Origin of the sequence: Curtobacterium sp. MCLR17_042 (genome assembly GCF_003234695.1) — a bacterium.
Taxonomy (GTDB): domain Bacteria; phylum Actinomycetota; class Actinomycetes; order Actinomycetales; family Microbacteriaceae; genus Curtobacterium; species Curtobacterium flaccumfaciens.
The window spans coordinates 1-57,671 of the sequence record NZ_QKTD01000016.1 but is presented as its reverse complement, the minus strand read 5'-3'; the positions used below and the strand labels follow the sequence as shown (position 1 = coordinate 57,671).

Annotated in this window: 50 protein-coding genes, 1 tRNA gene and 1 pseudogene (1 of these 52 running past the window's edge); 41 read left to right on the top strand and 11 right to left on the bottom strand. The window is 71.3% G+C overall.

Features of this window, described 5'->3' with window-relative positions; genetic code table 11:
* From DEJ02_RS14995 to xylA, 3 genes are all read right to left on the bottom strand, one after another.
* A protein-coding gene (locus tag DEJ02_RS14995; RefSeq protein WP_111033616.1) for an acetylxylan esterase crosses the window boundary here: on the bottom strand, positions 1-770 show its 5' portion. Its footprint begins 220 nt before the window's first position; only the first 770 of its 990 coding nucleotides appear in the window; its start codon is at positions 768-770; its stop codon lies off the left edge, out of view.
* Between the two features lie 82 nt (positions 771-852).
* A complete protein-coding gene (gene xylB, locus DEJ02_RS14990) occupies positions 853-2,337 on the bottom strand; it encodes a xylulokinase (RefSeq protein WP_111033615.1) in 1,485 nt (494 codons plus the stop codon).
* Positions 2,338-2,390: 53 nt separating this feature from the next.
* Entirely contained in the window at positions 2,391-3,584 is a 1,194-nt protein-coding gene (gene xylA, locus DEJ02_RS14985; RefSeq protein ID WP_111033642.1) for a xylose isomerase, read from the bottom strand.
* Positions 3,585-3,681: 97 nt separating this feature from the next.
* Here xylA and DEJ02_RS14980 point away from each other — a divergent pair, with 97 nt between their 5' ends.
* From DEJ02_RS14980 to DEJ02_RS14935, 10 genes and pseudogenes are all read left to right on the top strand, one after another.
* Positions 3,682-4,878, top strand: a complete 1,197-nt coding sequence (locus DEJ02_RS14980) for a Gfo/Idh/MocA family protein (RefSeq protein ID WP_253183721.1) — start codon at positions 3,682-3,684, stop codon at positions 4,876-4,878.
* Positions 4,875-5,582, top strand: coding sequence for a ThuA domain-containing protein (locus DEJ02_RS14975; protein ID WP_110865025.1), 708 nt, complete (start codon positions 4,875-4,877; stop codon positions 5,580-5,582). The genes DEJ02_RS14980 and DEJ02_RS14975 overlap by 4 nt, the downstream gene beginning before the upstream one ends.
* Positions 5,567-6,679 (top strand): Gfo/Idh/MocA family protein, encoded by a 1,113-nt coding sequence (locus DEJ02_RS14970; protein ID WP_111033614.1) that lies wholly within the window; start codon positions 5,567-5,569, stop codon positions 6,677-6,679. The genes DEJ02_RS14975 and DEJ02_RS14970 overlap by 16 nt, the downstream gene beginning before the upstream one ends.
* A gap of 34 nt (positions 6,680-6,713) precedes the next feature.
* Positions 6,714-7,763, top strand: coding sequence for a sugar phosphate isomerase/epimerase (locus tag DEJ02_RS14965; RefSeq protein ID WP_071405218.1), 1,050 nt, complete (start codon positions 6,714-6,716; stop codon positions 7,761-7,763).
* A gap of 119 nt (positions 7,764-7,882) precedes the next feature.
* Positions 7,883-8,941: pseudogene (locus tag DEJ02_RS14960) on the top strand (ROK family protein); the annotation flags it as partial.
* Between the two features lie 131 nt (positions 8,942-9,072).
* Positions 9,073-10,014: an NAD(P)-dependent alcohol dehydrogenase gene (locus tag DEJ02_RS14955; RefSeq protein ID WP_375342370.1), complete on the top strand. Its 942-nt coding sequence runs from the start codon at positions 9,073-9,075 to the stop codon at positions 10,012-10,014.
* Positions 10,015-10,226: 212 nt separating this feature from the next.
* Positions 10,227-11,609: an MFS transporter gene (locus DEJ02_RS14950; protein ID WP_071405221.1), complete on the top strand. Its 1,383-nt coding sequence runs from the start codon at positions 10,227-10,229 to the stop codon at positions 11,607-11,609.
* 151 nt (positions 11,610-11,760) lie between these two features.
* Entirely contained in the window at positions 11,761-13,188 is a 1,428-nt protein-coding gene (glmU, locus tag DEJ02_RS14945; protein WP_111033613.1) for a bifunctional UDP-N-acetylglucosamine diphosphorylase/glucosamine-1-phosphate N-acetyltransferase GlmU, read from the top strand.
* A gap of 61 nt (positions 13,189-13,249) precedes the next feature.
* The gene (locus tag DEJ02_RS14940) at positions 13,250-14,227 is read left to right on the top strand and encodes a ribose-phosphate diphosphokinase (RefSeq protein ID WP_027464468.1); all 978 of its coding nucleotides are present in this window, start codon (positions 13,250-13,252) and stop codon (positions 14,225-14,227) included.
* Positions 14,228-14,301: 74 nt separating this feature from the next.
* Positions 14,302-15,081 (top strand): putative protein N(5)-glutamine methyltransferase, encoded by a 780-nt coding sequence (locus DEJ02_RS14935; RefSeq protein WP_309147175.1) that lies wholly within the window; start codon positions 14,302-14,304, stop codon positions 15,079-15,081.
* A 359-nt stretch (positions 15,082-15,440) separates the two neighbouring features.
* On the opposite strand, the gene DEJ02_RS14930 is transcribed toward DEJ02_RS14935, so the two are convergent.
* Complete coding sequence (locus tag DEJ02_RS14930) at positions 15,441-17,075, bottom strand: molybdopterin-dependent oxidoreductase (protein WP_111033611.1); 1,635 nt, start codon at positions 17,073-17,075, stop codon at positions 15,441-15,443.
* 109 nt (positions 17,076-17,184) lie between these two features.
* Between DEJ02_RS14930 and DEJ02_RS14925 the strand changes: the two genes are divergently transcribed.
* The gene (locus DEJ02_RS14925; protein WP_146249300.1) at positions 17,185-17,940 is read left to right on the top strand and encodes a hypothetical protein; all 756 of its coding nucleotides are present in this window, start codon (positions 17,185-17,187) and stop codon (positions 17,938-17,940) included.
* An 81-nt stretch (positions 17,941-18,021) separates the two neighbouring features.
* Here the strand turns inward: DEJ02_RS14925 and gndA are convergent, their stop codons facing one another.
* Positions 18,022-19,479, bottom strand: a complete 1,458-nt coding sequence (gene gndA, locus DEJ02_RS14920) for an NADP-dependent phosphogluconate dehydrogenase (RefSeq protein WP_027464472.1) — start codon at positions 19,477-19,479, stop codon at positions 18,022-18,024.
* 112 nt (positions 19,480-19,591) lie between these two features.
* On the opposite strand from gndA, the gene DEJ02_RS14915 reads away from it, so the two are divergent.
* Genes DEJ02_RS14915 through DEJ02_RS14905 form a run of 3 tightly spaced genes read left to right on the top strand, consistent with a single transcriptional unit; the run spans position 19,592 to position 20,751 of the window.
* A complete protein-coding gene (locus DEJ02_RS14915) occupies positions 19,592-20,131 on the top strand; it encodes a gluconokinase (protein WP_111033609.1) in 540 nt (179 codons plus the stop codon).
* A 42-nt stretch (positions 20,132-20,173) separates the two neighbouring features.
* On the top strand, positions 20,174-20,377 hold the full coding sequence (locus DEJ02_RS14910) for a ribbon-helix-helix protein, CopG family (RefSeq protein WP_175330845.1): 204 nt from the start codon (positions 20,174-20,176) through the stop codon (positions 20,375-20,377).
* Positions 20,374-20,751 carry a type II toxin-antitoxin system death-on-curing family toxin gene (locus DEJ02_RS14905; protein WP_111033608.1) on the top strand — a complete coding sequence of 126 codons (378 nt, stop codon included), beginning with the start codon at positions 20,374-20,376 and terminating at the stop codon, positions 20,749-20,751. Before DEJ02_RS14910 ends, DEJ02_RS14905 begins: the two co-directional genes overlap by 4 nt.
* Positions 20,752-20,781: 30 nt before the next feature.
* Here the strand turns inward: DEJ02_RS14905 and DEJ02_RS14900 are convergent, their stop codons facing one another.
* The 3 genes from DEJ02_RS14900 to DEJ02_RS14890 all read right to left on the bottom strand — a co-directional run bounded on the left by DEJ02_RS14900 (position 20,782) and on the right by DEJ02_RS14890 (position 24,257).
* Entirely contained in the window at positions 20,782-21,390 is a 609-nt protein-coding gene (locus DEJ02_RS14900; RefSeq protein WP_111033607.1) for a class I SAM-dependent methyltransferase, read from the bottom strand.
* Positions 21,391-21,524: 134 nt separating this feature from the next.
* A complete protein-coding gene (uxaC, locus tag DEJ02_RS14895) occupies positions 21,525-23,021 on the bottom strand; it encodes a glucuronate isomerase (RefSeq protein ID WP_111033606.1) in 1,497 nt (498 codons plus the stop codon).
* 63 nt (positions 23,022-23,084) lie between these two features.
* A complete protein-coding gene (locus DEJ02_RS14890) occupies positions 23,085-24,257 on the bottom strand; it encodes a LacI family DNA-binding transcriptional regulator (RefSeq protein WP_181440379.1) in 1,173 nt (390 codons plus the stop codon).
* 120 nt (positions 24,258-24,377) lie between these two features.
* Between DEJ02_RS14890 and DEJ02_RS14885 the strand changes: the two genes are divergently transcribed.
* From DEJ02_RS14885 to mfd, 12 genes are all read left to right on the top strand, one after another.
* A complete protein-coding gene (locus DEJ02_RS14885; RefSeq protein ID WP_181440378.1) occupies positions 24,378-25,733 on the top strand; it encodes an ABC transporter substrate-binding protein in 1,356 nt (451 codons plus the stop codon).
* The gene (locus tag DEJ02_RS14880) at positions 25,733-26,755 is read left to right on the top strand and encodes a carbohydrate ABC transporter permease (protein ID WP_111033605.1); all 1,023 of its coding nucleotides are present in this window, start codon (positions 25,733-25,735) and stop codon (positions 26,753-26,755) included. The genes DEJ02_RS14885 and DEJ02_RS14880 overlap by 1 nt, the downstream gene beginning before the upstream one ends.
* The gene (locus DEJ02_RS14875; protein ID WP_206647628.1) at positions 26,752-27,711 is read left to right on the top strand and encodes a carbohydrate ABC transporter permease; all 960 of its coding nucleotides are present in this window, start codon (positions 26,752-26,754) and stop codon (positions 27,709-27,711) included. Before DEJ02_RS14880 ends, DEJ02_RS14875 begins: the two co-directional genes overlap by 4 nt.
* Before the next feature lie 73 nt (positions 27,712-27,784).
* A complete protein-coding gene (locus tag DEJ02_RS14870; RefSeq protein WP_111033604.1) occupies positions 27,785-28,624 on the top strand; it encodes a sugar phosphate isomerase/epimerase in 840 nt (279 codons plus the stop codon).
* Positions 28,621-29,832 carry a Gfo/Idh/MocA family protein gene (locus DEJ02_RS14865; RefSeq protein ID WP_111033603.1) on the top strand — a complete coding sequence of 404 codons (1,212 nt, stop codon included), beginning with the start codon at positions 28,621-28,623 and terminating at the stop codon, positions 29,830-29,832. The genes DEJ02_RS14870 and DEJ02_RS14865 overlap by 4 nt, the downstream gene beginning before the upstream one ends.
* Positions 29,829-30,716: a sugar phosphate isomerase/epimerase gene (locus DEJ02_RS14860; RefSeq protein WP_111033602.1), complete on the top strand. Its 888-nt coding sequence runs from the start codon at positions 29,829-29,831 to the stop codon at positions 30,714-30,716. Before DEJ02_RS14865 ends, DEJ02_RS14860 begins: the two co-directional genes overlap by 4 nt.
* Positions 30,713-31,996, top strand: a complete 1,284-nt coding sequence (locus DEJ02_RS14855) for a mannitol dehydrogenase family protein (protein ID WP_111033601.1) — start codon at positions 30,713-30,715, stop codon at positions 31,994-31,996. Before DEJ02_RS14860 ends, DEJ02_RS14855 begins: the two co-directional genes overlap by 4 nt.
* Positions 31,993-33,345 (top strand): D-mannonate dehydratase ManD, encoded by a 1,353-nt coding sequence (manD, locus tag DEJ02_RS14850; RefSeq protein ID WP_241660452.1) that lies wholly within the window; start codon positions 31,993-31,995, stop codon positions 33,343-33,345. The genes DEJ02_RS14855 and manD overlap by 4 nt, the downstream gene beginning before the upstream one ends.
* A gap of 31 nt (positions 33,346-33,376) precedes the next feature.
* Positions 33,377-34,303, top strand: a complete 927-nt coding sequence (locus tag DEJ02_RS14845) for a hypothetical protein (RefSeq protein WP_111033600.1) — start codon at positions 33,377-33,379, stop codon at positions 34,301-34,303.
* A gap of 230 nt (positions 34,304-34,533) precedes the next feature.
* On the top strand, positions 34,534-35,157 hold the full coding sequence (locus tag DEJ02_RS14840) for a 50S ribosomal protein L25/general stress protein Ctc (protein WP_071405234.1): 624 nt from the start codon (positions 34,534-34,536) through the stop codon (positions 35,155-35,157).
* Between the two features lie 29 nt (positions 35,158-35,186).
* The gene (pth, locus tag DEJ02_RS14835) at positions 35,187-35,771 is read left to right on the top strand and encodes an aminoacyl-tRNA hydrolase (RefSeq protein ID WP_017886754.1); all 585 of its coding nucleotides are present in this window, start codon (positions 35,187-35,189) and stop codon (positions 35,769-35,771) included.
* 82 nt (positions 35,772-35,853) lie between these two features.
* The gene (gene mfd, locus DEJ02_RS14830; RefSeq protein ID WP_111033599.1) at positions 35,854-39,462 is read left to right on the top strand and encodes a transcription-repair coupling factor; all 3,609 of its coding nucleotides are present in this window, start codon (positions 35,854-35,856) and stop codon (positions 39,460-39,462) included.
* A gap of 189 nt (positions 39,463-39,651) precedes the next feature.
* Here mfd and nhaA read toward each other — a convergent pair whose 3' ends face one another.
* Positions 39,652-40,830: a Na+/H+ antiporter NhaA gene (gene nhaA / locus DEJ02_RS14825; protein WP_111033598.1), complete on the bottom strand. Its 1,179-nt coding sequence runs from the start codon at positions 40,828-40,830 to the stop codon at positions 39,652-39,654.
* 90 nt (positions 40,831-40,920) lie between these two features.
* On the opposite strand from nhaA, the gene DEJ02_RS14820 reads away from it, so the two are divergent.
* The 15 genes from DEJ02_RS14820 to DEJ02_RS14750 all read left to right on the top strand — a co-directional run bounded on the left by DEJ02_RS14820 (position 40,921) and on the right by DEJ02_RS14750 (position 53,493).
* A complete protein-coding gene (locus DEJ02_RS14820; RefSeq protein ID WP_111033597.1) occupies positions 40,921-41,634 on the top strand; it encodes a MazG family protein in 714 nt (237 codons plus the stop codon).
* A gap of 270 nt (positions 41,635-41,904) precedes the next feature.
* Complete coding sequence (gene hisS / locus DEJ02_RS14815) at positions 41,905-43,149, top strand: histidine--tRNA ligase (protein ID WP_111033596.1); 1,245 nt, start codon at positions 41,905-41,907, stop codon at positions 43,147-43,149.
* A 123-nt stretch (positions 43,150-43,272) separates the two neighbouring features.
* Complete coding sequence (gene eno, locus DEJ02_RS14810; protein WP_027464494.1) at positions 43,273-44,556, top strand: phosphopyruvate hydratase; 1,284 nt, start codon at positions 43,273-43,275, stop codon at positions 44,554-44,556.
* A gap of 340 nt (positions 44,557-44,896) precedes the next feature.
* Positions 44,897-45,430 (top strand): septum formation initiator family protein, encoded by a 534-nt coding sequence (locus tag DEJ02_RS14805; protein WP_111029598.1) that lies wholly within the window; start codon positions 44,897-44,899, stop codon positions 45,428-45,430.
* Between the two features lie 75 nt (positions 45,431-45,505).
* The gene (locus DEJ02_RS14800) at positions 45,506-46,054 is read left to right on the top strand and encodes a DUF501 domain-containing protein (protein ID WP_071406119.1); all 549 of its coding nucleotides are present in this window, start codon (positions 45,506-45,508) and stop codon (positions 46,052-46,054) included.
* Between the two features lie 41 nt (positions 46,055-46,095).
* Positions 46,096-47,571: an NAD(P)/FAD-dependent oxidoreductase gene (locus tag DEJ02_RS14795; protein ID WP_017886746.1), complete on the top strand. Its 1,476-nt coding sequence runs from the start codon at positions 46,096-46,098 to the stop codon at positions 47,569-47,571.
* Positions 47,572-47,642: 71 nt separating this feature from the next.
* Positions 47,643-47,716: transfer RNA gene (locus tag DEJ02_RS14790), tRNA-Leu, on the top strand.
* Between the two features lie 449 nt (positions 47,717-48,165).
* On the top strand, positions 48,166-48,489 hold the full coding sequence (locus DEJ02_RS14780; protein WP_111033594.1) for a type II toxin-antitoxin system PemK/MazF family toxin: 324 nt from the start codon (positions 48,166-48,168) through the stop codon (positions 48,487-48,489).
* A gap of 124 nt (positions 48,490-48,613) precedes the next feature.
* A complete protein-coding gene (locus tag DEJ02_RS18790) occupies positions 48,614-48,808 on the top strand; it encodes a type II toxin-antitoxin system HicA family toxin (RefSeq protein ID WP_375342369.1) in 195 nt (64 codons plus the stop codon).
* A gap of 99 nt (positions 48,809-48,907) precedes the next feature.
* Positions 48,908-49,321: a hypothetical protein gene (locus tag DEJ02_RS14775; protein WP_111033593.1), complete on the top strand. Its 414-nt coding sequence runs from the start codon at positions 48,908-48,910 to the stop codon at positions 49,319-49,321.
* A 148-nt stretch (positions 49,322-49,469) separates the two neighbouring features.
* Positions 49,470-49,745 carry a hypothetical protein gene (locus tag DEJ02_RS18545; RefSeq protein WP_181440377.1) on the top strand — a complete coding sequence of 92 codons (276 nt, stop codon included), beginning with the start codon at positions 49,470-49,472 and terminating at the stop codon, positions 49,743-49,745.
* On the top strand, positions 49,735-50,172 hold the full coding sequence (locus DEJ02_RS14765; RefSeq protein WP_181440376.1) for an ImmA/IrrE family metallo-endopeptidase: 438 nt from the start codon (positions 49,735-49,737) through the stop codon (positions 50,170-50,172). Before DEJ02_RS18545 ends, DEJ02_RS14765 begins: the two co-directional genes overlap by 11 nt.
* A 90-nt stretch (positions 50,173-50,262) precedes the next feature.
* Complete coding sequence (locus tag DEJ02_RS14760; protein WP_375342368.1) at positions 50,263-51,408, top strand: tyrosine-type recombinase/integrase; 1,146 nt, start codon at positions 50,263-50,265, stop codon at positions 51,406-51,408.
* A gap of 99 nt (positions 51,409-51,507) precedes the next feature.
* Positions 51,508-51,804 carry a hypothetical protein gene (locus DEJ02_RS14755; protein WP_111033589.1) on the top strand — a complete coding sequence of 99 codons (297 nt, stop codon included), beginning with the start codon at positions 51,508-51,510 and terminating at the stop codon, positions 51,802-51,804.
* Between the two features lie 348 nt (positions 51,805-52,152).
* A complete protein-coding gene (locus DEJ02_RS14750) occupies positions 52,153-53,493 on the top strand; it encodes a threonine/serine exporter family protein (protein WP_111033588.1) in 1,341 nt (446 codons plus the stop codon).
* A gap of 67 nt (positions 53,494-53,560) precedes the next feature.
* On the opposite strand, the gene DEJ02_RS14745 is transcribed toward DEJ02_RS14750, so the two are convergent.
* Positions 53,561-55,282 (bottom strand): class I adenylate-forming enzyme family protein, encoded by a 1,722-nt coding sequence (locus tag DEJ02_RS14745; RefSeq protein ID WP_111033639.1) that lies wholly within the window; start codon positions 55,280-55,282, stop codon positions 53,561-53,563.
* 240 nt (positions 55,283-55,522) lie between these two features.
* Positions 55,523-57,671, bottom strand: a 2,149-nt coding sequence (locus DEJ02_RS18540) for an Ig-like domain-containing protein (protein ID WP_111033587.1), incomplete at its 5' end; no start/stop codon positions are given.

Here is a 57,671-nt window from a genome sequence, read left to right as displayed (position 1 = left end):
TACGCGGCGGTCGCCCACACGGTGTCGGCCGCGTCGCGGTGGACGGCGAGGTACTGCGCGAGCTCCAGGTACGGCCCGCCGACCGCGACGTCGGTGCCGTTCCGCCAGTCGGCCAGGAACGCCACGTCGGGCAGCACCGCGGCGACCGGTCCGACGTGTGCCTCGACCAGGGCCGCTGCGGCGATCGTGATGCCGCCGCCCTGGCTGCCGCCGGTCAGGGCGATGCGCTCGGGGTCGATCCCGGGCAGCGTGCGCACCGCCTCGACGAGCCGCACGGCGTCGGTGTAGACGCGGCGGTAGTAGTGGTCGGCGGGCGAGCCGATGCCGCTCGTCATCCAGCCGCTGGCGTGCGGTGCGGAGCCGTGCGGGTCCGGGGTGTCGCCGCCGGCCCACCCGGAGCCCTGGCCGCGGGTGTCCATCACCACGTGCACGTACCCGGCGAGGGCCCAGTGCACGCGCTCGCCCGGGCGACCACGGCCACCGCCGTAGCCGAGGAACTCGACGATGACCGGCAGTGCGCCCGGGTCGTCGGTCACGGGACGGTTGACCCACGCGCGCACCGGGTCACCGGCGAACCCGGGGAACGTCAGGTCCTCGACGACGAGCCCGGTCACCGGGGTCTCGGCCGGCACGAGGGTCGTCTCGAACCCCTCGCCCGCGGTCCGGGCGGCGGCGATCGTGTCCGCCCAGAAGGCGTCGAAGTCAGCGGGACGACGGACGTCCGAGCGGTGGGCGCGGAGCGCGTCGAGGGGCAGGTCGGTCAGTGGCATGGGTGTCCTCCGGGGACGATGATGCCCCCGGCGCCCTGGTGGAGGGCGCCGGGGGCGGGGAGTGTCGGATCCGGTGCGTCGGTCAGCGCGCCGCGGCGCGGTACTGCTCGAGCACCTCGGGGTGCGGGTCGGACGGCACGGTGGTCGTCGCGGTGTCCCACGTCGGCAGTGCGCCGGTGAGCGCCCACGCGGCCTGCTTCGCAGCACCCGCGGCGACGTACTCGCCGGGCTCCGGCACCAGGACGTCACGGCCGAACACCTGCGCGGCGACGGCGCGGACCGCCGGGTTCCGCGCAGCGCCGCCGATGAGCAGCAGCCGCTCGACGGTCACCCCGGTGTCCTGCACCGCGGCCAGTCCGTCGGCGAGGGCGCAGAGCATCCCCTCCACGGCCGCCCTGGCCAGGTGCGCCCGGTCGGTGGTCGCCGGCGTCATGCCGAGCAGCGATGCGGTCGCGTCCGGCCGGTTGGGCGTGCGCTCGCCGACGAAGTACGGCACCAGGACGAGGCCGTCGGCCCCGGCCGGCGCCTGCAGCGCCAGCTCGCCGAGTGCGTCGTGGTCGACGCCGAGCAGGCCGCCGATCACCTCGAGCACGCGGGCCGCGTTGAGCGTCGTGACGATCGGGAGGCGCGACCCGGTCCCGTCGGCGAAGCCCGCCACGGTCCCGCTCGGGTCACGCACCTCGGCGTCGCTGACCCCGAAGACCGTGCCGCTCGTGCCCAGGGACACCGCGACGTCACCCGGGCCGAGACCCAGGCCGAGCGCTGCCCCGGCGTTGTCGCCGAGTCCGGCGCCGACGACGAGGCCGGACCGGGCGACCGCGCCGCCGGGCAGCTCGACGTCGGTGGACAGGGTGCCCATCGCCTCGTCGGGAGCGACCACGCGGGGCACGACCACGGCGTCGTCGTCACCCATCGACGCCGGCCGCATCGGCCGCCCGAGCGCGAGCTCGAACAGCTCCGGGTCGTACTCGCGGCGCACCGGGTCCCAGTACGCCGTGCCGCTGGCGTCGGACGCATCCGTCGCCAGGGCGTCGAGGTCGGGTCCGAGCGGGCTCTCGTCCGCCGGTCCGTGGCCGCGGAGCCGCCACGACAGCCAGTCGTGGGGGAGCGCCACGGCCGCGACGCGGGCCGCGTTCTCGGGCTCCGCGTCGCGGAGCCACCGCAGCTTGGTACCGGTGAACGACGCGACCGGCACCAGCCCCGTCCGGGCGACCCACGCCTCCTGGCCGAGGTCGTCGACCATCTGCGCGGCCGCGTCCGCACTCCGGACGTCGTTCCAGAGCAGGGCGTCGCGGACCACGCGGCCGTCGGCGTCGAGCGCGACCATGCCGTGCTGCTGCCCGGCGATCGCGACGGCGGCGACGTCGTCAAGGCCACCGGCGTCCGCGACGGCGGCACCGAGGGCGTCCCACCAGTGGCGGGGGTCGACGGCGGTGCCGTCCGGGTGGGACGCGCGTCCCTCGCGGACGACCGCACCGGTCGCGGCGTCACGGATGGTGACCTTGCAGGACTGGGTCGACGAGTCGACCCCGGCGACGAGCTGGCGCTCGTCCGTGGTGTCAGCCACTTCGGCGGCAGGCCGCCTCAGCGCGCGGGATGCAGCCGCTGGCGCGTCTGCCGTCAATTCCGCGCGCCCATCAAGTGCTCCATCGCGAGCTGCTGCAGGCGGACGAAGCCGAAGCCCTTGCCGCCGAAGTACGCGTCGGCGTCGAAGTCCTCGTAGGCGGAACGGTCGGCGAGGAACGTGTCGTACGACTCGCCGTCGTTCAGCGTCGGCGTCGACAGCTCGCCGACCTTGGAGGCCTCGAGCGCTGCCTGCACCTCGGGGTCGGCGCGGAACGCCTGCGCACGCTCCTTGAGGAGCAGGTACATGCGCATGTTGGCCGACGCGGAGTCCCAGACGCCGGTGATGTCCTCGGTGCGGCTGGGCTTGTAGTCGAAGTGGCGCGGGCCGTCGTACGCCGGGCCGCCCTGCGGGGCGCCGTGCTCGAGCAGGTCGACGAGCGAGAACGCGTTCTGCAGGTCGCCGTGGCCGAACACCAGGTCCTGGTCGTACTTGATGCCGCGCTGACCGTTGAGGTCGATGTGGAAGAGCTTGCCCTGGTAGAGCGCCTGGGCGATGCCGGCCGTGAAGTTCAGGCCCGCCATCTGCTCGTGGCCGACCTCGGGGTTGATGCCGAACAGCTCCGGGCGCTCGAGCGTCTCGGTGAAGGCGATCGCGTGGCCGAGGGTCGGCAGGAGGATGTCGCCGCGGGGCTCGTTCGGCTTCGGCTCGATGGCGAACCGGATGCCGTAGCCCTTGTCGGTGACGTACTGGGCGAGCAGGTTGACGGCCTCGCGGTACCGCTCGAGCGCGGCCTGCACGTCCTTGGCGCTGTCGTACTCGGAGCCTTCGCGGCCACCCCACATCACGAACGTCGACGCGCCGAGCTCGGCGGCGAGGTCGATGTTGCGGAGCACCTTGCGGAGCGCGAAGCGGCGGACCTGCCGGTCGTTCGAGGTGAAGCCGCCGTCCTTGAAGACCGGAGCGGAGAACAGGTTCGTCGTGACCATCGGCACGACGAGCCCGGTCGACTCGAGCGCGCCCTTGAGGCGGTCGATCTGGGTCTGGCGTTCGGCGTCGGTGGAACCGAACGCGAACAGGTCGTCGTCGTGGAAGGTCAGGCCGTAGGCCCCGAGCTCGTCGAGCTTCTCGACCGCCTCGACCACGTCGAGGGCGGGTCGGGTCGGCCCGCCGAAGGGGTCGGAGCCGTTGTAGCCGATGGTCCAGAGACCGAAGGAGAACTTGTCTGCACGGGTGGGCGTCGTTGCCATGGTGGTCACCGTTCGTCGTCGAAACAAAATGTTGCCGCGCCCAACATAAGCGGTAGTGTTGGCTGTGGCAAGCACGTGATCGCAAAGGAGCGAGCGGATGGCAAGTGAGTCGACGGTGCAGCAACGACTGCGGGTCGCGATGGTGGGGCACGGCTTCATGGGAGCCGCACACTCACAGGCGTGGCGGACCGCCCCCAGGTTCTTCGACCTCGGCACCGAGCCGGAGATGGCGGTGATCGTCGGGCGTGATCCCGAACGCACCGAGGCCGCCCGGCAGCAGTACGGCTGGCAGGCGGCGTCCACCGACTGGCGCGCCGTCGTCGCCGATCCGGACATCGACGTGGTCGACGTCGTGTCCCCTGGCTCCTCGCACGTCGAGATCGCGATCGCCGCGCTCCAGGCCGGCAAGCACGTCCTGTGCGAGAAGCCGCTCGCGAACACCGTCGCCGAGGCCGAGGCGATGACCGCCGCCGCCGACGCCGCCCGTGCACAGGGTGTCCGGGCGATGGTCGGGTTCAGCTACCGCCGGGTGCCGGCCATCGCGTTCGCGCGGCAGCTGGTGCAGGACGGCCGGATCGGCACCGTGCGCCAGGTCCGCGCGCTCTACCTGCAGGACTGGTTGGCGGACGAGGACGGCCCGATGACCTGGCGCCTCGACAAGTCGCTCGCCGGCTCCGGTGCGCTCGGGGACATCGGCGCGCACGCCATCGACCTGGTCGAGCACGTCACCGGTGCATCGCTCGCCACCGTCTCCGGCACGCTCGAGACCTTCGTGACCGAGCGTCCGCTGATGGCCGAGGGGGTCGGGCTCTCCGGCACCGCGTCGAGCGAGCGCGGGCAGGTCACCGTCGACGACGCCGCGTTCTTCACCGCACGACTCGACGGCGGCGCGGCCGACGGTGCGATCGGCACGTTCGAGGCCACGCGCTACGCGACCGGGCGGAAGAACGGTCTGACGCTCGAGATCAGCGGGTCCGAGGGCGCGATCCAGTTCGACCTCGAGGCGATGAACGAGCTCCGGCTGTACGAGTCGAACGCCCCGGCGGGGGAGCAGGGGTTCCGCCGCATCCTCGTCACCGAGCCCGAGCACCCCTACATGGCCGCGTGGTGGCCGACCGGGCACCTCATCGGGTACGAGCACACCTTCAGCCACCAGGTGAAGGACTTCGTCGACGCGATCGTCGCCGGCACCGACCCGTCGCCGTCGTTCGCCGACGGCCTGCACGTGCAGCGGGTCCTCGATGCGGTCGAACGCAGCGCCGCCGCCGGCAGCACCTGGACGGCGACCTCGTGAGCGCCGCCGAGCAGACCCGCCAGGCGCTCGTCGTCCGCGGCGGGTGGGACGGCCACCAGCCCGTCGAGACCACCGACCTGTTCGTCCCGTTCCTGCGCGAGAACGGGTTCGAGGTCCGGGTGTCGGACTCGACGGCCGTCTACGCCGACGCCGCCGTCATGGACGAGGTCGACCTGATCGTGCAGGTCGTCACGATGTCGACCATCGCCGACGACGAGTTCGCCGGGCTGCAGCGCGCGGTCCTGGGCGGCGCCGGACTGGCCGGCTGGCACGGCGGCATCGCGGACGCGTTCCGGAACACCGCCGACTACCTGCACATGGTCGGCGGCCAGTTCGCCCACCACGCCGGCAAGCACCCCGACGAGCGCGTCGGGGAACAGTCGGACAACTACATCCCGTACACGGTGCACCTCACCGACCTCGGGCACGAGCACCCGATCACGCAGGGCATCGAGGACTTCGACCTCGTCACCGAGCAGTACTGGGTGCTGTCCGACGAGTACAACGACGTCCTCGCGACCACCACCCAGGACGCGCGCGACTTCGACGCCTGGAACCGCCCGGTCACCGCACCGGCGATCTGGACACGGCAGTGGGGCGAGGGCCGCGTGTTCGTCTCCGCACCAGGGCACCGCCTCGAGGTCGTCGAGTCGCAGCCACTCCGCACCATCATCGAACGGGGACTCCTGTGGGCAGCACGGTGAACGAAGGGGTGCTCCGCGTCGGTGTCGTCGGCGTCGGGGTCATCAGCCAGCAGTACTTCGAGCACTTCCCGGCGCTGCCCGGGTTGTCGCTCGTGGCGGTCGCCGACCTCGACGTCGCCCGTGCCCAGCAGGTCGGTGCGGCACAGGGCGTTCGCGGCACCACCGTGGACGACCTGCTCGCCGCCGACGACGTCGACGTGGTGCTCAACCTGACGATCCCGGCCGCGCACGCCGACATCGCCACCCGGGCCCTCGCCGCGGGCAAGCACGTCTACGGCGAGAAGCCGCTCGCGATGTCCACCGCCGAGGCCGCACCGGTGCTCGAGGCCGCGCGCGCCGCTGGCCTGCGCGTCGGCAGCGCCCCGGACACCGTCCTCGGCACGGGCATCCAGACCGCACGGGCCGCCCTCGACGACGGCGCGATCGGCACTCCGGTCGGCGCCGCCGTCGCCTGGAGCGCACCCGGGCACGAGCTCTGGCACCCCGCGCCGGCGTTCTACTACCAGCCGGGCGGCGGACCGCTCCTCGACATGGGGCCGTACTACCTGACCAGCCTCGTCACGTTCTTCGGGCCGGTCGTCCGGGTCAGCGGCAGCGCCACCCGCTCCACCCGCGAACGGACGATCGCCACCGGGCCGAACGCCGGCACGTCGATCCCGGTCGACATCGACACCCACGTCGTCGCGATCCTCGAGCACGAGAACGGCGTGGTCTCCACCGTGACCGTCTCGTTCGAGGTGTGGGCCACCCGCGCCCCGCTGTTCGAGGTGTACGGCACCGCCGGCACCCTCGGCGTCCCGGACCCGAACCGGTTCTCGGACACCGTGTCGATCGCCACCGCCGACGACCGCTCGTGGCGGGACCTGCCGGTGGCCGCCGGGTACACCGACGCCGGCCGCGGCTACGGCCTCGCCGACATGGCCCACGCGATCGCGACGGACCGGCCGCACCGAGCCTCCGGTGACCTCGCGTTCCACGTGCTTGAGGTCATGGAGGCGGTCTCCGCCGCCGCCCGAGACCACTCGGTCGTCGACGTGCACTCGCGCGTCGAGCGACCCGCCACCGTCCCCGCCGGGTCCGCACCCGGATCCTGGTGACGGAACCCGACCACCGCGAAGAAGGACGACGACGATGACGACGACGGACGCGAGCGACACGACGGAGACGACCCGGGCCTCCAGGCCGGTCACCCTGTTCACCGGACAGTGGGCCGACCTGCCCTTCGAGGAGGTCGCCCGGCTCGCCGGCGAGTGGGGCTACGACGGGCTGGAGATCGCCTGCTGGGGTGACCACCTGGACGTCCGGCGCGCCGCGACGGACCCCTCGTACGTCGCCGAGCGCAAGGCGATCCTGGAACGCAACGGGCTGCAGGTCTGGACGATCGCCAACCACCTGGTCGGCCAGGCCGTGTGCGACGACCCCATCGACCAGCGGCACGAGGACATCGTCCCGCCGCACGTGTGGGGCGACGGCGACCCCGAGGGCGTGCGGCAGCGTGCGGCCGAGGAACTGCAGTGGACCGCCCGTGCCGCCGCGGCGCTCGGCGTGGACACCGTCACCGGCTTCTCCGGCTCGTCGATCTGGAAGACCGTCGCCGGGTTCCCACCCGTGCCCCCGGGGATGATCGACGCCGGGTACCAGGACTTCCACGACCGCTGGTCACCGATCCTCGACGTCTTCGAGGAGGTCGGGGTCCGGTTCGCGCTCGAGGTCCACCCGTCCGAGATCGCCTACGACTACTGGACCGCTGCGCGGACCCTCGAGGTGTTCCGCGACCGGCCGGCGTTCGGGTTCAACTTCGACCCGTCGCACTTCGTCTGGCAGGACCTCGACCCCGCGGCGTTCCTGCTCGACTTCGCCGACCGGGTGTACCACGTGCACTGCAAGGAGTCGGTGAAGCAGCTCGACGGGCGCAACGGTCGGCTGTCCTCGCACCTGCCGTGGGGCGACCCCCGGCGGGGGTGGGACTTCGTCACCGCCGGCCACGGGGACGTGCCGTGGGAGCGGGTGTTCCGCGTGCTGAACCACATCGGGTACACCGGACCGACCAGCGTCGAGTGGGAGGACGCCGGCATGGACCGGCTCGTCGGCGGGCCCGAGGCGCTGGCGTTCGTCCGGCAGCTCGGTACCATCGCGCCGCCGGACGCTTCGTTCGACGCCGCGTTCTCGCAGTCGCGCTGACCGGCCGACGCGGTCGCCGAGGTTTCGCGCTGCGCGACAGTTCACGGGCCCGCCGGTGCGAAACTCGTCGCTCAGCCCGAAACCCCACCCACGACCGCACCCACCACCGAGGAGGACCCATGGCACGGCAGCCCACGGCGACGCCGGGCAACGCCGCGCGCGTCCTCCGGCTCGTCCACGAGGACGGCCCCGTCACCCGCGCCGAGCTCACCCGGCGCACCGGCCTGAACCGCTCGACGATCCTCGCGCTCGTCGGGGAACTCGTCGACGCCGGGCTCGTGCACGAGGAGACCCCCGCCGCAGGGACCCCGGGTGCCGGTGTCGGACGGCCGAGCGGGGTCGTCCGGGCGTCCGCCGACGTCCTCGCCGCCGCGGTCACGGTCGAGATCGACGCGGTCGGGGTCGCCCTCGTCGGCCTCGACGGCACCGTCCGCGACCGGCTGGTCGAGCCGCAGACCACCGTGCCCACCGCGGCGCAGGCGATCGAGGCCGTCGCCCGGGTCCTCGCAGCACTCCTCGCCCGCACCGGACCGGCGGCCCGGATCGTCGGGGTCGGCGTCGCCGTGCCCGGCATCGTCCGGGTCGAGGACGGCACCGTGCGCGACGCCCCGCACCTCGGCTGGCGTGACGAACCCCTCGCCGCACCGCTCGCGGAACGCCTGGGGCTGCCGGTCCGGGCCGCGAACGACGCCAACCTCGGCGCCTGGGCGGAACGGCTGTACGGCAGCGCCCGCGGCGTCGACGACCTCGTCTACCTGAACGGTGGCGCGAGCGGCATCGGCGGCGGGATCGTCAGCGCCGGCCGGCCCTTCAGCGGCGCCGACGGGTACGCGGGCGAGCTCGGGCACACCTTCGTCGCGGCGAACGGGATCCGCTGCCACTGCGGTGCGGTCGGCTGCCTGGAGACCGAGGCCTCACGCTCCGCCCTCACCGCCGTCACCGGGACCCCGCCGGACGACCTCGACGCGCTCGCCGCGGCGCTCGCCGAGGGCCGGCCCGAGGTCGAGCGGGTCGTCGACCGACAGGTCACCGCACTCGCGACCGCGCTCCGGAACGCCATCCACACCGTCGACCCCGAGGTCGTCGTGCTCGGCGGGTTCCTCGGTGCGCTGCTCGGGCACGTCGGCGACCGGGTCGAGACCGACGTCCGGGCGCAGACGATGGCCGCGATGACCGATCGGCTCCGGATCGTCCCGGCGGCACTCGGCCGTGACGTCCTGGTCCGTGGCGCCGCCGAGATCGGCTTCGCGGAGCTGCTGCGCGACGCCACGATGCCGGCGGCACCGGCACCGGCACCGACCCCGGCGACGTGCTCGTCCGGGTCGCCGCCGTGGGTGTCTGCGGCTCCGACGTGCACTACTACCGCCACGGCCGCATCGGCGACTTCGTCGTCGAGGAGCCCCTCGTCCTCGGGCACGAGCTCTCCGGCACGATCGAGGCCGTCGGCGAGGGCGTCGACCCGTCCCGCGTGGGGGAGCGCGTGGCCATCGAGCCGCAGCGCCCCTGCCACCGCTGCGCGCAGTGCCTGGCCGGCCGCTACAACCTCTGCCCGCACATGCGCTTCTACGCGACGCCGCCGGTCGACGGGGCCTTCTCCGAGTTCGTCACCATCGAGGCCGAGTTCGCGCACGTCCTCCCCGACGCCGTCTCGTTCGAGGCCGGCGCGCTCCTCGAGCCCCTGTCCGTCGGCATCGCCGCCGTCCGCAAGGCGGGCATCGTGCCCGGTTCGTCGGTGCTCATCGCCGGTGCCGGTCCGATCGGCATCATCTGCGCCCAGGTCGCGAAGGCCTTCGGTGCGTCGCGCATCGTCGTCAGCGACCTCGTGCCGGAGCGCCGTGCGCGGGCCCTGGAGTACGGCGCCACCGAGGTCGTCGACCCCACCGCCGTGTCCGTCGCGTCCGACATCGTCCCCGTCGACGCGTTCATCGACGCCAGCGGTGCACCCCGAGCGGTGTCGGACGGCATCAAGGCGGTCGGTCCGGCGGGTGCCGCGGTGCTGGTCGGGCTCGGCAACTCCGAGATGACACTGCCGGTCGAGCACATCCAGAACCTCGAGGTCACGGTCACCGGGATCTTCCGGTACACGAACACGTGGCCGGTCGCGATCCAGCTGGTCGCGTCCGGGCAGGTCGACCTCGACTCGCTCGTCACCGGTCGCTTCGGGCTCGACGACGTCCGCGAGGCCCTCGAGAGCGACACCGACCCGGAGTCGCTCAAGTCCGTCGTCTACCCCGGCGGTGTCCCCGCCTGAGCAGGCACGGTGCGGGCTTCGCCGGCCCGGGCCGCGTTGCGCGCCTTGTGCGGCGTTGCAGCCGGGCACGGTGCGCGGAAGCGCGCACCGGGTGACGACGCACGCACGGTGCGGACGGGAGGCCCGGGGCCAGGCCGCCCCGCGCCTCCCGTCCGGCACGTGACCCGGAACGGGGCCACCGCCGCGTCACCGGGACGCGCTACGGTTCGCGCATGACCGCTTCACCGGCCGCCGTCGTGCCGCAGCGCACCGACCGGCGCGCGCTCGTCTCCTGGGCGCTCTGGGACTGGGGTTCCGCCGCGTTCAACGCGGTCGTCACCACCTTCGTGTTCAGCACTTACCTGGCCAGCCGGGCGTTCGTGGACCCGGCGCTCGTCGGCGACACGTCCGCGGCCGGCAAGGCGATCGTGGAACGCGAGCTCGCGCACAACGCGGCCGTCGTGTCCACCGCACTGACCATCGCGGGCATCGTCGTGGCCCTGGTGGCGCCGGCCATGGGGCGGCTCGCGGACTCGTCCGGACACCGCCGTCGGTCGGTCCTCATCGCCACGATCGGCGTCGCGCTGTCGATCGGGGGCATGGTCTTCGTCGCGCCGAGCCAGCCGTACCTGCTGCTCGGAGCGGCCCTGCTCGGCATCGGGACCGTCGCCTACGAGATCGCGAGCGTCGGCTACAACGCCATGATCGGGCAGGTCGCCTCCGGGGAACGCACCGGCCGCGTCTCCGCCATCGGGTGGGCGGCCGGGTACTTCGGCGGGATCGTGCTGCTCGTCCTGCTGCTCGTGCTCTGCATCCAGGACTTCCGGGGCGACGGGGTCGTCGGCGGGCTCCTGCAGTTGCCGGCCACCGTCGCCACCGGGCAGTGGGACGTCCGCGTCGCGATCGGCATCGCCGCCGTCTGGCTGGCCGTCAGTTCGATCCCGCTGTTCCTCACCGTGCCCGAAGCGGTGCCCGACCGCACCCGCGGCGGCGGCGTGTTCAGCGCCTACGCGGACCTCGGCCGGGACATCGCGCGGCTGTGGCGCGAGCGCCGCAACGTCCTCGCGTTCCTGCTCGCCAGCGCGGTGTTCCGCGACGGTGTCGGGGCCGTCTTCACGTTCGGCGGGATCGTCGCCGCGCAGGTGTTCGGGTTCACGCCGTCGCAGGTCATCCTGTTCGCCATCGCCGCGAACGTCGTGGCCGGCATCGCGACGTTCGTCTCCGGACGCCTCGACGACCGGTTCGGGTCGCGTGCGCTCATCATGGTCTCGCTCGTCGGCCTCGCCGTGTGCGGGGTCGGGGTCTTCGCCGCCGGCAACGAGACGCAGTGGTTCTGGGTGCTCGGGCTGACCCTCGCCGTGTTCGTCGGCCCGGTGCAGTCCTCGTCCCGCGCGTACCTGGCGCGGCTGACGACCCCCGGCCGCGAGGGCGAGCTCTTCGGCCTCTACGCCACCACCGGCCGGGCCGCGTCGTTCCTCGCGCCGGCGCTGTTCGGCGTCGCGGTGACCGTCGGTGGGTCGACCCGGTTCGGGATCCTCGGCGTGGTCGTCGTGCTCATCGCCGGGCTGGTGCTGATGGCGTTCGTCAAGCGGGAACCGCAGGGCGCGCGGGCCTGATCCTCGGCGTGCGGGGTCTGCCAGAGCTCCCCGTCAGGCGGCCTGGAGGCGCGGTTCCCGTCCGTCCACAGGCTGCGGTTGTGCGCACGGTTCCGCACAGGGCCGTGGTCGCGTCGGGCGGCCCGGGTCGCGGTGCGCCAGGATGGGGTGCATGACCGACCAGCGCATCGCCGTCGTCGTCCTCGCCGCCGGGCAGGGCACGCGCATGAAGTCGTCCACGCCCAAGGTGCTGCACCGGCTCGCCGGACTGCCGCTCATCGGGCACGTCCTGCGCACGGCGTCGTCGCTCAGCCCCGAGCACGTCGCCGTCGTCGTGCGGCACGAGCGTGACATCGTCGCGGCCGAGGTCGTCGAGCGCGCCCCCGACGCGATCGTCGTCGACCAGGACGACGTCCCCGGCACCGGCCGTGCGGTCGAGGTCGCGGTCGAAGCGCTGCCCGCCGACTTCGACGGCGCCGTCGTGGTGCTGTCCGGCGACGTCCCGCTGCTCGACGCCGCATCGCTCCGGCTCCTCGTCGACGCCCACGTCGGCGGCGGCAACGGCGCGACCTTCGTGAGTGCCATCGCCCCGGACCCGACCGGCCTCGGACGGATCGTGCGCGATGCCTCCGGCGCCTTCGTCAGCGTCGTCGAGCACAAGGACGCGACAGCCGAGCAGCTGACCATCACCGAGGCGAACGCGGGCATCTACGCGTTCGACGTGGCACGCCTCCGGGCGGCCCTGCCGTCGCTCACCACGGCGAACGCCCAGGGCGAGAAGTACATCACCGACGCTCCCGCGCTGATCAGCGAGCGCGGCGGGCGCATCGACGTGGTCACCCTGACCGACCCGTGGCTCGTCGCTGGCATCAACGACCGTGCCCAGCTCTCCGACGCCGCGCGTGAACTCAACGCCCGCATCGTCCGCCGCCACCAGCTCGCCGGCGTCACCGTGCAGGACCCCGCGTCCACCTGGATCGACCTCGACGTCACCATCGAGCCCGACGCCGAGGTCCTGCCCGGCACCCAGCTCATCGGCGCCACCGCGATCGCCGCCGGTGCCGTCGTCGGACCGGACACCACGCTGCGCGACACCGAGGTCGGCGCCCGCGCCACCGTGAACCGCGTCGACGCCACCCTCGCCGTGATCGGGGACGGTGCCTCGGTGGGCCCGTTCGCCTACCTGCGGCCGGGCACGATCCTCGGTGACGACGGCAAGATCGGCACCTTCGTCGAGACGAAGAACGCCCGGATCGGGCGGGGCAGCAAGGTCCCGCACCTGTCCTACATCGGCGACGCCGAGGTAGGCGAGGACTCGAACATCGGCGCGAACACCATCACCGCGAACTACGACGGCGTGCACAAGCACCGCACCGAGGTCGGCTCGAACGTGCGTACAGGCTCGCACAACGTGTTCGTCGCCCCCGTTAGGATTGGTGACGGTGCGTACACCGGCGCCGGGACCACCGTCCGCAAGGACGTTCCGGCAGGATCGCTCGCGATCAGCTACGCCCCACAGCGCAACACCGACGGATGGGTCGAGGAACACCGACCCGGCACACCGGCGGCCGAGGCTGCTCGGCTCGCGAACGGCGAATAGATCCCGGCGACCACCCGTCGCCGACATCGACCCCTCGTGGGTCAGGGAGTGAGCACCGCACTTGTCCGGAATCAAGACAACCGGCCAGAAACGACTCGTCCTCGTCTCGGGGCGAGCACACCCGGCGCTCTCTGCCGAGATCGCGGAGGAGCTCGGGGTCGACCTCGTGCCGACCGATGCCCGGACCTTCGCGAACGGTGAGCTCTACGCCCGCTTCGACGAGTCGGTCCGTGGCTGCGACGCCTTCGTCATCCAGTCGCACACCGCGCCGATCAACGAGTGGCTCATGGAGCAGCTCATCATGGTCGACGCGCTGAAGCGTGCCTCGGCGAAGCGCATCACGGTCGTGGCGCCGTTCTACCCGTACGCCCGACAGGACAAGAAGGGCCGTGGCCGCGAGCCGATCTCAGCCCGCCTCGTCGCCGACCTGTTCAAGGCCGCCGGCGCACACCGCATCATGAGCGTCGACCTGCACGCCGCGCAGATCCAGGGCTTCTTCGACGGCCCCGTCGACCACCTGTTCGCCATGCCGGTGCTGCTCGAGCGCTTCCGCCAGATCCTCGACCCGAAGACGCTCACCGTCGTGTCGCCCGACATGGGCCGCGTCCGTGTCGCCGACATCTGGTCCGAGAAGCTCGGCGCCCCGCTCGCCATCATCCACAAGCGCCGCGACCCGCTCGTGCCGAACCAGGTCTCGGTGCACGAGATCGTCGGTGACGTCAGCGGCCGCGTGTGCCTGCTCGTCGACGACCTCATCGACACCGGCCGCACGATCGCCAAGGCTGCCGAGGCGCTCAAGAACGCCGGCGCCACGGGAGTCGTCGTCGCCGCGACCCACGCCGTGTTCTCCGACCCCGCCACCGAGCTGCTGCAGAGCGAGTTCATCGACCGCGTGGTCGTGACGGACACCCTGCCCCTGCCGATGGACAAGCGCTGGGACCGCCTCGAGGTCCTGCCGATCGCCCCGCTCATCGCCCGTGCCATCCACGAGGTCTTCGACGACGGTTCCGTGACGTCGATGTTCGACGGCGCAGCGTAGCGGAGCCGTCGAACCATGGGCACAGCCGACGGCGCAGGACCATCTCCGCGACGTGACGTGTCCCGTTGCCCGTGGTGACCCACCCCGCGCGTGACGCCCTCGCGGCCCGGCTCCGGGCCGCGGGGAGCGTCTTCGCCGAGGACGAAGCCGACCTGTTGCTCGAGGCCGGTGACGGTGAGCCGGTGCGGCTCCGGAGCCTCGTGCAGCGTCGGCTGGCCGGTGAGCCGCTCGAGTACGTGCTCGGCTGGGCCGCCTTCGACGGGCACCGCATCCGGGTGGCCCCCGGGGTCTTCGTGCCGCGAGCCCGCACCACCGTCGTCGTCGAGCAGGCTGCGCGTCGGCTGCAGCGCTACGACCGGGTGGTCGACCTGTGCTGCGGCGCCGGTGCGATCTCGGTGGCCCTGTTCGGTCGGGTCGGCGCGCTCGACCTCGTCGCCACGGACATCGACCCGGACGCCGTCGACGTCGCGGCCGAGAACATCGGCGACCGCGGCATCGTCGTCGCCGGTGACCTGTTCACCCCGCTGCCCGATCGGTTCCGTGGAGCCGTGGCGGTCATCGCGGTGAACGCCCCCTACGTGCCGACGGCCTCGATCGAGCTCATGCCGGCCGAGGCCCGCGAGCACGAGCACCGTGTCGCCCTCGACGGTGGTGCGGACGGCCTCGACCTGCACCGCCGGATCGCTGCGGGCGCGGGGGAGTGGCTCCGCCCCGGTGGTGCCGTGGTCATCGAGGTGTCCGAGGCCCAGGCCGAGGCGTCCGCCGCTGCGTTCACGGCCGCCGGCTTCTCCACCGTGGTCGAGCGGGACGCCGAGGTCGACGGCACCTGCGTCGTCGCGACCCTGCCCGCCTGACCCCGGTCTGCCCGCCTGCCCCTGGTCTGCCTTCCTGGTCCTGGTGCCGAGTGGTCAGGACATGCCGCTCAGGTTCGTCGAGGCGGCACGAAGTGTCGCCTGCGCGTCCGCGAACCGACGCTTTCTGCACCCCTGGCGCGACGCACGTGGCGTGTCGCGCGACCAGGGTGAGGGGCGGGGCGGGCTGTCACCGGGCCTCCAGGCCGTCGGGTGACCGGAGCGCGCCGGCACCGAGCGGTCACGACATGCCGCTCAGGTTCGCCGAGGCGGCACGAAGTGTCGCCCGGGCGCCCACGAACCGACGCTTTCTGCGACCTCGACCGGCGTGAGCGGGCGTGTCGCAGACCGCTCCCGGAGCGTCAGCGCGCGTCGACCGTCACCGTGTGCCAGCCCGTCGCGCCGTTCGGCGCCGGTGGCCGGTCCACGCTCGTCTGCACTTCGCCGTCCGCACTGGTCGCGCGCACCTCGATGCGGTGCGAGCCGGCGGTCGGCGTCCAGCGCACCACCCACTGCCGCCAGGTGTCCGCGGAGACCGAGTCGGCGAGTTCGGCGCGCTGCCAGTCGCCGCCTCCGACGCGGACCTCGACAGCCTTCACGCCCTTGTGCGGCTGCCACGCGACCCCCGCGATCGCGACCGGCTTACCCGCGGTCACGGTCGACCCGTTCCGCGGGGTGTCGATGCGGGACTCGAGCTTGACCGGGCCACGCTCCGACCAGCCGCGCGGGGTCCAGTAGCCCTGCGCGTCGGCGAACCGGGTGACCTCGAGCTCGGTGACCCACTTCGTCGCCGAGACGTACCCGAACAGGCCCGGCACGACCATCCGCACCGGGAACCCGTGCTCGGTCGGCAGGGGCTCGCCGTTCATCCCGACCGCGAGCAGCGCCGCGGTGCCGTCGTCCTGCAGCACGTCGAGCGGGGTGCCGGCGGAGAACCCGTCGATGCTCCGTGAGAGGACCATGTCGGCATCGCCCGTCGGACGTGCACGGGCGAGGAGCTCCCGGATGGGGTAGCCCAGCCAGCGGGCCGTGCCGATGAGGTCACCGCCGACCTCGTTCGACACGCAGCTCAGGGTTGCCACGTGCTCCTCGAGGGGCAGCGCGAGCAGCTCGTCCCACGTCAGCGTGATCTCGTTCTCGACCGCGCCGTGGATGCGGAGCGACCAGTCGGCGGGGTCGACCTGCGGCACGCGCAGGGCCGTGTCGATCCGGTAGAAGTCGGCGTTCGGCGTGATGTACGGGGTGATGCCGTCGACGTCGAGCGACGCACCCGCGGGGACCGCCGGCGCAGCGGTCGCCGAGGCGGGCAGCCGGATGGCTCGCCTCGCAGCAGCGGCCGCCTGCATCGCGGACGACCCCAGCCGGGAGGCGGTGCCCACCACGACCGCGACGGTCGCCGTCGCAACGCCCCAGACCAGGAACGTGCGGCGCTCCGCCGAGGCGGGTCGCGGTGCCGCCGTCGGCACGGTCGCCGCGGCCTCCCACCGGCGCAACCGCTGGAGCAGCAGGCGCAGGACGACCACCGCCGCCGCGATGCCGAGGACCGTCGGGGCGCCGTCGAGGGTCCCGCTGCCCGAGCGGGTGCTGACGGCAAGCAGCGCCAGCACACCACCGGCGGCGAACACGAGGGCACCGAAGGGCGGTCGTGCACGTTCGAGGACACCGGCACCGGCGCTGATCGCGATGACGATCACCGTCATGAGCACGAACAGGGCGACCTTGTCCCCGGTGCCGAACACGGCGACCATGAAGTCCTTCGCACCCGGGGGAGCGAGGTCGATGACGGCGGACCCGACGGAGACCAGCGGGCTACCAGCTCCGCCGAGCAGCAGCGCGCCGAACTCGGCGACACCGAGGAACGCGGCGGCGGCCACGACGCCGACGATCGCGGCGATCAGCGTCCAACGTCGGGTCGAAGGGGCATCGGGCCCGCCCTGGCCGTCCGACGGACCCGCCGTCGGTTGGCCGATCGGTTCTTCCGTCGTCTCGGTGGTCACCGCCCGAGCGTAGGTCGCCCGGCCGCTCGTGGGCTGTGTGTGCGCGCTTCCCCGCGCGTTCATCGGGTTCGGCCAGCAGGTGGCGCGCGGCTCGTGGGAGGATCGGACCGTGCTGCAGCGTCCGGATGGTGTCCCGCGGTCCGGTCGTGCCCGCGGTGCCGGGCGGACACCGATGTCTCCGGCACGTCGACTCGCCACCCTGCGCTGGGTCATCGTCGTCGTCTGGCTGGTCCTCCTGATCACCCGGATCGTCGTGGTCTCGACGGCGCCGGGCGTCGACCTCTCCTGGTACGGCATCGTCGAGTTCGGCGCGATCGCGCTCGGCGTCGTGGTCATCGTGGTCGCCGTCGTGCGGACCGCGACGGCACGGCGGCGGCAGGCGGACGAGGCCCTCGCGCTCGCCATCCGGCGGATCGACCCGACGGTGTGGCTCGTGCCGGCGGCGCCGACGCCCGAACTCCGTGGCGTCGTCGACGAAGTCCGTCCGGACACCCACCTCGGTTCGCGCGTGACCTGGGCCTTCGGCGCCACCGAGGCCTCCCTGTGGGAACTCGACGAACGGCGGGCGACCCGGCTGCTCGTGATCCGGTGGAGTCGTGTCGTGCACGTCGGACTCGAAGACGTGGCGGACGGCGTCGACGGCTCGGACGGCTCGGGGCGAGACGGTGGCTCCGAGCGCCCTGGCCGTTCCGCTGGCGCTCGCCGCGCGTGTGCGGTGGCGATCCACCACGTACGACCGGACGACACCCCCGCGGTGGCGACGTTCTTCGTCCGGACCGCCCCCGGTTCGCGTCGGCTGCTCGGTCGCGGTCCACGGCTGGACCGGCTCGTCGCCGACCTGGCGCGGGAACGCATCGTCGCCTGACGCAGCGGAGGGCCCCGGGTTCAGCGAGGCCCTCCTTGCCGATCCCGCACCGACCTCCGTGGTCGGCAGCGGGTGCGGTCGTCAGTGCGTGGACGGCTCCTGCTCGACCTCGCGGCGGTCGTCGTCGGACCACAGCGTGTGGAAGGTGCCGTCCTTGTCGATGCGCTGGTAGGTGTGTGCGCCGAAGAAGTCGCGCTGGCCCTGGATCAGCGACGCCGGCAGACGGTCGGACGCGAGCGAGTCGAAGTACGACAGCGCGGACGAGAAGCCCGGCGCGGGCACGCCCGACGCAGCCGCGATGCCGACGATGCGGCGCCAGGCGGCTTCGCCCTCGGCCACCGCGTTCGCGAAGTACGGGTCGACCAGCAGCGACTCGAGCTTCGGGTTCTCGGCGTACGCCTCGACGATGCGGTTCAGGAACTGAGCGCGGATGATGCAGCCACCCCGCCAGATCTTCGCGACGTTGCCGAGGTCGATGTCCCAGCCGTACTCCTTCGCCCCGGCGATGATGAGGTCGAAGCCCTGTGCGTACGCGACGACCTTCGAGGCGTACAGCGCCGCACGCACGTCGTCGGCGAAGGTGTCCGGCACCTCGGCGATTTGCGGACGGTTCTTGACCGACTGCTGCACGGCGGCACGCTGCGTCGGCTTCGACGACACGGCGCGGGCGAACACGGCTTCGCCGATACCCGAGACAGGGATGCCCAGGCCCACGGCGTTCTGCACGGTCCAGACGCCGGTGCCCTTCGAGCCGGCCGCGTCACGGATGACGTCGACGAGCGGCTTGCCGGTGTCGGCGTCGCGCTGCTTGAGGACCTCGCCGGTGATCTCGATCAGGTAGGACTCGAGGTCGCCCTTGTTCCACTCGTCGAAGACCTGCACCAGGTCCTCCACCGAGAGCCCGCCGACGCGACGGAGCAGGTCGTACGACTCGGCGATGAGCTGCATGTCGGCGTACTCGATGCCGTTGTGCACCATCTTGACGAAGTGCCCGGCGCCGTCGGTACCGATGTGTGTCACGCACGGTTCGCCTTCGGCCACCGCAGCGATCGACTTCAGGATCGGCCCGAGCGTCTCCCAGGCCTCCTTCGAGCCACCGGGCATGATCGATGGACCCTTGAGGGCGCCCTCTTCACCACCGGAGATGCCCGTACCGACGAAGTTCAGGCCCTTCTCGCGCAGGTCGTGCTCACGTCGGATGGTGTCGTGGAAGTTCGCGTTGCCGCCGTCGACGATGATGTCGCCCGGTTCGAACCGTTCGGCGAGCTGACCGATCACGGCATCGGTGCCCTTGCCGGCCTGCACCATGATGATGGCGGTCCGGGGCTTCGACAGCGAGGCGACGAACCCGTCGATGTCCTCGGACGCGATGAACCCGGCGTCGCCGTGCTCCTGGAGCAGCTCCTCGGTGCGGGCGTAGGTGCGGTTGTAGACCGCCACCGTGTTGCCTTCGCGCGATGCGAGGTTGCGGGCGAGGTTCGAGCCCATCACTGCGAGTCCGACGACTCCGATGTTCGCCTGACCGTTGTTGTCTGCCACGAGGGCCTCCTTTGTCCTGACGTTGGCGCCCAACCTACGACCGGCGGTCTGGGATCGCACAGGTGTTGCGGGAACTGGGGACCAGAGTTCACCGGATCAATACTGTGGAGGGATGAGCGAGCTCGCTGTCCACCCGCCCGTCCTCGTGATGGGGGTCTCCGGCTCCGGCAAGTCCACCATCGGCCAGGCGCTCACCGACGCCCTGGTCGCGCAGGGCGAACCGTGCGTCTTCGTCGACGCCGACGACCTGCACCCGGTCGCCAACAAGGAGAAGATGCGGCAGGGCATCCCGCTCACCGACGAGGACCGTTGGCCGTGGCTCGACGCCTGCGCCGCGCGGATCGCCGCGGTCGAATCGGACGGCTCCCGGTGCGTGATGGCGAACTCGGCGCTCAAGCGCGCCTACCGGGACCGTCTGCGCGAGTCCGCGCCGGGTCTCGTCATCGCCTTCCTCGACGGGACGCGCGACCTGATCGCCGAACGGCAGTCCCACCGCCAGCACGAGTACATGCCGACGACGCTGCTCGACTCGCAGTTCGCGACCCTCGAGCGGCCGCAGCCCGACGAGGCCGCCGTCGCGTTGTCGATCGGCGGATCGGTCGACGACACCGTGCGGGAGATCCTCGCGGCGCTCGCGGTCACCACCGCCTGACGGGCGTCCCGTTCAGATACCACTCTTGATACCATCGACCCCATGGCCATGACCCTCCGACTCGACGACGACGAGGCAGCGGCGTTGCGCAAGCGTGCTGACCTCGAGGAGCGCTCGATGCAGGACGTCGCCCGCGCCGCCATCCGCGAGTACGTCGAGCAGCACAGCCGCAGCGATCTGATCGACGGCATCCTCGACCGAGAACTCCCGCGCTACGCCGAGGCGCTCGAACGACTCGGCAAGTGATCCACCTCACGACCGACGAGGCGTTGCACGTCGCTCGTCGGACCCTGGGGGCTGACTCCGCGATCCGCGACGTCGGGCTGCTCGAGGCGGCGGTCGCGCGACCTGCCGCGTCGGTGGGCGGGAACGACGCCTACCCGACGCTGGTCGAGAAGGCGGCGGCGCTCGTCCACTCCGCCGTCCGGAACCACGCCCTGGTCGACGGCAACAAGCGCCTCGGGCTGATGCTGCTCGTGGTCTTCCTCGGCGTGAACGGCGTCCGGCTCCACGCCTCGAACGATCAGGCGTACGACTTCATCGTCGCGATCGCCGAGGGGGAACTCGATGCCGTGCCGGAGATCGCTGCTGCTCTGACCGCGATGGTCTCGGACGCCTGATCGGCCGCTGGAACGGACAGCGGTCAGCGATCAGCGCCGCACCGCACTGATCGCCCCGTGCGGCCGGTGTTCCGGAGCCGAACGGGTGTGGACGTCCACGACCTCGAACCCCGCTTTTTCCAGCAGCGCCGCCAGGGACGCGACCGGCCAGCGGTACGCGGTGACGACGGCGTGGTCGAAGGCCTCGACCGCGGGACCCTCGAAGAACCCGAGCAGCAGCCCACCGCCGGGGGTGAGCACCCGACGGAACTCGGCGAGTGCCCCAACGATCCGCGACGGTTCGTGGTGGATCACCGAGTACCAGGCCAGGACCCCGTCGACGCTGCCGTCCGCGAGCGGGAGCGCGTCGAGCGACGCGACCCGGAAGTCGATGTCCGCGTCCACCGCGCCGTGCGTCCGTCGTGCGTGCTCGACGAACTCCGGCACCGCGTCGATGCCGCTGACACGGTGCCCCTGCCGTGCGAGGTGCGCCGTCCAGTGACCGGGGCCGCACCCGGCGTCGACCAGGGGACCGCTGCGACCGGCTGCCCAGGCGTCGACGAGGGCTCGGTCGTCGGGGTGGACGGCGTCCATCGACCCGAGCAGCGCCGCGTACTCGTCAGCTCGAGCGCTGTACGCCGCCGTCACCCGCTCCGTCATGCGCCCGACCGTACCGCCGCAGCGCCGAATCGTGCGAGGTTCCGTGTTGCGTGCGACCCGGCACCCCTCGCACCAGGCACGGAACCTCGCACCACGGGGCAGCGCCGCGCAGCACCACGCCGCGCCCGCCAGCGTCAGAGCTTGAACGTCGCCTTCGGGATGTCGGACACGATGCGCCGGGCGGTGCGGACGGCGTCCTCCTCCGAGACCTGGTGCGTGACCACGAGCGACGCCAGGTACGCCGCGTCCGCCCGCCGCGCCATGTCGTGCCGCGCGGGGATCGAGCAGTACGCACGGGTGTCGTCGATGAACCCGGAGGTCTTGGTGAACGACGTCGAGTCGGTGACGGCCGACCGGTAGCGCCCGATGGCCGCCGGGGTGTCGATGAACCACCACGGCGCGCCCGCGTACACGGCGGGGTAGAAGCCCGCGAGCGGCCCGATCTCGCGCGAGAAGACGGTCTCGTCGACGGTGAAGAGCACGAGGTGGAACCCGGGAGCGGTGCCGAAGGACTCGAGCAGCGGCCGGAGCGGCTCGGTGAAGGACCCGACGGCCGGCAGGTCGTGCCCGGTGTCCGGCCCGAAGCGCTCGAGCGTCGGGGTGTGGTGGTTCCGGATCACCCCGGGGTGCAGCTGCATGACGAGGCCGTCCTCCACGCTCATCTCCGCCCAGCGGTAGAGCATGTCGTGCCGGTACGCCGTCGCTTCGGTCTCGGTGACCGACGACGCGTCGCGCAGCGCCGCGGCGTGGATGCGTTCCCGCTCGCTCGACGGCAGGGGAGCGGAGCCCGCGTCGAGCACCCCGGTGTCCGTGGCGGTCGCACCGTGCTCGATGAAGTACCGGCGACGTGCGCGGAGAGCCGCCAGCAGCCCTGCGTGGGTGCCCGTGTCGATGCCGGCGGCCTCGCCGATCGACGCGACCACGGGCCTCCAGTCCGACCGCGTCGGGTCGAACACGGCGTCCGCGCGGAACGTGGGGAGCACCCGGCCGGTGAAGCCGGGATCCGCCGCGAGCTGCGCGTGCGCAGCGAGGTCGTCCGCCGGGCCGTCCGTGGTGGCGAGGACCTCGATGCCGAAGGCGTCGAAGAGCGCGCGTGGCCGGAAGGCGGGGGACGCCAGCAGGCCGGCGATGTGGTCGTACTGGTCGTCCGCGTTCGCCGCGGACGGCGCCTGGTCGAGCCCGAACACGTCGTGCAGCTCCGTCTCGAACCAGTAGCGCACAGGGGTCCCGAGGAAGTCGTCCCAGTGCTCCGCCAGCTGCCGCCAGATGGCACGGCCTGGCGGCGTCGGCTCAGCGGCATCGCGCCAGCGATGCGCCGACGCCGCCGGGCGAGCCTGCGAGCCCGGGCGGGACCCCGACAGGTCCGCGCGTCCCAGCGCGGCCAGGTCCACCCCGTTCGCGTGCAGCAGGCGGAGCACGTAGTGGTCGGGCGTGATGAGCAGCGACGCAGGGTCGCTGAACGGCTGGTCCGAGGCGATCAGCGCCGCATCGACGTGCCCGTGCGGCGAGATGATCGGGGCGTCCTTGACCGCCTCGTACACGGTGCGTGCCACGGCTCGCGCTCCGGGATCGGCGGGGAACAGCCGGTCGGGGTGCGGTGCGAGCCGGGTGGGGGTGCTGGTGCGGGTCATCATCGACTCCTTCGGGGACGGCGAGTTCGGGTGGTGCGAGTGTGGGGCGGCGGGATTTCCGGATCAGGCGGTTCCGGCACGGGGCGCCGGTCCGGTCGACTCGCGCACGGTCAGGTGGGTGGGCAGGGCGACGGCGCCGGACATGTGCTCCCCCGGCAGCTCGTCGGCGGGCAGGGCGCCGAGGCGGCCGAGCAGCATCCGGATCGCAACCCGGCCGGCCCGTTCGATCGGCGAGGTCATCGTGGTGAGCGGCGGGTTGCAGAAGTCGGCGCCGAAGATGTCGTCGCAGCCGACGATGCTCATGTCCCGGGGGACGCGGACCCCGCGCTCCCGTAGTCGGGCGAGCATCCCGATGGCGATCAGGTCGTTGAAGGCGATACACGCGGTCGCCCCGGCGTGCACGGCGGCGTCGGCAGCGGCGGCACCGGAGTCCACGAAGGGCGCGTGCGGGCCGACCCGGGCGACGCGGACGCCCAGGCGCTTGGCGACCTGCACGAGTGCTCGCCACCGTCGCTCGTTCGACCACGAGCTGTCCGGCCCGGCGACGTACAGGATCTCCCGGTGTCCCAGCGACACCAGGTGCTGGACCGCCTGCTCGACGCCGCCGGGGGTGTCGATGAGCACCGAGGGCACGCCTGCGGGCCTGCGGTTCACGACGACCAGGGGGATCCGCTCGGCGAACCGGGCGATCTGCGCGTCGGACAGGCGTGACGCGGTGAGCACGACCCCGTCGGCCTTCGCCCCGACGGCGGTGAGCGCGGCCATCTCGGCGTCTGCGGACTCCTCGGTGTCGACGAGCAACTGGGTCCAGCCGGCCCCGGCGAGCTGGTGCTGCGTGCCGCGGATGACGTCGAAGTAGAACGGGTTCGTGATGTCGGACACGAGCACGGCGACGGCGCGGGTGCGGCCCGAGGTCAGCGCCCGGGCCTGCGAGTTGGCGACGTACCCGAGCTCGCGGGCCGCCTGCTGGATGCGCTCCTGGGTGATGGCGTTGACCCGGTCGGGCAGGGACAGGGCGCGGGAGACGGTGGAGGCGGCGACCCCGGTCGCGTCGGCGATGTCGCGGATGGTGACGCGACGCGCGGCACCAGCGGCGGCACCGGCACCGGCAGCGCGAGCACCAGCGGCGCGAGTACCGGCAACGCGAGCACCAGCGTCGCCCGCGCCAGCGGCGCTACCAGCAGCGCCAGCGGCACCGCCCGTGCGCCCGCCGCCGTCCGTCGAGAGGTCCTTCACGAGGCCGAACGTATTCGCGTCTGGCAACAAGTGGCAACCGGTTGCCGCAAGTTGCCAACGGCGGAACAGTGGTGCCACCGAGCAGCGCCGCTCGGAGGAGGTCTCGAGGAGGAAACCCCCGTGAAGACGCGAAGACTGCAAGTCCGCCCCCTCGTCGGTGCCGTCGCCGTGGTCGCCCTCGCCGCACTGTCCCTGCAGGGATGCGCCGTGGTGAACGGCAGCGGCGACGACCCGAACACCCTCCGCGTGATGATGGGCGCGGACACCACCTACCCCAAGGAACGCAAGCAGTGGCAGCGGGACACCGCCGCCGAGTTCAAGCGCACCACCGGTGCGGACATCCAGTGGGAGACCTACTCGTCCGCGCAGGAGGAACTGACCGCGATCCAGACGAGCGTCATCTCCGGCCAGGGCCCCGACGTCTACGCGATCGGCACCACGTTCACCCCGACCGCCTACGCCACCGGCGCCTTCGTCGAGATGGGCACGAAGGAGTGGGACGCGATCGGCGGCAAGGACCAGTTCGACCCCGCGTCGTTCGGCATCTCCGGTCCGAGTGCGTCGAAGCAGATCGGGATCCCGTTCGCCAGCCGGCCGTTCGTGATGGCCGTGAACAAGGACCTGCTCGCGAAGGCCGGGATCACCGACATGCCCACGACGTGGGACGAGCTCACCGCCGACGCGAAGGCCACGACGGGTGACGGGCGCCACGGCATGGCGATCGCCTACGCCGACGGCTTCGACCCCTGGAAGTTCGTGTGGGGGATGGCCCAGAACGCCGGCAACACGATCGTCGACGGCTCGAAGGCCGAGATCGACAGCGAGGCCGTCGAGAACGCCTACCGCACCTACTTCGACTGGGTCACGAAGGACGGCGTCGTCGACCCGGCCGCGATCGGCTGGAACAACGCCCAGGCCCTCGCGCAGTTCACCGAGGGCAAGGCCGCGTTCTTCCCGATGACGACCACCACCGCCATCAACTCCTTCACGGACACCAAGGTCGACGGCAAGTACGAGTTCGCCCTGCTGCCCACCGTCCCGCCGGGGGCGTCCGAGCGGCCGTCCGACGGCATCGAGGCCGCCAGCATCCTGTCCGGCGACAACTGGGTCGTCGCCGACTACGGCAGCAAGCAGGAGCTGTCGTTCGCGTTCGTCAAGCAGCTCAGCGCCCCGAAGGCCCAGCTCGAGTACTACGACCTGTTCGGCAACCTGCCGACCAACGCCTCGGCCGCCGCCGACCTTGCAGCCGACAACCCGCAGCTCAAGCCGATCATCGACGCCGGCCGCCTGTCCAAGCCGACCGCGTTCACCGGCGCCTGGTCCGACATCCAGCTCGCCCTGGTCGACGTGGTCGTGCAGTCGATCCCGTCGCTGAAGTCCGGCGAGGTCACCGACGACCAGCTCCGCAAGCGACTGCAGGACGCCCAGAAGGACGCCCAGGCCACCCTCGACCGTCAGAAGAACGGAGGTCTGTGATGACCAGCACGCAGACCAGGCCCCGCACCGACGCGGCGCCGCCCCGGTCAGTCCGCCCGGCCGGCAAGACGCCCCTGTACAAACGCGAGCGCCCGCTGTGGATGCTCCTGCCCGGCGGGGTCCTCATGCTCGCCGTCATCGTGGTGCCGCTGGTGGTGGGCTTCTGGATCGCGATGCTCGACCTCGACCAGTACACGCTCCGCCAGTGGTTCAGCGCCCCCTTCGTCGGGTTCGCGAACTTCACCGAGGCGTTCACGAACTCGCCGCTGCTGCACTCCATCTGGATCTCGGTGTCGCTGTCGGTGCTCGTCACCGCGGTGACCGTACCGATCGGCGTCGCAGCCGCGATCTCGACGCAGAACCGGTTCCCCGGTCGCGGGCTCGTCCGTTCGATCTACCTGATCCCGTACGTGCTCCCCGCGTTCGTCGTCGGCACGTTCTTCCGCACGATGCTCCAGCCGCAGGGGGTCGTGAACTCGATCCTGCACACCGACGTGCTGTGGCTGAACGGCTCGGCGTCGTACTGGGCGCTCGCCGGCGTGATGATCTGGACGAGCTGGCCCTTCGTCTACCTGCTGTCCCTGGCCGGACTGCAGGCCGTGGACAACGAGGTGCACGAGGCCGCAGCGCTCGACGGGGTGACCTGGTGGGCGAAGCTGCGGTACATCATCTTCCCGTACCTGCGCGGACCCCTCAGCCTCGCGGTGATCATCTCGATCCTGCACAACATCAACAACTTCACGCTGCCGTTCGTGCTGTTCGGCATCCCGCTGCCGTCCAGCGTCGAGGTGATGCCCGTCCTGACGTACATCGCGAGCTTCCAGTCGTTCCGCTTCGGCCTGTCCGCAGCGATGGCGATCTGCTCGCTCGTGATCGTCGCGATCCCGCTGTTCGTCTACCTGCGGGCGGTCAAGCTCGACACCGGCGACGACGCCGGCCCCAACCGGAAGCAGCGTCGCGCCGACCGCGCCACGCTCGCAGCCGCCCCGACCGCCGCCGACATCGACGGAGCACGCGCATGACCACCCCGAGCACGTCCTTCAGCACCCGCACCCGCCCCACCGCGACGCTCACCGAGAGCATCACGACCGGCAGCGGCGGCCGACGGAGCAAGCGTCCCTACGACACCGACGTCACCCGGCTGCTGCCGCGCTGGCTCCTCGTCACCGTCATCGCGGTGATCATCGCGTTCATCGCCGTGCCGGTGCTCTACATCCTGTTCGGCTCCGTCAACTCCGACGTCGCCGTCGCCCGTGGCGAGTACTTCCCGTCGGAGTTCACGCTGTCGAACTACGTCGAGATCTGGTCGACGGTCGCCCTCGGCGAGGGACTGGTGAACTCGATGCTCACCGCCGGTGCCGTCGCCGTCGCGAGTGCCGCGCTCGCCGTGTCCACGGCCTACGTGCTCGTCCGGTTCCGGTTCCTCGGGCGGCTGACGATCCTGCGTGGGCTCCTCGCCCTGCAGTCGATCCCCGGCACGCTCCTGCTCCTGCCGGTCTTCGTGGTGTTCTCGAACATCGCCAGTGCCACCGGCGTGCAGATCATCGGCACCCGCTGGGGCCTGTTCGTCACCTACCTGACCTTCGCCCTGCCGTTCTCGACGTGGGTGATGGTCACCTACCTGCGCGGCCTGCCGAAGGAACTCGAGGAAGCGGCGCGCATCGACGGCGCCAGCTCGACGAAGATCCTGACGAAGATCGTGCTCCCGCTGTCGTGGCCCGGCATCGTCGTGTCCGCGATCTTCGCCTTCCTGCTCGGCTGGAACGACGTCCTGTTCTCCACGATCATGACGACCCCGAACACCCGGACGGTCGCCGTGGTGCTGCAGGTGCTCGGCACCACCCAAGAGGGCGGCGCCGTCCCGATCTACGGCCAGATGATGGCCGCCTCGATCGTCTGCGCCGTCCCCGTCGTCGCCCTGTACCTGATCTTCCAGCGCTACCTGGTCGGCGGGCTCACCGCCGGCTCCGTCAAGTAGGCCGCAACCCAGAACCGGACTGGAGGCCCGTGGCGGCCCCGCCACGCGCCTCCCGTCCGAACGAAAGGACACCATGACCGACCAGCCCAGTTGGGAACTCTCCGGTTTCGGCGACGAGATCGACGCCGACCCGGTCGTCCAGGTCGCGGTCCTCCAGGCGCTCGGCGCGAGCGCCATCGAGGTCCGCAGCGCCTGGGGCGTCAACGTCGTCGACCTCGACGAGGACCAGCTCGCCGGACTCCACCGGCTGCTCGACGCGCGCGGGCAGACCGTGTCCGCGATCGCCTCGCCGATCGGCAAGGTGCCCGTCGACGAACCCGTCGAGCACGAGGTGTCTCGGCTCGCCCGTGCGATCCGTGCCGCGCACGCCCTCGGCACGACGAACATCCGGATCTTCTCGTTCTACTTCGAGGGCCGCAGCCCCGAGGACGTCCGCGACGACGTCCTCGTCCGGATGCGGGCGCTGGCCGACCTCGCCGAGCGTGAGGGCGTGACCCTGCTGCACGAGAACGAGAAGGACATCTACGGCGACGTCCCCGCGCGGGTGCTCGACATCGTCGAGAGCGTCGGTTCGTCCGCGCTCCGCCTGGCCTGGGACAACGCGAACTACGTGCAGTGCGGCGTCCGGCCCTTCACCGACGGCTGGGAGCAGCTCGCCCCGTACGTCGACTACCTGCAGGTCAAGGACGCCCTCGCCGCCGACTCGTCGGTGGTCCCCGCGGGCGAGGGCGACGGCGAACTCGTCGAGACCCTGACCGCCCTCCGCGACGCCGGGTACTCCGGCTACGCCTCGCTCGAGCCGCACCTCAGCGATTTCACCTCCCTCGGCGGGTTCTCCGGCCCCGCGGCCTTCGGTCGTGCCGGCCGGGCCTTCCGCACCCTCACCGACCAGATCGGAGTCACCCTGCGATGACCGAACCCACCAACCCGCTCCGCCTGGCCGTCGTCGGCGCCGGTGTCATCGGACGCCACCACGCCACCGTCGCCGTCCACCACCCTGACCTGCAGGTCGTCGCCCTCGTCGACGCCGTGCCCGAAGCCGCCACGAGCGCAGCCGACGCAATCGAGGCGATGGGCGTCGCCCGCCCGATCACGACGTCCACCATCGAGGAGGCGATCGAACAGACCGACATCGACGTCGTCGCGATCTGCTCGCCGTCCGGCATGCACGTGCAGCTCGCCGAGGCCGCCCTGGCCGCCGGCAAGCACGTCGTCATCGAGAAGCCGCTCGACACCACGATGCCCAGGGCCCGGCAGATCGCGGCGCTCGCCGCAGCCGCTCGTGACCGCGGGCTCGTCACGAGCGTCATCAGTCAGCACCGCTTCGACCCGGCGTCGGCGGCCGTCGCCCGGGCCGCGCACGACGGCGGGTTCGGCACCGTGACCTCGGGGCTCGCGAGCGTCGCGTGGTACCGGTCGCAGGGGTACTACGACTCCGGTGACTGGCGCGGCACCTGGGCGCTCGACGGCGGCGGCGCGGTGATGAACCAGGGCGTGCACACCGTCGACCTGCTCGTCTGGGCCCTCGGTCGTCCGGTCGAGATCTCCGCGCAGACCGGCCTGCTCGCGCACGACCGGATCGAGGTCGAGGACACCGCCGTCGCCACCGTCCGGTTCGCCGGCGGGGCGCTCGGGGTCGTCCACTGCACGACCGCCGCGTACCCGGGGCTCTCCGCCCGGTACGCCGTGTACGGCACGCACGGCTCCGCCATCGTCGACGACGACCGGCTCGCGTACTTCCACATCGCCCCGGACACCGCCACGCTCGAGTCCGCGTCCACCACGTCGAACGCCACCGCGGTCGCCGGTGCGGTCGACCAGAAGGACCAGATCGTCCCGCCCGAGCACGTCGTCGGCGGCCCGGCCGAACCCGACCACTTCGCCGCGGGGCACGCTCGGCAGTACACGGACATCGTCGACGCGATCCGGCAGGGACGCGAACCGGGTGTCACCGTCGACGCGGCCCTCGTGTCGCTCGCCACCGTCCGCGGGCTCTACGTCAGCGCGACGCTCGGGCGACCCGTGCGCATCGACGACGTGATCGAGGGAACGTACGACGACGTGGTGCCGGTCGTCGGCACACCCGCCACCGCCAGCGCGACCGAAGGAGCCACCCGATGAAGTTCTCCGTGTTCACCGCCTCCACCCCCGACTGGACCCCGTCCGAAGCCGCCGAGACCCTGGCCGCACAGGGCTGGGACGGCATCGAGTGGCGCATCGTCGACGACCGCCCGGCCGACGGCGTCGAGGTCCCCGCCGAGCGGTCGTTCTGGGCGGGCAACAACTCGACCTGGCAGTACACCGGCATCCGCGACCGGGTCGGCGAGATCGCCCGGGTCACCGACGCCGCCGGCCTCGAGTACTCGGGCATCGGCGGCTACCAGCCGGCCGCCGACCACGACGGCGTCGAGACGATGCTGCGCGTGACCAGCGAACTCGGCGCCCGGCAGGTCCGCGTCACGATGCCGCACTACCGTGCCGAGAAGGAACGCACCGGTGAGACCTACCCGCAGCTCTTCGACCGCACCCGCGCCGACCTCGAGTGGGTCGCGTCGCGTGCGTCGGAGCTCGGCGTGAAAGCACTCGTCGAGCTGCACCACATGACGATCACGCCGTCGGCCTCCGCAGCACTGCGACTGATCGACGGTCTCGACCCCGCACACGTCGGCGTCATCCACGACCTCGGCAACCTCGTGATCGAGGGGTACGAGGACCACCTCGCCGCGTTCGAACTGCTCGGGCCGTACCTGGCGCACGCCCACGTGAAGAACGCCCGCTGGGTCGACACCGGTGACGCCCGTGCCGACGGCAGTTCGATCTGGCAGCACGAGTGGGCACCCCTGCGCACCGGCCAGGCGTCGGTGTCCGAGTACCTCGACGCGCTCCGCCAGGTCGGGTACGACGGGTGGGTCACCATCGAGGACTTCTCCACCGACCTCCCGCTCGAGGCCCGCACCGCCGACAACCTGGCGTACCTCCGCTCCCTCGTGCCGGTGTCGGCATGACCGATCGGCGTCCGGGCATCGTCCACCTGGGGGTGGGGGCCTTTGCTCGTGCCCACCTCGCCTGGTACACCGCCCACACCACGGGGGAGCCGTGGGGCATCACCGCCTTCACCGGCCGCTCGCCCGCCGCCGCGGACGCGTTGGCCGCGCAGGACTGCCGGTACACGCTCGTCACCCGAGCCGCGTCCGGCGACGGAGCCGAGGTGGTCGACACGATCGTGGCCGCCCACCCCGGCAGCGACGACACGGCCTGGAGGCACGTGGTCGCGTCCCCGGAGACGACCATCGTCACGCTGACGGTCACCGAGCAGGGCTACCGACCCGGTTCCGACGTGCCGGCGCGGCTGGTCGCGGGGCTCGACGCCCGCCGTGCCGCCGGGTCCGGGCGCATCGCGCTGGTCAGTCTCGACAACCTGACGCGCAACGGGGCGGTCCTGCGCGACGCCGTGCTCGACGCCGTCACCGACGACGCCCTGCACGACTGGATCGAGGCGAACGTCACGTTCCCGAGCTCGATGGTCGACCGGATCACCCCGGCCACCACCGACGACGACGTCGCGCGCCTCTCGGAACTGCCGGGTGCGCTCGCCGGAGACCGGGTCCCCGTCGTCACCGAGCCGTTCGCCGAGTGGGTGCTCGAGGACGCCTTCGCGGGCACCGACCGGCCCGCGTGGCAGACGGCCGGCGTCCGGATCGTCGACGACGTCACCCCGTACGAGCAGCGGAAGCTCTGGCTGCTGAACGGCTCGCACTCGCTCCTCGCCTACCTGGGGCTGCAGCTCGGCCACGACACCGTGGCCGAGGCGATGGACGACCCGGTCTGCCGCACCGCCGTCGAGCAGCTCTGGGACGAAGCCGCGCTCGAACTCCCGCTGCCCGAGGCCGAGGTCAAAGACGCCCGCACGGCCCTGGTCGAACGGTTCGCCAACCCGCGCATCCGGCACACGCTGCGGCAGATCGCGTCCGGCGGCTCGCAGAAGCTGCCCGTCCGTGTCGTCGACGTCGTGCGGCACCGGCTCGCCCGCGACCCCTCGGCCGGCATCGGCACCGGAGCGGCCACCGCCCTCGCCGCGTGGTGGTTGCACGTCACCGAGCAACCCGACCTGGTGGACGACCCCGGTGCCCCCGGGCCAGACTCGGACGTGCACGACGTCCTGGCCGTCGTCGCGCCCGAACTCGACACCACCCCCGTGGTCGCCGCCGTGACGGCGGCGGCCGACCGCATCCGCACCGCCGCGGCACGCGCCCGCGAACGCTCCAACGGAGGAGTCCACGCATGACCGACACGACCACCACCAACCCCGCAGCCCCGGTCCCCGGTGCCACCGACAGCGGGCCCGCCGAGACCACCGCCGGCCGTCCGGACACCTGGGCCTCGGCGGACCGCGGCCAGCTGATCGAGCGGGCCGAGGTCATCGTGACCAGCCCGAACCGGAACTTCGTGACGCTCAAGCTCACCACGGCCGACGGCGTCACCGGACTCGGCGACGCCACCCTGAACGGCCGCGAGCTCGCGGTCTCCGCGTACCTGTCCGAGCACGTCGTCCCGCTGCTCGTCGGCCGTGACGCCAGCCGCATCGAGGACGCCTGGCAGTTCCTCTACCGGTCGTCGTACTGGCGCCGTGGTCCGGTCACCATGGCCGCGATCGCGGCCGTCGACATGGCCCTCTGGGACATCAAGGCGAAGGTCGCCGGGATGCCGCTGTACCAGCTACTCGGCGGGGCATCGCGCACCGGGCTCATGGCGTACGGCCACGCCTCGGGCAAGGAGCTGCCCGAGCTGTTCGACTCCATCCGCGAGCACCAGGAAGAGGGCTACCGCTCCATCCGCGTGCAGACCGGTGTCCCCGGCCTCGAGTCCATCTACGGCATCGCGTCGAACAGGACCACCGAGGGCAACGCCGGCGTCCGCTACGACTTCGAGCCCGCCCAGCGCGGTGCGTACCCCGCGATGGAGGACTGGGACACCCGCGCCTACCTGCGCCACGTGCCCACCGTGTTCGAGGCCGTCCGCAACGAGTTCGGTCCCGAACTGCCGCTGCTGCACGACGGTCACCACCGGATGACCCCGCTGCAGGCCGCCAAGCTCGGCAAGTCGCTCGAGCCCTACGACCTGTTCTGGCTCGAGGACTGCACCCCCGCCGAGAACCAGGAGGCCCTGAAGCTCGTCCGGCAGCACACCACGACGCCGCTGGCGATCGGCGAGGTCTTCAACACCATCTGGGACTTCAAGGACATCATCCGCGACCAGCTCATCGACTACGTCCGCGGTGCCGTCACGCACATGGGCGGCGTCACGCCGCTCAAGAAGACGATGGAGTACGCGGCGCTGTACCAGGTCAAGTCCGGGTTCCACGGGCCGACCGACATCTCCCCGGTGGGGCTCGCCGCGCAGATGCACCTCGGGCTCGCGATCCACAACTTCGGCATCCAGGAGTACATGCAGCACGGACCGCAGACCAACCAGGTGTTCCACCAGACGTTCACGTTCACCGACGGCTACCTGCACCCGGGTGACGAGCCGGGCCTCGGGGTCAGCCTCGACGTCGACGAAGCCGGCAAGTACCCCTACGAGCAGGCGTACCTGCCGTTCAACCGCCTGGCCGACGGCACCGTCCACGACTGGTAGTCCCCGGCGCCGTGGAGGGCACAGTGGTGGCATGGAGTTCGCGGACGTCGCCAGGGAGCTGTTGCTCGTCGCGCCGCAGGACTTCGTCGCCGAGCGCACCGCACGGCAGCGCGCGGTGCGGCAGGACGACCGTGCCCTCGCGACCGAGATCGGGAAGCTCCGGAAGCCCTCACCGGCCGCCTGGGTGATCGACCTGCTCGCCCACGACGGTGCCCTCGACGACGCCGTCGACCTCGGACCGGCACTCCGCAAGGCCCAGGCCGACGCCGACCCCGACGCGATCCGGACCCTCCGTCGGCAGCGCACCGAGGTCGTCGACGCCCTCGCACAGGCCGGTGCGGACCTGGCGTCCGACGCCGGACACCCCGTCACCCCGGGGGTGCTCGAGCAGGTCCGGTCGACGATCGAGGCGGCGATGGCGGACCCGCACGCCGGCGCGGCCGTCCGGTCGGGGCTGCTCGTGACGGCGCTCGAGAGCGTGGGGTTCGACGCGGTCGACCTCGACGGGGCGCTCGCGGATCCGGACGCGGTGCCCGATGCCTGGTCCGGCAGCGATGCCCCACCCATCCCCATCTCCCAGGCGAGGGGTGCGCGGAAGGCGAGCCGCGCCTCCAGGCCCGCGCAGCGCGACGCCCCGGAGCCGGAGCCGGAGCCGGAGCCGGAGCCGGACGCCGAACCCGAACCGAAGCGCGACCCGGCCGCCGACCGGAAGGCCGCGCGCCAGGCCGAGACCGCAGCGCGCACGGAGTCCCGCGACGCCGACGCAGCACTCGACACCGCCGAGGCCGATCTCGAACAGGCGGAGGAGCGCCGCGCGGAGCTCCAGCGTGCCCTCGAGCAGGCCGAGGCCGAGATCGCCCGGCTCGAGGCAGCCCGCGACGACGCAGAGGCGGCGAGCGACCGTGCGCGGGACGTCCTGCACGCCGCGCAGGAGCACCGGCGGGAGGTCGGCCGCTGAGCGTCGTCGCAGCCGGAGCGGGCAGATCACGGGACGACACGCCCGGACGGTCCTGCTAGACTCAGTCCCTGACTTCGGCGAGGGCTGCGTACGCGCGGCCGTGATCGACGCGGTGGGATACCCGGCAAGACCCTGGGATCGTTCCTCACGCGTGCACGCGTTCGAGTTGCAACACCACAGACCCCCACGATGCCGGCACCCCGGCGTCGTCCCCGACACCAGGAGGCACCATGGCCGACTACACCAAGCTCGCAGCGGAAGTCCGCACCAAGTTCGGCAAGGGCGCTGCTCGCAAGCTCCGCGCGGCCGACAAGATCCCCGCGGTCGTCTACGGCCACGGCACCGAGCCGAAGCACATCTCGCTGCCCGGTCACGAGACCATGCTGCTCGTCCGTACCGCCAACGCGGTCGTCGACCTCGACATCGAGGGTGCTGCGCAGCTCGCCCTCGTTAAGGACGTCCAGCGTGACCCGGTGCGCCAGATCATCGAGCACATCGACCTCGTGGTCCTCCGCCGCGGCGAGAAGGTCACGGTCGACGTGCCCGTCGTCATCGAGGGCGAGTCCTTCTCCGGCACCATCCACGTGCAGGACCTCAACACGATCTCGCTGCTCGTGCTCGCCACCGACATCCCGGAGCACGTCTCCGTGAACGTCGAGGGCCTCGAGGACGGCGTGCAGATCCACGCCGCGCAGCTCGAGCTCCCCGAGGGCGCCGAGCTCGAGACCGACCCCGAGGCGCTGGTCGTCGCGATCGTCACCCCGCGTGGCACCGCTGACGACGACGCTGCGGACGAGGCCTCGGCCGAGGCCGGTGCCGAGTCGGGTGCCGAGGGCGCCGCGGACTCCGAGTAACACCCCTTCGAAGACATCTGGTCGACGCTGTGACGGACAACATCCTCGTGGTGGTCGGGCTCGGGAACCCCGGGCCCGACTACGCGGGCAACCGCCACAACGTCGGCCAGATGGTCCTCGACGAACTCGCGTCCCGCATGGGAGCGACGTTCAAGAAGCACAAGACGCCGAACCAGGTCGCCGAGGGGCGCCTGGTGCCCGGCGGCACACGACTCGTGCTGGCGAAGCCCGGGTCGTTCATGAACACCTCGGGCGGACCGGTCTCCTCGGTGCTCGGGTTCTACAGCGCCACACCGGCCGACCTCGTCGTCGTGCACGACGAGCTCGACCTGCCGTTCGACACCGTCCGCCTGAAGGGCAGTGGCGGGCACGGCGGGCACAACGGGCTGCGCGACATCATCAAGGCCACCGGGACGAACGAGTTCATGCGCGTCCGGGTGGGCATCGGTCGTCCGCCCGGTCGGCAGGACCCGGCCGACTACGTGCTGCGTGACTTCTCCGCAGCCGAGAAGAAGACGCTGCCGATCCTGCTGGCCGATGCCGCCGACGCGGTCGAGGCGATCGCCGAGGTCGGGCTGCTCGCCGCACAGCAGCGCGTGCACGCTCCGTCCTGAGCGCTCCGTGCCGGGCGTCGGCGCTGTTCGCCCGTCGCGCACGTCGCGGCCGGTGTCGGTGGCGGCCGGTACCATCTCCTGAGTGACGATCTCGGGCATCATCCCTGCGCTCTCGCGCGCCTCCGCCTTCGATCGCGTGCTGCGCGCCGCACCGCGCGACGCCGACTTCTCCGTCGTGGACGGCCTGCGCGTGCCGCTGCTCGGCGCGCTGCTCGCCGAGCGCAACGGCCCGCAGTGCGTCCTCGTCATCACGGCGACCGGGCGTGAGGCCGAGGCGGTCCGCGAAGCGTTCGGCAGCTACGTCCCCGACGCCGACGTGCTCGAGTTCCCGGCGTGGGAGACCCTGCCGCACGAACGCCTCAGCCCGAGTGCCCAGACCGTCGGCACGCGCATCGCGACGCTCCGGAAGCTCGCGGCGTGGCAGGCCGCGGACCCGGCCGAGCGTCGCCAGACCATCGTCGTCGCGAGCGTCCGCGCCGCGCTGCAGCCGATCGCGAGCAACCTGACGTCCCTGGCGCCCGTGGTGCTGCGGACCGACTCGCGGGGCAACGACCTGGCGGCGATCGCGTCCAAGCTGGTGGACCTCGCCTACTCGCGCGTCGACCTCGTCACCCGTCGTGGTGAGTTCGCGGTGCGCGGTGGCATCCTCGACGTCTTCCCGCCGACGGCCGACCACCCGGCACGCGTCGACTTCTTCGGCGACGAGATCGAGGCGATCAAGGCGTTCTCCGTCGCCGACCAGCGCACGACCGAGGACGACCTCGGCTCGGTCGAGCTGACCGCCTCGCGCGAACTCCTGCTCAGCGACGACGTCCGGCAGCGGGCGCGCGAGATGCTGCACGAGTTCCCGAACCTGTCGCAGATGCTCGCGAAGATCGCCGAGGGCATCCCGGTCGAGGGCATGGAGTCCCTCGCTCCGGCGCTCGTGCAGGACCTCGTGCCGATGACCTCCTACCTGCCGGACGACGCCACCATCGCGGTGTTCTCGCCCGAGCGGGTGAACGGCCGCGCGAACAGCCTCGCCGAGACGAACACCGAGTTCCTGCAGGCGGCCTGGAGCGCAGCGGTCGCGGGTGCCCAGGCACCGATCGACCTCGACGCGGGCAACTTCCTGACCGTGCAGCAGCTCAAGAACACCCGCGGCCAGCGCACCTGGTGGACGGTGTCGCCGTTCGACTCCGGCCTCGACGAAGGGGACACCGAGCGCGTCCTCACCGACGCCGAGGCCGCTGCCGAGGCCGGCGAGTACATCCGCGTCCGGGCCGAGGCGGTGCCGAGCTTCGCCGGCAGCGCCGACGGGGCGATCGCGCACGTCAAGTCGCTGACCGACGACGGGTGGGCCGTGGTGGTGACCGCGCAGGGCCAGGGCCTCGTCGAGCGGGCGGTGCAGGTGCTCGCCGACGCCGGGGTCGCCGCCCGTGCCGCAGCGGTCGACGCGCCGCCCGAGCCGGGGTTCGCCGTCGTGACGACCGCGACCGTCGAGCACGGCTTCGCGATCCCCGACCCCCGCATCGCGGTCCTGAGCGAGGCGGAGTTCTACGGCCGCAGCGTCCAGCAGGGCGCCCGCACCGTCAAGAAGCTCGCGAGCCGCCGCAAGAACGTCGTCGACCCGCTGCAGCTCAAGCCGGGCGACGTCGTCGTGCACGCGACCCACGGCATCGGCAAGTTCGTCGAGCTCGTCAGCCGCGAGGTCTCCAGCGGCGGCCGGAACGCCGTGAAGACCCAGCGCGAGTACCTCGTGCTCGAGTACGCGCCGTCGAAGCGCAACTACCCGGGCGACAAGCTCTTCGTGCCGACCGACCAGCTCGACCAGCTGTCGCGCTACGTCGGTGGCGAGTCCCCGACCCTGTCGAAGATGGGCGGCTCGGACTGGTCCGCCGCCAAGTCGAAGGCCCGCAAGGCCGTCCGCGACATCGCCGTCGACCTGGTCAAGCTGTACTCGGCGCGCATGGCGTCGAAGGGGCACGCGTTCGGTCCGGACACCCCGTGGCAGCGCGAGCTGGAAGAGGCGTTCCCGTTCGCCGAGACCGCCGACCAGCTCACCACGATCGACGAGATCAAGCGCGACATGGAACGCCCGATCCCGATGGACCGCCTGCTGTCCGGCGACGTCGGCTACGGCAAGACCGAGGTCGCGATCCGTGCCGCGTTCAAGGCCGTGCAGGACGGCAAGCAGGTCGTCATGCTCGTCCCGACGACCCTGCTCGTCCGCCAGCACATGGAGACGTTCCAGGAGCGCTTCGCCGGGTTCCCCGTGCACCTGCGCGCCCTGAGCCGGTTCCAGACCGAGAAGGAGTCGAAGGAGACGATCGCCGGGCTCGCCGACGGCACGGTCGACATCGTCATCGCGACCCACCGGATCCTGTCGCAGGGCATCACCTTCAAGGACGTCGGGCTCGTCATCATCGACGAGGAACAGCGGTTCGGCGTCGAGCACAAGGACCAGCTCAAGAAGTTCAAGACGAACGTCGACGTGCTGGCGATGTCGGCGACCCCGATCCCGCGCTCGCTCGAGATGGCGGTCACGGGCATCCGCGAGATGTCCACCCTCGCCACCCCGCCCGAGGACCGCCACCCGATCCTGACCTTCGTCGGCCCGCAGTCCGACCTGCAGGTGGCGGCGGCGATCCGCCGCGAGCTGCTGCGCGAGGGCCAGGTGTTCTACGTGCACAACCGCGTGAAGGACATCCAGTCGGTCGCCGCGCACCTGGCCGAGATCGTGCCGGACGCGCGCATCGCCGTGGCGCACGGGCAGATGTCGGAGACCGCCCTCGAGCAGGTCATGGTCGACTTCTGGGAGCGCCGCTTCGACGTCCTCGTCTCGACGACGATCATCGAGACCGGTCTGGACATCGCGAACGCGAACACGCTCATCATCGACAAGGCGGACAAGTACGGCCTGTCGCAGCTGCACCAGCTGCGCGGACGTGTCGGTCGCGGGCGGGAGCGCGGGTACGCGTACTTCCTCTACGACTCCGAGAAGCCGTTGTCCGAGACCGCCCAGGACCGACTCGAGACCATCGCCGCGAACAACGAACTCGGCGCGGGCATGCAGGTCGCCATGAAGGACCTCGAGATCCGCGGGGCCGGCAACCTGCTCGGCGGGGAGCAGTCCGGCCACATCGCGGGCGTCGGCTTCGACCTGTACCTGCGGATGATCGGCGAGGCGGTGTCGCAGTTCCGTGGCGACGTCGCCGAGGGACAGACCGAGCTCCGGCTCGAGATCCCCGTCGACGCGCACATCCCCGAGGACTACGTCGAGTCCGAGCGACTCCGGCTCGAGGCGTACCAGAAGCTCTCGGCGGCCTCGGCCCCGACGGCGCAGCCGAACGCGATCGACATGGTGCTCGACGAGCTCACCGACCGCTACGGGCAGCCGCCCCAGGCCGTGCAGACCCTGGTCGAGGTCTCCCGCCTCCGTCGCATGGCGCAGCAGGTCGGCCTGTCCGACGTCGTGGTGATGGGCTCGAACCTGCGGGTCGCCGGCAAGGAGCTCGCCGACTCGTCGCAGGTGCGCCTGAAGCGCATGTTCCCGGGTGCGCGCTGGTTCCCGCAGCAGAACGCGACGAGCATCCCGATGCCGCGTCCGCACGACCAGGCGCTGCCGGACGACGCCCTCATCCAGTGGGTGGAGAGCATCCTCACCGCCGTCTACGGGGCGACGACCCCCGCAGAGGCACCGGCCGCGTAGACGCGAGCGGAGACGGTCTGGAGGCACGGTGCGGGCCCGCACCGTGCCTCCAGGCCGTCATCGGCCACGTCCACGGCGCGCACGCCGTTCGCGACGAACCACGCGTTCGCTGATGCGGAACGACAGAGTCGACGTCGTACGACGTCGACTCTGTCGTTCCGCGTCGGCTGCGCCGCCGCCCGCGACCCGCTACTCGGTGTCCTCGGCCTCGGACAGCTCGCGGCGCGCGCGGTACGCCCGCGCCCGCAGGGTGACTACGACCGCCGACGCGACGATGGCGATGCCCGAGCCGACGAGCACGGCGAGGACGCCCTCGTCGAGGATCTCCTCGTTGCGGGCGAACGCCAGCTCGTTCATGAGCAGCGACACCGTGAACCCGATCCCGCCGAGCACACCGACGGTGATGATCGAGAAGAACGACAGCGACGAGCGGCCGGGCGAGCGGAAGATCCGCGTGGCGATCGTGCCGAACAGCGTGATGCCGATCACCTTGCCGACCGGCAGCGCGAGGACGACCGCCCAGAACGTGGGGGAGAGCTCGCTGATGCCGACCGAGGGGATGATGACGGCGGCCGACGCGAACGCGAACACCGGCAGCACGATGGCGTTCGACCACGGCTCGACGTTCTCGTGCAGGGTGTGGCCCGGGCGGCGGGGCAGCACGAGCCCGAGGGCGACGCCGGCGATGGTGGCGTGCACACCGGAGTGGTAGACGAGCCACCAGGTCAGGAGCCCGACCACGACCATCGCCACGATGACGAGCGTCTGCCCGCTGCGCCCCGGACGGAGCATCCGGCCGAGCAGCCAGAACGCCGCGAGGGTGACGACGGCACCGGCGAGGGCCAGGAAGTCGGTGTCGTGGGCGAACACCACGGCGATGATGATGATCGCGATGAGGTCGTCGAGCACGGCCAGCGCGAGCAGGAACACCCGGATGCCGCTCGGCAGCCCGCGACCGAACATCGCGAGCACCCCGAGCGCGAACGCGATGTCCGTCGCCGTCGGGATCGGCCAGCCGTGCGTGTACTGCGTGCCCGCGGTGACGAGCAGGAAGATGCCGGCCGGGACGAGCACGCCGCCGACCGCCGCGATGGCGGGGATGATCGCGGTCTTGGGGTTCGACAGCTCGCCGTCGACGAGTTCCTGCTTCAGCTCGATCGCGACGAGCAGGAAGAAGACCGCGAGCAGACCGTCGCTGATCCAGTGCGCGATCGACAGGTCGAGGCCGAGGGCACCGAGCGGCAGGTGCGCGTCGAGCAGCCGTTCGAGGCCGGGGCCGATCGGGGAGTTCGCCACGACCAGGCCGAGCACGGCGGCGGTGAGGAGCGCGATGGCGCTGAAGCGGGGGGAGCGGACGAGGGACGACATGGATCTCCGTCTCGAGGGGTCGGGTGAGTGTCCGTCGACCAGACTTCCCGACACACCACGACCAGTCTACGCGGGTGGCACGATGACGTGATGACCGCCGTACCGGACCTCGTGACCGTCGTCGACCGCCTGCTCGCCGAGGACGGTGGGTGCGTCTGGAACCGGGCGCAGACCCACGCCTCGCTCGCCCGCTACGCCGTCGAGGAGTCGTACGAACTCGTCGACGCCATCGACGACGGCGACCCGGACGACGTCCGCGAGGAACTCGGCGACCTGCTCTACCAGGTGGTCCTGCACGCGGGGATCGCCGCCCGCGCGGGGGACTTCACCCTCGAGGACGTCGCCGCCGGGGTCCGGGACAAGATGACCAGGCGGCACCCACACGTGTTCGGCGACGAGACGGCGGACACCGTCGAGGACGTCGTGCGGGTCTGGCGTGCGGCCAAGGCGGCCGAGAAGGCGAGCCGGCGGAGTGCGTTCGACGGGGTGCCGCGGGCGATGCCGCCGCTGGAGCGCGCGGTGAAGCTGCTGGAACGCCTGGAGGAGCGTGGGGACGCCGACGCGGTCGTAGCGTCCGTCGTCGGGGCCGGTTCCGGCGTCGGCCCGGAGGCCCGTGGTGCGTCCGCCGCGCCCGCTGCGTCCGCCGCGCCCGCTGCGGACGACGGGGTGGGGACGGTCGACGCCGAGTGGGGGCGAGCGGTGCTCGGGGAGGTCGCGGCTGCGGCGGGACGCGGGGTGGACGCGGTCGCGAGTCTGCGTGCCGCGGTGTCGGCGCTCGAGGAAGCCGGTCGGGCTGCGGAGTGATCCCCGGTCGGGAGATCGCTACGGGCAGGGGAGAACGGGCGCCCTCCCAACCCGAAAAAGAGAGGGCGCCCGTGAGCGGGCGTCGGCTCCACCAGGGAGAGGGGCCGACAGGGAAGCCCGCTCGAACCGCGGGACGCACTGCAGCACGTCGCCCCGCGAATCGGTCCGGAGCGTGGATCAGGCACAATCCGGACCGAGGTTCTGCATGCAGTATGCCAGTGGGTCGGCAGGCGCGCAAGCCGGAGACGCCCGTCTGCCAGAATTGACCGCATGGCAACGACCGTGACGGCACCCCGTGGCATGCGTGACTTCCTCCCGGCGGACAAGGCCCGGCGCGAGCACGTGCTCGGTGTCGTGCGGGACGTCTACTCGCGGCACGGTTTCGACGAGATCGAGACCCCGGTGGTGGAGGACGCTGCGCGGCTGCACTCCGGGCTCGGCGGCGACAACGAGAAGCTGGCGTTCGCGGTGATGAAGCGCGGGCTGACCACCGAAGACCTGCAGGCGGCCGAAGCGCCGCTGGACCTCGCCGACCTCGGTCTCCGGTTCGACCTGACGGTCCCGCTGGCCCGGTTCTACGCCTCGCACCGTGCGGAGCTGCCGTCGGTGTTCCGGTCCGTGCAGATCGCGCCGGTCTGGCGTGCCGAGCGCCCGCAGAAGGGCCGCTACCGCCAGTTCGTGCAGTGCGACATCGACATCCTGGGGGAGCCCGGGCAGCTCGCCGAGATCGAGCTCATCCGCGCGACGACCGCGGCCCTCGACGCCCTCGGGGTCCGCGGCACGACGATCCGGATCAACGACCGCCGGATCCTGCTGGCGCTCCTCGCGTCGTGGGGGATCACCGAGCCCGCCGCCGCCGACCGCGCGCTCATCACGATCGACAAGCTCGACAAGATCGGTGCGGACGGCATCGCGGCGGAACTCCGCAGCACCGTGGGCGCCGACCTGCCCGGGCTCGAGGACACCATCCGTGCGCTCGAGGCCGCCGACTGGACGTCCGTCGAGGGGGCACCGTGGCTCGACGCCGAGGCCTTCGCCGACCTGCTCCGCCTGCGCGAGGCGCTCCCAGGGGTGGACCTGCGCTTCGACCCGACGCTCGTGCGCGGCATGGGGTACTACACGGGCACGATCTTCGAGGTCGCGCACCCCGACTTCGGCTACAGCCTCGGTGGCGGCGGCCGGTACGACGGCATGATCGGCCGGTTCCTCGGGCAGGACGTCCCCGCGGTCGGGTTCTCGCTCGGGTTCGAGCGGCTCGTCGACCTCGTGACCCTCCCGGAGTCCGCCGAGGCCGACGCCGTCGTGCTCGTGTACGACAAGGACGTCGACCCGGTCCGGCTCGCCGCGCTGAAGACCGAGGCGCTGGCGTCCCACCGGCGCGTCCGGCTCGAGCGCCGCACGAAGAACACCAAGAACCTGCTCGCCGGCCTCGCCGCCCAGGGCTTCACGGCGTTCGCGACCGTCTCGGCGGACACCGCGTCGCTCGAGGGCGTCGAGTTCCGCCCGCTCGACTGAGCACCCAGTCCTCGTTCCAGCACGGACTCGTCCACAGCGGGGCGTCACGGCCGACGTCGTGTTCACCTCCGCTCGCTAGGATCGACACCGCAATCACCACAACCAATGTGTAGGGAGTACCCCGTGGCCCTGATCGATGCCGTAGGCGCACGCGAAGTCCTCGATTCCCGAGGCAACCCGACGGTCGAGGTCGAGGTCCTCCTCGACGACGGCGTCGTGTCCCGCGCGCTCGTCCCGTCCGGTGCATCCACCGGCGCGTTCGAGGCGTACGAGCTGCGCGACGGCGACGCCTCGCGCTACGGCGGCAAGGGCGTGCTCAAGGCCGTCGACGCCGTCCTCGACGAGATCGGCCCGGCGCTCGAGGGCTTCGACGCCACCGACCAGCGCCTCGTCGACGCCGCGCTCATCGAGCTCGACGGCACCGAGAACAAGTCCCGCCTCGGCGCGAACGCGATCCTCGGTGCCTCGCTCGCCGTGGCCCGTGCCGCAGCCGACTCGGTCGACCTGCCGCTCTTCCGCTACCTCGGCGGCCCGAATGCGCACACGCTGCCCGTCCCGCTGATGAACGTCGTCAACGGCGGTGCCCACGCGGACACCAACGTCGACATCCAGGAGTTCTTCCTGGTGCCCTACGGCGCCGAGTCCTTCTCCGAGGCACTCCGCTGGGGCGTCGAGACCTACCACGCCCTCAAGGGCGAGCTGAAGAAGCAGGGCCTGGCCACCGGCCTCGGCGACGAGGGCGGCTTCGCGCCGGAGCTCGCGTCGAACCGTGCCGCGCTCGACTTCCTGCTCACCGCGATCGAGAAGGCCGGCTACACGCCCGGCAAGGACATCGCCGTCGGCCTCGACGTCGCGTCCACCGAGTTCTTCTCGGACGGCAAGTACCAGTTCGAGGGCAAGCAGCTCTCGAGCCAGGAGTTCACCTCCTACTTCGCCGAGCTCGTCGCGAACTACCCCCTCGTCACCATCGAGGACCCGCTGGCCGAGGATGACTGGGAAGGCTGGTCGCACCTGACCGCCGAGCTCGGCGACAAGGTCCAGATCGTCGGCGACGACCTGTTCGTCACCAACCCGAAGCGTCTGCAGCGGGGCATCGACGAGAAGGCCGCGAACTCGATCCTCGTCAAGGTCAACCAGATCGGCACGCTCACCGAGACGCTCGACGCGGTCTCGCTCGCGCACCGTCACGGCCTGACCTCGATCCTGTCGCACCGCTCCGGCGAGACCGAGGACACCACGATCGCGGACATCGCGGTCGCGGTCGACGGTGGTCAGATCAAGACCGGCGCCCCGGCCCGCTCGGACCGCGTCGCGAAGTACAACCAGCTGCTCCGCATCGAGGAAGAGCTCGGCGACGCCGCGGTGTACGCCGGTCGCTCGGCCTTCCCGCGCGCCGCGTCGCTGTAACCAGCCGCTCAGCAGTACCCGCACCACCGAGACGCCGTCCTCCTCCAGGAGGACGGCGTCTCGTCGTCTGTGCCGCCCCGGAATGCCGAGCGGTCGGGACGTGCCGCGCGCGCTGCGTCGAGTGGTCACGAGTCGTCGGTTGGCCCGGGCCCGGCCGACAGGACGTGACCACCGGACGTGCACCGGGCGGTGTGTGGTGACCACTCCGGGTGCGGGGCGGACGGACGGGCCGGAGCCGTGCCTCCCGGCTGCCTCACCCGGACGACGCGAGACGCTGAGAGGGCGCCGAACGGCCGCGTGCCGGGCGCACCGACCGGCCGTGCCGGGTTATCGTCGGACCGTGCCCAGCCAGAAGCCCCGCGTCCGCCGCGTCCCCGTGGCGATGCCCGACGGCAGCACGCCCGCGCAGCCCTGGTACCGCTCGATCCACTTCTCCGGGTTCAGCCTGCTCATGCTCGCGATCATCGTGCTGTTCGTGGTGGTGCTCGCGCCGTCGCTCCGGACGCTCATCCAGCAGCAGGAGCAGATCGCCCAGCAGCAGCAGGAGGTCGCGAGCCAGAAGGCCGACGTCACGCAGAAGAAGCAGGACGTCGCACGCTGGGACGACCCGGCGTACATCGAGGCGCAGGCCCGCGACCGGCTGCTCTACGTGTACCCGGGCGAGGAGAGCTACCTCGTGATGGGCACCGAGGACAAGCGGGCCGAGAAGACCCCCACCACCGACTCCGGCACCCCCGTGAGTGCGAAGGTGCAGACGCCCAAGGTCGACTGGGTGCAGGCGATGCTCTCGTCGGTACTGCAGTCCGGACTGACGGACGAGCGTGCCGCCGACCTCGTCGCCCCCGACGTCTCCGGCACGGGCGACAGCAAGTAGTCCGAACCGCGGGGCGCGGAGCCGTCCGGCCCAACGGTGCGAGGGGTTCCGCTTCTCCGGTAGGCTCACGTTCCCGTGACGACCCCTCCCTTCGACCCGCCCTCCGACCGCGACGTCCAGGTCGTGTCGGCGCAGCTCGGCCGACCGGCACGTGACGTCATCGGGATCGCGGCACGCTGCGTCTGTGGCAACCCCACCGTCGTCTCCACGAAGCCCCGGCTGTCGAACGGCACCCCGTTCCCGACGTTCTACTACCTGTGCCACCCCGCGGCCACCGCTGCGGTCAGCACCCTCGAGGCCAACCAGGTGATGCCCGAGCTGGCAGCCCTGCTCGAGGACCCCGAAGTCGCCGCGCAGTACCGCGCGGCCCACGAGTCCTACCTGGCCGATCGCGAGTCGATCGAACACGTCGACGAGATCGACGGCATCAGCGCCGGTGGCATGCCCACCCGCGTGAAGTGCCTGCACGCCCTCGTCGGCCACGCCCTCGCCGCCGGACCCGGCGTCAACCCCATCGGCGACCTCGCGCTCGAGCGCGCGGACTGGTCGCCCTCCCGGTGTGAGTGCCGGGCGTATGATGACGGTGCAGACGCTGGAGTCGGGGCGGGTGGCGGCGAAGTCTGACCCGACTCCCGCACACCCCCCATCCAAGGAGATCATCCCCCGTGCCCAAGATCCTCGTCGTCGGCGGCGGTTACGCCGGTTTCTACACCGCATGGAAGCTCGAGAAGCACCTTCGCCAGGGCGAAGCCGAGGTCGTCATGGTGGACCCGCTGCCGTACATGACGTACCAGCCGTTCCTGCCCGAGGTCGCCGCCGGTTCCATCGAGCCGCGTCACGCGGTCGTCGCGCACCGTCGTCACCTCAAGAAGACCCGCGTCGTCACGGCGAAGGTCACCAAGGTCGACCACGCCACCAAGACGGCGACGATCACCCCGACCGAGGGCGAGGCGTGGGAGGAGTCCTACGACCAGATCGTCATGACGGCCGGTGCGGTGTCGCGCACGTTCCCGATCCCGGGCGTCGCGGACGAGGCCATCGGCCTCAAGACCATCGAGGAAGCCGCGTCCATCCGTGACCGCATCCTCAGCAACTTCCACAAGGCGGCGAACCTGCCGGCCGGTCCCGAGCGCGACCGCCTGCTCACCGTCGTCGTCGTCGGTGGTGGCTTCGCCGGCATCGAGGTGTTCGCCGAGCTCCGCTCCTTCGTCACCGACCTGCTGAAGAGCCACCCGCAGCTGTCCTTCGACGACACGCACTTCCACCTGGTCGAGGCGATGGGCCGCATCATGCCCGAGGTCTCCCTCGAGACCTCGCACTGGGTGCTCAAGAACCTCGCCGAGCGTGGCGCGACCGTGCACCTCGAGACCCAGCTGGCCTCGGCCGTGGGTGGCGTCTGCGAGCTCAAGACGAGCGACGGCGCGATCGAGACCATCCCGTCCGACCTCATCATCTGGACCGCCGGCGTCATGGCGAACCCGATGGTCAAGGGCACCGACTTCCCGCTCGAGCAGCGTGGCCGCATCCGCGTCCAGCCCGACCTGCGCGTGGTCGACGACAACGGCGTGATCGCCGACGCATGGGCCTGCGGCGACGTCGCAGCCGTGCCGGACCTGACCGGTGGCGGTGTCGGCGGGTTCTGCGTGCCGAACGCCCAGCACGCCGTGCGCCAGGCCAAGCAGCTCGCGAAGAACGTCGTGGCGACCATCCGTGGCGAGGCGACGACCGACTACAAGCACGAGAACCTCGGCGCCGTCGCGGGTCTCGGCCTCGGCACCGGTGTGTTCCAGTCCGGCAAGTTCGCCATGAAGGGCTTCCTGGCCTGGGGCGCCCACCGCGGCTACCACGGCCTGGCCATGCCGTCGTGGGAGCGCAAGTGGCGCGTCATCGGCGACTGGGTCGGTGGCTTCTTCCTGGGCCGCGACATCGTGTCGCTCGACGACCGCGAGACCCCCCGCGCCGCGTTCGAGGCGTTCGCGTCCCGTCCGAAGCCCGCTGCCGAGGCCCCGGCCGCGCCCGCCGCAGCCCCGGCTCCGGAAGAGGGCAAGGTCGCCGGTGCCGCCGGTCCCGTCTACGGCGAACCCGCGAAGGACGTCTCCAACGCCCCCGAGCCGGTGACGGCCCCGGCCGACGCCAAGTAGCACCACTCGTCACGAAGGCGGTCACCTGCGAAGGGTGGCCGCCTTCGCGCATCGGTAGGCTGTTGCGGCCCGCCCCCGTGGCCCAATCGGTAGAGGCACGCGACTTAAAATCGCTGAGTTGTGGGTTCGAGTCCCACCGGGGGTACGCCAGCACTGGGGAGTCTCCACGACGGAGGCTCCCCAGTCACCGTTTATCCTCCGCTTTGGAGTGCGGTATCTGTGACAGGTGGCCTCGGGTAGCCCCGGGTGACCGCTGGTGGCCACCGTTGCCCCCTGGTGTTTGCCAGCGTGGTGTTGCATGATTGACGCGACCACCATTCAGGGTGGGAGGACTGCCGACGGGCAGACCGAACCGAAGGAGGATCGCATGGCCATGCTTACTGGCAGCCACCGCGTGCAGCGCTACAGCGGCTTACGCCGACTCAGCGCACTGTTCCCGTTCAAGTTCACGGTTGTACGCACTCGGGAGCTCGAGGCGCTTGAGGAAGACGCCACGGCCTCGACGTATGCCGAGTTCGCCGCTCAGCCTGGGGAAGCTGAGTTCCGCGCCGCCCTCCGCTCTCGTAGAGACGCACCGCGCCCCGCTCACCACGCGTGACGGGGCAGTTCTACCGCGGAGAGGTCTACGCGGCGAACTTCCCGGACGTTGGTGAAGAGAAATATTGGGTAGTCGTGTCGAACAACGGGCGAAACCGTGGCTTCGAAGACGCCCTGGTCGTCCGAGTGACGACGACTACGCCGAAGCCCCATCCCTCGTGGGCTGTGCTGCCTCGAAACGAGTGTGTGCAGGGTGCTGTGGTCTGTGACGACATTGTGCGGATGTACCCAGAGGACAACCCCCGCCGGCTAGGCGCACTGTCGCAGCGCGCGATGGACTCGGTCAACGCTGGACTGAAAGCCGCCCTAGGGCTGTCCTAGCCGAACCGCTGCAAACGCCCCCGTTGGCCTGTCCGCGGGGGCGTTGATGTACCCGGATTACCCCTCCGGAGCTTAGGCAATAGCGGGATTGACATGCACGGCAACCCCGGTCTAGACTGAACACATGAAGCGGACGAAGTTGCTAACAGAGATCCAGACTCGTGCGGCGGAACGTGGCAAGGACTGCCACCTCCACAGGCAAGGGAAGCACGAAATCTGGAAGGTCAACGGAACATCTATCCCGATCCCACGGCATCGGGAGGTGAACGACTACACGGCCAAGCAAATATTGAATCAGGTGGACGAGGCCCTGGGGTAACAACCCCGGGGCCTCCCGGCCCGACTCACCTACACACTTTTCGTCCGCTTCGCTTCATAACCAACGGACCCCACCACACCACAGCCAGGAGGCAACATCATGGCGAACCGCACCACGTACGATGTGCACGTGCACCGAGAGGGCAAGTTCTGGGCCATCGACGTTCCAGGTGTCGGCTTTACCCAGGCAACTCGTCTTACCGAGGTCGAGGAAACGGCGCGTGACATGGTCGCTCTAACGACCGAGGTCGAGGAAGATTCCTTCGACCTCGCCGTTGACATCGTCATCCCCAGCAACGCCAAGGAACATGTCAAGCAGGCGCGTGCGCTTCGAGAGGAAGCCGCCCGCATTCAAGCGAAGGCAGCACTAGAGTCCGCTCTGTCTGCTGCCGTACTGAAAGAGGACGGGCTGACGTACCGCGAAATCGGTCTGGTGCTCGAGGTGTCTCATCAGCGAGCTCAGCAGTTAGCGTCGGGCGCGAACCGTGAGCACTCGGGAGCCGCCCTCGTCTAATTCACACGCTTGACGCTAAGTCAAAGGAACTGCCCCCACCGTCCTGGCGGGGGCAGTTTTGCGTTGTGGTGTGAAGCGTTGAGCCTCATTCGGCCGAAGTGAAGCGCAGCGCTACCTGGACGTTGCGGAAATCCCGTCGGGCATGGTCATGCCAAGACTGCTGCAGCTGCGGCGCTTCACGGACATTGAGCTGGCCAAAGAGATCCTGGCGCGCGCGCTCGAGGACCAGGACGGCGTGCTGAACCAGCCGGTCGACGAGAACCACCCCGCTTGGAAGAGCGAGGAAGTGTCAGACGTAGCGGCGACCGTGGATGACGACGACGAAGACTTCGACGTCGCGCCGGATGCCAGGGAACGTCAGGCGGCGTATGGCCTCGCAGCGAAGCGGGGTGTCAGGAAGGTGGACGAACCGCATGCAGAATGATCCCGACCGAACGCGACGGGGCTCGCCAGCACTGGTGGCTGGGGAACTGGGAGTGCGAATCACCCACGCACACCTTCCGGGGAACATGATCGGCTGCTACAACCCCCTGGAAGAGCGCGTCTACGCAGACTTGCGACTGACGCCATTCGAGCGGCGCTCCGTCATCGCTCACGAGCTCGGCCACGTCTACTACGGGCACACCTGTGATCTTGGGATGGCGAGCGCCATTGAGCGCCAGGCTGATGCGTTCGCTGCATCGCTCTTAATCGATCCCATTGAGTACGCACGCTGCGAGATGTTCAACGCGGACGTGCATGCAATCGCAGATGACCTCTGCGTCACCGTCGACATTGTGAAGGCATTCCGTCGCCACATTCTCAATCGAATTAGTGATCGGACGTATGCTGGGCATAGAAGGGTTGGCTAATGGCACGTCCAACATTGGTGCTCGGCACCTGGGGATCGATCAGCCGGACCCAACAGGGTCCGAACAAGTGGACGGCGAGCGCCCGCTTCCGTGACTTCGACGGCGTCACCCGCAAGGTTGCACGCCAGGGGGGCTACCGGCCGTCGAGCCGAAGACGCCCTGGTCGAGCACCTGCGCGACCGTGTGCGCACTCATGGATCCGACCTGACCGCGGACAGCAAGATCGCTGATCTTGCCGCGCAGTGGGTCACCGTGCTCGAGAAGCTGGGGCGCGCGCAGACCACGGTGCAGCAGTACAAGCGGTCACTGCAGACTAACGTGCTGCCTGCGGTCGGTGGCGTGCGCCTCCGTGAAGCGACGGTCCCCGTGATTGACCGCGTGATCGAAACCCTGTCGACCCGACGCGGCCCCGGTGCAGCGAAGACGGCCCGTGTGGTCCTCAACAGCATGTTCTCTCTGGCGGTTCGTCGCGGTGCGTTCGCAACCAACCCCGTGCGTGAAGCGCAGTCCGTGCACATGGAGCGCAAGGAAGTCCGTGTCGTCACGCTGGCAGAGGTGCAGAAGCTGCGCGTCGACCTGGTGGCTTGGGATACGGGCAAGGACGGGGCGGCCCGCGTGCGGACCACGGACCTTGCCGAACCGATCGACATGCTGCTGGGCACGGGCATGCGTACCAGCGAGCTCGTCGCGCTCAAGTGGTCTGACCTGAACCTTGACGTGGACGTGCCGACCGTCACCATTCAGGCCACCGCGGTGCAGCTTGACGACGTGGGGCTGATCCGCCAGGAACGCCCCAAGTCCGACTCGTCGTTCCGTCGACTGCAGCTGCCGCCGTTCGCGTGGGCCATGCTCGTTCGACGTCGCGAGCGCGCCTACACGGACTGGGTGTTCCCGTCCTCGACCGGCACGCTCCGATCGCCAGCCAACGTGCGCCGGCAGTGGCGCGAGTTCAAGCTGGCGAACGACTACCCGGACTGGGTGACACCCAAGACGTTCCGCAAGACCGTTGCACCGCCATCCGTGACGGCTCGGACATTGAGGAAGCGGGCGCTCAGTTGGGGCACGCCAACTCCGCGGTCACCCGCAAGTTCTACGCGGCACGCGAGTACCTGGGTCCCGACGTCCGCGACATTCTCTCCCAGTTCGGGGAGAGCGCGTGACCGACGTGCCCGTGCCCGTGAGCGCGCAGCAGTACCTGCAGGGCATGAGTGGTCTGGTGTCCGACCTGATGGCTGAGCAGAGCATGCCGCGACGCTTCTGGCCCGCTCAGACGGTCTACCCGACAACGCCCGACAGCCGGGCGTAGCGACCCAGCCGCCTGACTAGGATCGCGGCATGGATAACGACCAGACGCGCGTCGAAGCGCATTACCCCTTCACCAACACGTACTGGGTCGACGGGCGGGTGGCTTGGCAGGACGACTACTACCACGTGCCGCTCGAGCGCGGGGACGGAGTCATCCAGCCGGGGCAAGGCGGCATCCGTGCCCGCGTGGAAGACGTTTGGTACAGCCAGGACAAGCACGGCTACTTTGCGGTTGGCCGACACGTCTTCCTCCGAGACGTCACCGGCACGGAAGACGACCGCCTGGGGAACATGGCACCCGACTACTTCGCAACCGACGCGGAGTGATCGATCGATGACGGGCATGGGGGTTAGCGTTGTCTGTCCCATAGCTACCGCTTATCCTCCGCTTTGCTCGGGATTCTCCGGGATGACAGAGGACAGCGGGGGCAGTGAAGGTCCGAAAAAGTCCTGGTTAGACGTACTTCCGGGATACATGGGGGAAGTGACGGGATAGTCCGTCCCTATTCGCTGAGTTGTGGGTTCGAGTCCCACCGGGGGTACCGCCGAGACTCGGGCGAGCGGACAGTTCGCGCCGGTCACGACGCGAGTTCTGTCCGCACCGCCGAGACTCGGCGGCCGTACGAGACCAGACCACGCGCGGCCGAGCCCGCACGCCCAGTAGCATCGACGATCGTGGTCGGACTCGGAAGCGCACTCGCCAACCTGCAGAACGCCCTCCGCCGACCGGAAGCCCACGTCGAGGTCGTCGACGGCGAGAGCGTCCCGGTCGGCATGCTCCTCGGCACCCTCGGAGCCCTCCTCCTGGACGCCGGCAGCTCCGTCACCGACGTCCGGTCGGCGCTCGAGAAGGCCCGGGACGCCGCCGGGGTCGGACCGACGCTCGCGATCGGGGTCCTGCCCGCCCTGGTGATGGTGAGCGAGGTCTCGACGGGCGCCGCCACCATCGTCAACGCCGAGGGCGTCGAACTGTCGTCCCGCCAGGCCGCCCGCGCCAACCGGGTCGTGCTCGGGCTCGAGAGCGGCTCCATCGCCCTCGCCGAGATCCCCGCCCGCGTCCGGGCCATCCGGGCCGGCACCGTCCCACCGCCCGCGCTGCCGTGGATCCTCGGCAACGCCCTGACCTCGGCCGGCCTGGCCGTCGTCTTCCGCTGCCCCTGGTGGGCGATCGTCCTGGCGCTCGTCGTCGGCGGCCTGGTCGGCGTGATCGGACTGGTCCTCCGGCGCTTCCGCGAGGCCGTGGCGATCATCCCGTTCCTGGCCGCGTTCGTGTCGACGGCGATCGTCGGCCTGGTCGCCGCGGGCACCGGGTTCGAGCAGGTCCCGCTCTTCGCGGTCTGCGCCCCGGTCGCGGTGTTCGTCCCCGGCGCGCTCATCACCAACGCGTTGCTCGAACTCACCGCCGCGGACATCGTCACCGGGTCGTCGCGGCTGGTGCAGGGCCTCATCATGCTCGGCTTCATGGCCGCCGGCATCGCGTCCGGCAGCGCCCTGACCGGGTTGCACGTCGACCCGTCGTCGGCGGCGCTCGTCGGCGAGGTCGCGGGGGTCGGCACCGACCTGGCCGGCTGGGAGTCCGTGCCGGCGTACTGGGTGTCGTGGGTGGCGGTCGTGGTGCTCGCGGTCGGGCTCGGTCTGGTGTTCCGGTCCGGGTGGCGCCTGACGCTCGTGTCGGTGGCGGTCATGGTCACCGCCTACGCCGTGGTGAGCACGACGACGCCGCTCTGGGGCAGCGTCGTCGCGACCGGGGCCGCAGCGGCGCTGCTGTTCGTCGCGACCCGGTTGCTCGAGCGGCTCGTGCCGGCGATCCCGGCGACGGTGTCGTTCTTCCCGGCGTTCCTGCTGCTCGTGCCGGGGACGGTCGGGCTGGTGGCGGTGGCCACCTTCGACCCCGAGGCGCTCGCGACCCCGCTCGCGACCTTCGTCAGCCTGTGCATCGGGACGAAGATCGGCGGGCTCCTGCCCGGCCTCTTCGCCCGCAACGCGCCCCGGCGCGGGGTCGACGCGACCAGCTGACGGCCTGGAGGCCCGTGGCGCCGCCGCCATGGGCCTCCAGGCCGTCACCGGCCGGGTACCGGGCCCGCTACGGCTCGATCAGCCGGCCGGCTGCCTGGTCCGCCGCGGCCGTGTCCTTCGCCAGGTAGTGCACCTTCTTGCCGGTGGCGTTGTACGGGACGTCCGTGACGAAGCGGTACCGCCGCGGGCGCTTGTAGCGGGCGAGGCCCGGGTGGGACCCGGTCCACTCCTCAAGCGCGGCCGCTGCCTCGGCGTCGTCGGCCGGCAGCCGGTCGCCGGCACGGACGATGTACGCCGTGACGACCTCGCCCCACCGCGGGTCCGGCACGCCCACCACGATGGAGTCGGCGACCCCGGGGTGCTCCTGCAGCACCGCCTCGACCTGGACGGGGTGCACGTTCTCACCGCCGGAGATGACCATGTCGTCCTTGCGGCCCACGATCGTCACCCGCTCGTGCTCGTCCCACGTGGCGAGGTCGCCCGGGTAGAACCAGCCGTTCGCGAACTTCTCGGCCTCGAGCCCGGGGTTCCGGTACGAGTAGCCGGACTTCACGGTGCGGACGGCGAACTCACCGATCTCGGTGCCGTCCTTCGCCACCGTGTCGGTCGGGTCGGCCAGACGGTCCTCGTGCACGCGGACGACGGCGACGTCGTCGTCGGTCGATGCGCGACCGGTGGACCCGGCGCCGTCCGGGAAGTCCTCGGGGCGCAGGAACGTGTTCCAGAAGGTCTCGGTGGTGCCGTACCCGTTGAAGATCCGGGGCGACAGCAGCTCCTGGTACCGCAGTGCCGCGGCACGGTCGAGCGGTGCGCCCATCGTGACGATGCCGTTGAGGCTCGACAGGTCCCGCGCCCGGCGTTCCTGGGCGTCGGCGAGCTGCACCAGGTTCGGCGGGGCCCCGATCAGGAACGTCAGGCGCTCGGACTCGACCAGGTCGAGCACCCGGTCGGCGTCGAAGTGGCGCAGCGTCGTGAGTTCCGCGCCGACGTAGAACACCGGGTTCGGGCCGCCCGAGTACAGGCCGCCACGGTGGAACAGCGGTGACATGTTGAGCGTCTTGTCGAACGGACTGAGCGGGAAGTGCATGACCACGTCGTGCGCGCTGAGCACCTCGACCAGGCTCGGCAGCGGGACGGGCTTCGGACGACCGGTGGTGCCCGAGGTGTAGAGCCGAGTGGACTCGTCGTAGGTGCTGCGCGGGCCGATCGCCGCGAGTTCCTCGGGGGAGACGGGCTCGGACGCGAGCAGCTCGGCGAACCGGTCGTGGTCGCCGCCGACCGGGACGACCTGGTCCGGCCGGTGCGGCGAGGACTCGATCGCGGCGGTGATCGCACTCGTCCGCTCGGTGTCGTGCACCAGGACGGCGGGTGCGGAGTCCTCGATGATGAACGCGACCTCGTCCGGGGCGAGCCGGAAGTTCGTCGGCGAGAACACCGCGCCGATGCGGTGACAGGCCAGGTAGAGCATCGCGAACTCGGGTGAGTTGAACAGCTCGACCATCACGACGGAACCCCGTCCGCCACCGTGCCGGACGAGCCACCCGGCGATCCGGTCGACGACGTCGCCGAGCTCGGCGTAGGTCCACGAGCGGTCCGTCCCCGGCTCGCGCAGCGCGGGTCGGCCGGCGAAGCGGTGGGTGTTGCGGGCGAAGCCGTTCGCGTAGGTGAAGCTGCCCTCGAACACCTCGCGGAAGCGCGTTGCGTCGTAGTCGGACCGGGTGTCGGTGCGGGGTTCCGGGTCGGGTCGGGTGTCGGTGTGGGGTTCCGGGTCGGGTCGGGTGTCGGTCATCATCGCTCCTGCCGCGGTCGTGCGGTGCACACCGTCGGTGCTGCGCGGGCACCGGTCGCGCGGCACTGCTGCACCGCTGGTCCGGTGCGGCGTCGGTCGTCCGTGTGGGACGGCGAACGTCCTCCGTGCGGTGCGACCAGCACCGATCGTCACACTAGCCCGCTGCCCGCGAACCGGCCCGGAAGTGCGTCTTCTGTCCCGGGGGCGGTGCGGTGCGCCGCTCCGGAGGCCCGGCGCGGGTCAGACGCGGGCCGCGCGCCGGTCGGTGCGCAGCCAGACCAGGGCCGCGATCGCGGCCGCCACGCAGGCCGCGGCGATGCCGACGAGCAGGGCCGGTGCGGCGTGCGTGCCGGTCGTCCCCGAGTAGACCGCGGTGGTCAGCGCGACGGCGACGACCGCGAGCGCGACGTACCGACCGCGGGATGCGGCGAGCAGTGTACTGCCGGCGGACCCCGCGACGGGCAGCAGGGTCGCGACGACGGCACCGAGGCCGCCGACGCACAGCGTGATGGCGAACTCCGACCCGAGCGACACCCAGAAGCCACCGCCCGCGAGCAGGCTGTGCAGCACCCAGCCGGCCGCGGCGAGTCCGAGCAGCGCCAGCACCCGCCAGGTCGCCCCCCGGGCGCTCGTGGCGATCCCGGTGCCGAGGCGGAGTGGGCCGGTCCCCAGACCGGGGCGGACGGACGGCACGAGGACGACCCCGACGATGAGTGCGGGGGACAGGTCCGCCGCGCGGGTGACGCCGCACGCCACGAGGGCTGCGAGCACGAGCCACGGCGACACCCGGAACCCGACGGTTCGATGGTCGCTGCCGGCTGCCCACCGCGTGGCGAACACGACGGCGGCGGTCAGGACCCCGGTCCCGGCGAGGACGGCGATCGCCAGACGGGCGTAGCGGGCCTCGAGCTCGACGCCCACCCCGAGCAGGGTGCACAGCGCCGCGACGGACACCGCGATGGTGATCGACGCCCAGGTCGGCAGGACGTCGTCGCCGCGTGCGCGGTCCGACCGCGAGCGGTTGCGGCCGAGCAGCCCGGCGAAGGGCGAGCGGAGGCGACCCCGGGTGACCGCGGCCACGAGGGCGAGCGGCGCGGCGATCAGCAGGAGGAACCCGGCGGCGACGGCGGTGGCGACCAGGACGGTCTTCCACGAGAACGCGGCCTGGATGGTCGGGACGGTGCGGTCGTAGGTGGTCGCCGCGGTCCAGTCGCCGGCGGGGCCGGACCAGTCGGGGTGGCCTCCGGCGCTGCCGACGCCGGCCGGGGTGCTGCCGGTGCCGGTGCCGTCGCCGTTGTTGGACCCGTTGCCGTTGGCGGTGCCTGCTGCGCCGCCGTCGTCGTTGCCGTTGCCGTTGCCGCCGTCGCCCCCGTGGCCGGCGGCGTTCGTGCCGGTGCCGGTGCCGGTTCCACCGTGGCCGGTCGCGCCGGGGGTGCCCGCCGTCGAGCCGGATCCCGGCGTCGACGTGCCCGGCGTCCCCGGGGTGTCCGTGGCGCCCGGGGTCGGTGTGGCGGTCGGGGCCGTGGTGGTGGACCACACCGTGACCCGGACGGCGGCCGACGACCGGGAGTAGTTGCCGGCGACGTCGTGCTGCGTCGCGGTGAGCTGGTGCCCTCCGGCGCGCAGCGTCGACCCCGCGGTGGAGCACGACCACGAGGCGTCCGACGCGACCACCACGCCGCACACCGGCGCACGGTCGACGTACACGGTCACGCGGGCGCCCGGCTCACCGGTCCCGGACACCGTCGTCGAGCGGGTGCCGATCCGTTGGCCGTCGTCCGGTGTCGTGATGCGCGGGGCGGCGGGCGCCGTGCGGTCGACCGTGATCGTCACGGGAGCGGAGGCCGCGCTCCGCAGGTCCGACCGGTAGCCGCGCGCCGTGCTGGCGGTCTGCGACGCGGTGACGGTGAACCGGCCGTCGGCGAGCGACCCGAGGGCGGCCACCCACCGGCCGTCCGCACCGACCCGGGCGGTCTGCTGGGCCGAGGAGCCGGACACCGACAGCAGCACCGTCGATCCGGGGTACCCCGTACCGGAGACCGTTCCGCCGGTGGGCCCGGCGGCCGCCAGGGTCGGCGGGACGATGACGTCCGAGGCCGGTGCACTCGCGACGGGCAGTGCGGCGACGAGGTCGCGCACCGTGAAGACCTGTTGCGGGCCGGAGCGGACGGTGCCGAGGCAGGCCCAGGAACCGTTCGGGTCCACCCGGGTCGTGCACCCGGACGAACCCGTCGCGGCCGGGCCGGTCACCCGGACGGTGTGCCCGGGGGTGCCGGTGCCGTGGAAGCGCGTCGTCCCCGTCGTGACGTCACCCGGGTCGGCGATGGTGGGCCGAACGGCGGGACGCGTGGGGGTGGGCGTCGGGGCGCCCGGCCGGCCGGGGCTCGGC

Excerpts from the sequence above, each read along its gene's own strand:
- xylA (WP_111033642.1), bottom strand. The coding sequence starts at position 3,584 with ATGGCAACGACGCCCACCCGTGCAGACAAGTTCTCCTTCGGTCTCTGG.
- DEJ02_RS14980 (WP_253183721.1), top strand. The coding sequence starts at position 3,682 with ATGGCAAGTGAGTCGACGGTGCAGCAACGACTGCGGGTCGCGATGGTG.
- DEJ02_RS14965 (WP_071405218.1), top strand. The coding sequence starts at position 6,714 with ATGACGACGACGGACGCGAGCGACACGACGGAGACGACCCGGGCCTCC.
- DEJ02_RS14950 (WP_071405221.1), top strand. The coding sequence starts at position 10,227 with ATGACCGCTTCACCGGCCGCCGTCGTGCCGCAGCGCACCGACCGGCGC.
- glmU (WP_111033613.1), top strand. The coding sequence starts at position 11,761 with ATGACCGACCAGCGCATCGCCGTCGTCGTCCTCGCCGCCGGGCAGGGC.
- DEJ02_RS14915 (WP_111033609.1), top strand. The coding sequence starts at position 19,592 with ATGAGCGAGCTCGCTGTCCACCCGCCCGTCCTCGTGATGGGGGTCTCC.
- DEJ02_RS14910 (WP_175330845.1), top strand. The coding sequence starts at position 20,174 with ATGGCCATGACCCTCCGACTCGACGACGACGAGGCAGCGGCGTTGCGC.
- DEJ02_RS14900 (WP_111033607.1), bottom strand. The coding sequence starts at position 21,390 with ATGACGGAGCGGGTGACGGCGGCGTACAGCGCTCGAGCTGACGAGTAC.
- uxaC (WP_111033606.1), bottom strand. The coding sequence starts at position 23,021 with ATGACCCGCACCAGCACCCCCACCCGGCTCGCACCGCACCCCGACCGG.
- DEJ02_RS14880 (WP_111033605.1), top strand. The coding sequence starts at position 25,733 with ATGACCAGCACGCAGACCAGGCCCCGCACCGACGCGGCGCCGCCCCGG.
- DEJ02_RS14875 (WP_206647628.1), top strand. The coding sequence starts at position 26,752 with ATGACCACCCCGAGCACGTCCTTCAGCACCCGCACCCGCCCCACCGCG.
- DEJ02_RS14870 (WP_111033604.1), top strand. The coding sequence starts at position 27,785 with ATGACCGACCAGCCCAGTTGGGAACTCTCCGGTTTCGGCGACGAGATC.
- DEJ02_RS14865 (WP_111033603.1), top strand. The coding sequence starts at position 28,621 with ATGACCGAACCCACCAACCCGCTCCGCCTGGCCGTCGTCGGCGCCGGT.
- DEJ02_RS14860 (WP_111033602.1), top strand. The coding sequence starts at position 29,829 with ATGAAGTTCTCCGTGTTCACCGCCTCCACCCCCGACTGGACCCCGTCC.
- DEJ02_RS14855 (WP_111033601.1), top strand. The coding sequence starts at position 30,713 with ATGACCGATCGGCGTCCGGGCATCGTCCACCTGGGGGTGGGGGCCTTT.
- manD (WP_241660452.1), top strand. The coding sequence starts at position 31,993 with ATGACCGACACGACCACCACCAACCCCGCAGCCCCGGTCCCCGGTGCC.
- DEJ02_RS14845 (WP_111033600.1), top strand. The coding sequence starts at position 33,377 with ATGGAGTTCGCGGACGTCGCCAGGGAGCTGTTGCTCGTCGCGCCGCAG.
- DEJ02_RS14840 (WP_071405234.1), top strand. The coding sequence starts at position 34,534 with ATGGCCGACTACACCAAGCTCGCAGCGGAAGTCCGCACCAAGTTCGGC.
- nhaA (WP_111033598.1), bottom strand. The coding sequence starts at position 40,830 with ATGTCGTCCCTCGTCCGCTCCCCCCGCTTCAGCGCCATCGCGCTCCTC.
- DEJ02_RS14820 (WP_111033597.1), top strand. The coding sequence starts at position 40,921 with ATGACCGCCGTACCGGACCTCGTGACCGTCGTCGACCGCCTGCTCGCC.
- hisS (WP_111033596.1), top strand. The coding sequence starts at position 41,905 with ATGGCAACGACCGTGACGGCACCCCGTGGCATGCGTGACTTCCTCCCG.
- DEJ02_RS18790 (WP_375342369.1), top strand. The coding sequence starts at position 48,614 with ATGAAGCGGACGAAGTTGCTAACAGAGATCCAGACTCGTGCGGCGGAA.
- DEJ02_RS14775 (WP_111033593.1), top strand. The coding sequence starts at position 48,908 with ATGGCGAACCGCACCACGTACGATGTGCACGTGCACCGAGAGGGCAAG.
- DEJ02_RS18545 (WP_181440377.1), top strand. The coding sequence starts at position 49,470 with ATGCCAAGACTGCTGCAGCTGCGGCGCTTCACGGACATTGAGCTGGCC.
- DEJ02_RS14765 (WP_181440376.1), top strand. The coding sequence starts at position 49,735 with ATGCAGAATGATCCCGACCGAACGCGACGGGGCTCGCCAGCACTGGTG.
- DEJ02_RS14755 (WP_111033589.1), top strand. The coding sequence starts at position 51,508 with ATGGATAACGACCAGACGCGCGTCGAAGCGCATTACCCCTTCACCAAC.
- DEJ02_RS14745 (WP_111033639.1), bottom strand. The coding sequence starts at position 55,282 with ATGACCGACACCCGACCCGACCCGGAACCCCACACCGACACCCGACCC.